The organism is Sphingomonas sp. Ag1, assembly GCF_000980895.1.
In the GTDB taxonomy this organism is placed as follows: Bacteria; Pseudomonadota; Alphaproteobacteria; order Sphingomonadales; family Sphingomonadaceae; genus Sphingomonas; species Sphingomonas panaciterrae.
Genome location: NZ_LAZX01000093.1, coordinates 168,265 through 225,935, shown reverse-complemented (window position 1 = coordinate 225,935; position 57,671 = coordinate 168,265). Strand labels below are relative to the sequence as shown.

Annotated in this window: 52 protein-coding genes (2 of these 52 only partly in view); 17 read left to right on the top strand and 35 right to left on the bottom strand. The window is 67.1% G+C overall.

Annotation, left to right across the window (positions count from 1 at the left end):
• The 5 genes from XM50_RS12805 to XM50_RS12785 form a co-directional block, all read left to right on the top strand.
• Positions 1–1,093 carry the 3' portion of a RelA/SpoT family protein gene (locus XM50_RS12805; RefSeq protein ID WP_046409965.1) on the top strand. Its footprint begins 1,013 nt before the window's first position, so 1,093 of the gene's 2,106 nt are visible here — the last part of the coding sequence; its start codon lies beyond the left edge, outside the window; it ends in the stop codon at positions 1,091–1,093.
• Positions 1,094–1,198: 105 nt separating this feature from the next.
• The gene (locus tag XM50_RS12800; protein ID WP_046409963.1) at positions 1,199–3,031 is read left to right on the top strand and encodes a DUF885 domain-containing protein; all 1,833 of its coding nucleotides are present in this window, start codon (positions 1,199–1,201) and stop codon (positions 3,029–3,031) included.
• A 99-nt stretch (positions 3,032–3,130) separates the two neighbouring features.
• The gene (locus tag XM50_RS12795) at positions 3,131–4,576 is read left to right on the top strand and encodes a M48 family metalloprotease (protein ID WP_052742566.1); all 1,446 of its coding nucleotides are present in this window, start codon (positions 3,131–3,133) and stop codon (positions 4,574–4,576) included.
• Between the two features lie 21 nt (positions 4,577–4,597).
• Positions 4,598–5,614: a glycosyltransferase family 2 protein gene (locus tag XM50_RS12790; RefSeq protein WP_046409961.1), complete on the top strand. Its 1,017-nt coding sequence runs from the start codon at positions 4,598–4,600 to the stop codon at positions 5,612–5,614.
• A gap of 100 nt (positions 5,615–5,714) precedes the next feature.
• Positions 5,715–6,974: an MFS transporter gene (locus XM50_RS12785; RefSeq protein WP_231621969.1), complete on the top strand. Its 1,260-nt coding sequence runs from the start codon at positions 5,715–5,717 to the stop codon at positions 6,972–6,974.
• A 28-nt stretch (positions 6,975–7,002) separates the two neighbouring features.
• Here XM50_RS12785 and XM50_RS12780 read toward each other — a convergent pair whose 3' ends face one another.
• The gene (locus tag XM50_RS12780; protein WP_082103049.1) at positions 7,003–8,193 is read right to left on the bottom strand and encodes an iron-containing alcohol dehydrogenase; all 1,191 of its coding nucleotides are present in this window, start codon (positions 8,191–8,193) and stop codon (positions 7,003–7,005) included.
• Between the two features lie 196 nt (positions 8,194–8,389).
• Here XM50_RS12780 and XM50_RS12775 point away from each other — a divergent pair, with 196 nt between their 5' ends.
• Complete coding sequence (locus tag XM50_RS12775; RefSeq protein WP_046409960.1) at positions 8,390–8,776, top strand: hypothetical protein; 387 nt, start codon at positions 8,390–8,392, stop codon at positions 8,774–8,776.
• A gap of 50 nt (positions 8,777–8,826) precedes the next feature.
• Here XM50_RS12775 and XM50_RS12770 read toward each other — a convergent pair whose 3' ends face one another.
• Together XM50_RS12770 and XM50_RS12765 are read right to left on the bottom strand one after the other, a co-directional pair.
• A complete protein-coding gene (locus XM50_RS12770; protein WP_046409958.1) occupies positions 8,827–9,555 on the bottom strand; it encodes a class I SAM-dependent methyltransferase in 729 nt (242 codons plus the stop codon).
• Between the two features lies 1 nt (position 9,556).
• The gene (locus tag XM50_RS12765; protein ID WP_231621968.1) at positions 9,557–9,979 is read right to left on the bottom strand and encodes a GtrA family protein; all 423 of its coding nucleotides are present in this window, start codon (positions 9,977–9,979) and stop codon (positions 9,557–9,559) included.
• A 114-nt stretch (positions 9,980–10,093) separates the two neighbouring features.
• Between XM50_RS12765 and XM50_RS12760 the strand changes: the two genes are divergently transcribed.
• Positions 10,094–11,872 (top strand): AcrB/AcrD/AcrF family protein, encoded by a 1,779-nt coding sequence (locus XM50_RS12760; protein WP_231621967.1) that lies wholly within the window; start codon positions 10,094–10,096, stop codon positions 11,870–11,872.
• 15 nt (positions 11,873–11,887) lie between these two features.
• Here the strand turns inward: XM50_RS12760 and XM50_RS12755 are convergent, their stop codons facing one another.
• From XM50_RS12755 to XM50_RS12740, 4 genes are all read right to left on the bottom strand, one after another.
• Positions 11,888–13,219: a sensor histidine kinase gene (locus XM50_RS12755; RefSeq protein WP_046410049.1), complete on the bottom strand. Its 1,332-nt coding sequence runs from the start codon at positions 13,217–13,219 to the stop codon at positions 11,888–11,890.
• Positions 13,220–13,227: 8 nt separating this feature from the next.
• Positions 13,228–14,301 (bottom strand): hypothetical protein, encoded by a 1,074-nt coding sequence (locus XM50_RS12750; RefSeq protein WP_046409955.1) that lies wholly within the window; start codon positions 14,299–14,301, stop codon positions 13,228–13,230.
• A 24-nt stretch (positions 14,302–14,325) separates the two neighbouring features.
• Positions 14,326–15,513: a hypothetical protein gene (locus tag XM50_RS12745; RefSeq protein ID WP_046409954.1), complete on the bottom strand. Its 1,188-nt coding sequence runs from the start codon at positions 15,511–15,513 to the stop codon at positions 14,326–14,328.
• Positions 15,514–15,579: 66 nt separating this feature from the next.
• Positions 15,580–15,873, bottom strand: a complete 294-nt coding sequence (locus XM50_RS12740; RefSeq protein ID WP_046409952.1) for an Hpt domain-containing protein — start codon at positions 15,871–15,873, stop codon at positions 15,580–15,582.
• Between the two features lie 83 nt (positions 15,874–15,956).
• Here XM50_RS12740 and XM50_RS12735 point away from each other — a divergent pair, with 83 nt between their 5' ends.
• Positions 15,957–18,263: a hypothetical protein gene (locus tag XM50_RS12735; RefSeq protein ID WP_046409951.1), complete on the top strand. Its 2,307-nt coding sequence runs from the start codon at positions 15,957–15,959 to the stop codon at positions 18,261–18,263.
• 72 nt (positions 18,264–18,335) lie between these two features.
• Here XM50_RS12735 and XM50_RS12730 read toward each other — a convergent pair whose 3' ends face one another.
• From XM50_RS12730 to ndhC, 19 genes are all read right to left on the bottom strand, one after another.
• Positions 18,336–18,623, bottom strand: coding sequence for a DUF1467 family protein (locus XM50_RS12730; protein WP_046409950.1), 288 nt, complete (start codon positions 18,621–18,623; stop codon positions 18,336–18,338).
• A gap of 6 nt (positions 18,624–18,629) precedes the next feature.
• Positions 18,630–20,210: a ribonuclease J gene (locus XM50_RS12725; RefSeq protein ID WP_046409949.1), complete on the bottom strand. Its 1,581-nt coding sequence runs from the start codon at positions 20,208–20,210 to the stop codon at positions 18,630–18,632.
• Between the two features lie 271 nt (positions 20,211–20,481).
• Complete coding sequence (locus tag XM50_RS12720; protein ID WP_046410048.1) at positions 20,482–21,282, bottom strand: type III pantothenate kinase; 801 nt, start codon at positions 21,280–21,282, stop codon at positions 20,482–20,484.
• An 11-nt stretch (positions 21,283–21,293) separates the two neighbouring features.
• A complete protein-coding gene (locus XM50_RS12715) occupies positions 21,294–22,013 on the bottom strand; it encodes a biotin--[acetyl-CoA-carboxylase] ligase (RefSeq protein WP_269430572.1) in 720 nt (239 codons plus the stop codon).
• Between the two features lie 26 nt (positions 22,014–22,039).
• Positions 22,040–23,500: an NADH-quinone oxidoreductase subunit NuoN gene (gene nuoN / locus XM50_RS12710; protein ID WP_046409947.1), complete on the bottom strand. Its 1,461-nt coding sequence runs from the start codon at positions 23,498–23,500 to the stop codon at positions 22,040–22,042.
• Complete coding sequence (locus XM50_RS12705) at positions 23,500–25,074, bottom strand: NADH-quinone oxidoreductase subunit M (RefSeq protein WP_046409946.1); 1,575 nt, start codon at positions 25,072–25,074, stop codon at positions 23,500–23,502. Before XM50_RS12705 ends, nuoN begins: the two co-directional genes overlap by 1 nt.
• On the bottom strand, positions 25,071–25,196 hold the full coding sequence (locus XM50_RS20995) for a hypothetical protein (RefSeq protein WP_269430571.1): 126 nt from the start codon (positions 25,194–25,196) through the stop codon (positions 25,071–25,073). The genes XM50_RS12705 and XM50_RS20995 overlap by 4 nt, the downstream gene beginning before the upstream one ends.
• Positions 25,193–27,292 (bottom strand): NADH-quinone oxidoreductase subunit L, encoded by a 2,100-nt coding sequence (gene nuoL / locus XM50_RS12700; RefSeq protein ID WP_046409945.1) that lies wholly within the window; start codon positions 27,290–27,292, stop codon positions 25,193–25,195. Before nuoL ends, XM50_RS20995 begins: the two co-directional genes overlap by 4 nt.
• Before the next feature lie 7 nt (positions 27,293–27,299).
• Positions 27,300–27,602, bottom strand: a complete 303-nt coding sequence (nuoK, locus tag XM50_RS12695; RefSeq protein ID WP_046410045.1) for an NADH-quinone oxidoreductase subunit NuoK — start codon at positions 27,600–27,602, stop codon at positions 27,300–27,302.
• Positions 27,603–27,610: 8 nt separating this feature from the next.
• Positions 27,611–28,222 (bottom strand): NADH-quinone oxidoreductase subunit J, encoded by a 612-nt coding sequence (locus XM50_RS12690; RefSeq protein ID WP_046409944.1) that lies wholly within the window; start codon positions 28,220–28,222, stop codon positions 27,611–27,613.
• Between the two features lie 39 nt (positions 28,223–28,261).
• Positions 28,262–28,747, bottom strand: coding sequence for an NADH-quinone oxidoreductase subunit NuoI (gene nuoI / locus XM50_RS12685; protein ID WP_046409943.1), 486 nt, complete (start codon positions 28,745–28,747; stop codon positions 28,262–28,264).
• Between the two features lie 2 nt (positions 28,748–28,749).
• The gene (nuoH, locus tag XM50_RS12680) at positions 28,750–29,799 is read right to left on the bottom strand and encodes an NADH-quinone oxidoreductase subunit NuoH (RefSeq protein ID WP_046409942.1); all 1,050 of its coding nucleotides are present in this window, start codon (positions 29,797–29,799) and stop codon (positions 28,750–28,752) included.
• Entirely contained in the window at positions 29,796–31,796 is a 2,001-nt protein-coding gene (gene nuoG, locus XM50_RS12675; protein WP_046409941.1) for an NADH-quinone oxidoreductase subunit NuoG, read from the bottom strand. Before nuoG ends, nuoH begins: the two co-directional genes overlap by 4 nt.
• Complete coding sequence (nuoF, locus tag XM50_RS12670; RefSeq protein WP_046409940.1) at positions 31,796–33,115, bottom strand: NADH-quinone oxidoreductase subunit NuoF; 1,320 nt, start codon at positions 33,113–33,115, stop codon at positions 31,796–31,798. Before nuoF ends, nuoG begins: the two co-directional genes overlap by 1 nt.
• Positions 33,112–33,807 (bottom strand): complex I 24 kDa subunit family protein, encoded by a 696-nt coding sequence (locus XM50_RS12665; RefSeq protein ID WP_046409939.1) that lies wholly within the window; start codon positions 33,805–33,807, stop codon positions 33,112–33,114. The genes nuoF and XM50_RS12665 overlap by 4 nt, the downstream gene beginning before the upstream one ends.
• A complete protein-coding gene (locus XM50_RS12660; RefSeq protein ID WP_046409937.1) occupies positions 33,807–35,066 on the bottom strand; it encodes an NADH-quinone oxidoreductase subunit D in 1,260 nt (419 codons plus the stop codon). The genes XM50_RS12665 and XM50_RS12660 overlap by 1 nt, the downstream gene beginning before the upstream one ends.
• Positions 35,063–35,914 carry an NADH-quinone oxidoreductase subunit C gene (locus XM50_RS12655; protein WP_046409936.1) on the bottom strand — a complete coding sequence of 284 codons (852 nt, stop codon included), beginning with the start codon at positions 35,912–35,914 and terminating at the stop codon, positions 35,063–35,065. Before XM50_RS12655 ends, XM50_RS12660 begins: the two co-directional genes overlap by 4 nt.
• The gene (locus tag XM50_RS12650; RefSeq protein ID WP_046410043.1) at positions 35,911–36,477 is read right to left on the bottom strand and encodes a NuoB/complex I 20 kDa subunit family protein; all 567 of its coding nucleotides are present in this window, start codon (positions 36,475–36,477) and stop codon (positions 35,911–35,913) included. Before XM50_RS12650 ends, XM50_RS12655 begins: the two co-directional genes overlap by 4 nt.
• A gap of 2 nt (positions 36,478–36,479) precedes the next feature.
• Entirely contained in the window at positions 36,480–36,854 is a 375-nt protein-coding gene (gene ndhC, locus XM50_RS12645; RefSeq protein ID WP_046409935.1) for an NADH-quinone oxidoreductase subunit A, read from the bottom strand.
• Between the two features lie 156 nt (positions 36,855–37,010).
• On the opposite strand from ndhC, the gene XM50_RS12640 reads away from it, so the two are divergent.
• The 4 genes from XM50_RS12640 to XM50_RS12625 all read left to right on the top strand — a co-directional run bounded on the left by XM50_RS12640 (position 37,011) and on the right by XM50_RS12625 (position 40,785).
• The gene (locus XM50_RS12640) at positions 37,011–38,210 is read left to right on the top strand and encodes a hydrolase (protein ID WP_046409933.1); all 1,200 of its coding nucleotides are present in this window, start codon (positions 37,011–37,013) and stop codon (positions 38,208–38,210) included.
• Entirely contained in the window at positions 38,207–39,223 is a 1,017-nt protein-coding gene (locus XM50_RS12635) for an arginine N-succinyltransferase (RefSeq protein WP_046409931.1), read from the top strand. The genes XM50_RS12640 and XM50_RS12635 overlap by 4 nt, the downstream gene beginning before the upstream one ends.
• Before the next feature lie 27 nt (positions 39,224–39,250).
• Positions 39,251–40,504, top strand: coding sequence for an N-succinylarginine dihydrolase (locus tag XM50_RS12630; protein ID WP_046409930.1), 1,254 nt, complete (start codon positions 39,251–39,253; stop codon positions 40,502–40,504).
• Positions 40,505–40,569: 65 nt separating this feature from the next.
• Complete coding sequence (locus tag XM50_RS12625; protein ID WP_046409928.1) at positions 40,570–40,785, top strand: hypothetical protein; 216 nt, start codon at positions 40,570–40,572, stop codon at positions 40,783–40,785.
• A gap of 19 nt (positions 40,786–40,804) precedes the next feature.
• Here the strand turns inward: XM50_RS12625 and XM50_RS12620 are convergent, their stop codons facing one another.
• Genes XM50_RS12620 through hemB form a run of 3 tightly spaced genes read right to left on the bottom strand, consistent with a single transcriptional unit; the run spans position 40,805 to position 44,523 of the window.
• The gene (locus XM50_RS12620; RefSeq protein WP_046409926.1) at positions 40,805–42,991 is read right to left on the bottom strand and encodes a fused MFS/spermidine synthase; all 2,187 of its coding nucleotides are present in this window, start codon (positions 42,989–42,991) and stop codon (positions 40,805–40,807) included.
• A gap of 21 nt (positions 42,992–43,012) precedes the next feature.
• Positions 43,013–43,534 carry a GNAT family N-acetyltransferase gene (locus XM50_RS12615; protein ID WP_046409924.1) on the bottom strand — a complete coding sequence of 174 codons (522 nt, stop codon included), beginning with the start codon at positions 43,532–43,534 and terminating at the stop codon, positions 43,013–43,015.
• The gene (gene hemB / locus XM50_RS12610) at positions 43,531–44,523 is read right to left on the bottom strand and encodes a porphobilinogen synthase (RefSeq protein ID WP_046409922.1); all 993 of its coding nucleotides are present in this window, start codon (positions 44,521–44,523) and stop codon (positions 43,531–43,533) included. The genes XM50_RS12615 and hemB overlap by 4 nt, the downstream gene beginning before the upstream one ends.
• Positions 44,524–44,601: 78 nt before the next feature.
• Between hemB and XM50_RS12605 the strand changes: the two genes are divergently transcribed.
• Positions 44,602–45,501: a diacylglycerol/lipid kinase family protein gene (locus XM50_RS12605; protein ID WP_046409921.1), complete on the top strand. Its 900-nt coding sequence runs from the start codon at positions 44,602–44,604 to the stop codon at positions 45,499–45,501.
• Between the two features lie 6 nt (positions 45,502–45,507).
• Here XM50_RS12605 and XM50_RS12600 read toward each other — a convergent pair whose 3' ends face one another.
• The 3 genes from XM50_RS12600 to XM50_RS12590 form a co-directional block, all read right to left on the bottom strand.
• A complete protein-coding gene (locus XM50_RS12600) occupies positions 45,508–46,971 on the bottom strand; it encodes an MATE family efflux transporter (protein WP_046410042.1) in 1,464 nt (487 codons plus the stop codon).
• Positions 46,972–47,113: 142 nt separating this feature from the next.
• Positions 47,114–47,548 (bottom strand): CoA-binding protein, encoded by a 435-nt coding sequence (locus tag XM50_RS12595; protein WP_046409919.1) that lies wholly within the window; start codon positions 47,546–47,548, stop codon positions 47,114–47,116.
• A gap of 69 nt (positions 47,549–47,617) precedes the next feature.
• A complete protein-coding gene (locus XM50_RS12590) occupies positions 47,618–48,568 on the bottom strand; it encodes an Mrp/NBP35 family ATP-binding protein (protein ID WP_046409918.1) in 951 nt (316 codons plus the stop codon).
• 71 nt (positions 48,569–48,639) lie between these two features.
• Between XM50_RS12590 and hflK the strand changes: the two genes are divergently transcribed.
• The 4 genes from hflK to XM50_RS12570 all read left to right on the top strand — a co-directional run bounded on the left by hflK (position 48,640) and on the right by XM50_RS12570 (position 54,018).
• Complete coding sequence (gene hflK, locus XM50_RS12585; protein ID WP_046409916.1) at positions 48,640–49,755, top strand: protease modulator HflK; 1,116 nt, start codon at positions 48,640–48,642, stop codon at positions 49,753–49,755.
• A complete protein-coding gene (gene hflC, locus XM50_RS12580) occupies positions 49,752–50,621 on the top strand; it encodes a protease modulator HflC (protein WP_046409915.1) in 870 nt (289 codons plus the stop codon). The genes hflK and hflC overlap by 4 nt, the downstream gene beginning before the upstream one ends.
• Before the next feature lie 125 nt (positions 50,622–50,746).
• Positions 50,747–52,279 (top strand): Do family serine endopeptidase, encoded by a 1,533-nt coding sequence (locus XM50_RS12575; RefSeq protein ID WP_046410041.1) that lies wholly within the window; start codon positions 50,747–50,749, stop codon positions 52,277–52,279.
• A gap of 128 nt (positions 52,280–52,407) precedes the next feature.
• Entirely contained in the window at positions 52,408–54,018 is a 1,611-nt protein-coding gene (locus XM50_RS12570; protein WP_046409913.1) for a helicase HerA-like domain-containing protein, read from the top strand.
• A gap of 76 nt (positions 54,019–54,094) precedes the next feature.
• Here XM50_RS12570 and glnA read toward each other — a convergent pair whose 3' ends face one another.
• From glnA to XM50_RS12555, 3 genes are all read right to left on the bottom strand, one after another.
• Positions 54,095–55,507: a type I glutamate--ammonia ligase gene (gene glnA / locus XM50_RS12565; RefSeq protein ID WP_046409911.1), complete on the bottom strand. Its 1,413-nt coding sequence runs from the start codon at positions 55,505–55,507 to the stop codon at positions 54,095–54,097.
• 92 nt (positions 55,508–55,599) lie between these two features.
• Positions 55,600–55,938, bottom strand: coding sequence for a P-II family nitrogen regulator (locus XM50_RS12560; RefSeq protein WP_046409910.1), 339 nt, complete (start codon positions 55,936–55,938; stop codon positions 55,600–55,602).
• Between the two features lie 202 nt (positions 55,939–56,140).
• Positions 56,141–57,671 carry the 3' portion of a PQQ-dependent dehydrogenase, methanol/ethanol family gene (locus XM50_RS12555; RefSeq protein ID WP_046409909.1) on the bottom strand. It continues 683 nt past the right edge of the window, so only the last 1,531 of its 2,214 coding nucleotides appear in the window; its start codon lies beyond the right edge, outside the window; its stop codon occupies positions 56,141–56,143.

Genomic DNA, 57,671 nt, shown 5'->3' with positions numbered 1-57,671 from the left:
CCACTGGGCGTACAAGCAGGGTGAGAAGATCAGCCCGCAGACGCAGCAGGGCTGGATCGCCGACCTGGTGGAGATCCTCGATACCGCGGGCAGCCCCGAGGAGCTGCTCGAACATACCCGAATGGCGATGTATCAGGATCGCATCTTCGCCTTCACGCCGAAGGGCGAGTTGATCCAGCTGCCCAAGGGCGCGACGCCGATCGACTTCGCGTACGCGGTCCACACCGACCTCGGCGATCAGGCGGTCGGCGCGAAGATCAATGGTCGCGTGGTGCCGCTGCGCACCGCGATCGAAAATGGCGACCAGGTCCAGGTATTGCGGTCTAAGGCACAGACGCCGCAGCCCAACTGGCTGAACTTCGCGATCACCGGCAAGGCGCTGGCCGCGATCCGCCGGCATCTGCGACAGGTGGAGCGCGAACAGACGATCGCGCTCGGCCGCAAGCTCTACGAGGATATCGTCACTCGCCTGCCCGCCCCGCTCGGCGCGGACGCCATGGCCCATGCGCTGACCCGGCTGAAGCTGCCCGACGAGGCAGCGCTGATGCAGGCGATCGCCCGCCGCACGCTGACCGATGCGCAGGTGATGGAAGCACTGATGCCCGGCTCGGCCGGGGCCGATGTCGCGCATTCGCCGCCGCAATCCTCCGCGATCTCGATCGAGGGGCTCGCGCCCGGCGTCGCCTATGAGCTGGGCGAATGCTGCCACCCCGTCCCCGGCGACCGGATCGTCGGCCTGCGCCGCCCCGACGCCTCGATCGAGGTACATCGGATAGACTGCCCGACGCTGGCCGAACTCGCCGAACGATCGGACGAGGAAACCGACTGGATCGACGTCAAATGGGGCAACAAGACCGAGGGCGCCACGGCGCGCGTGTCGGTCGAGGTGAAGAACGAGCCCGGCGCCCTGGGCGTGCTCGCCACGATCATCGGTCAGCACAAGGCGAACATCATCAACCTGCGCCTCGACACCCGCGACACGCAATTCCACACCAATGTCATCGACGTGGAAGTGCATGATGCGCACCAATTGATGCGGCTGATCGCGGCGCTGCGCGCGGCGGACGCGGTGAACGCGGCCGAGCGCGTCTGATCCTGTCTGCGGTGGCTCGGCGCCTGACGGTGCGCGTGGCCACTTGCGGCAACATCACTGCCTTGCCTAGGATCGGTCAGCCCTCCTACCGAAAGGCCTAAGCACTTGGATCGTCGTTCCTTCCTTGCCTCGGCAAGCGCTGCCTCCGTCTTTGCCCTGATCCCCGACGCGCTCCGCGCGCAGACCGGCGGGGCCGGCGCTGGCGCGAACACCGCCACCAACCCGGCTGACGCCCAGCTCAACAGCCTGTTCGACAAGGTTTTCGCGCAGACGCTGCAGCGGTCGCCCGAACTGGCGACCTCGCTCGGCATGGACAAGGGCGCCAACGCCGCGCTCAAGCATCGCCTGACCGACCAGTCGGCCGCCGGCAAGGCCAGCGCCCGCGCCGAGCTGAAGCAGGCAATCGCCGCGATCCGCGCCGTCGATCCCGCGCCTCTCTCGACCCGCTCGAAGCTCGATCGCGAAGTGATCCTCTATTCGCTGGAAAGCCGCGCGATCCCCTATGATCGCTTCAAGCTGGACGGCGTGCAGCGCCCCTTCACCATCTTCCAGCAGGGCGGCAGCTATTTCTCGACGCCCGACTTCCTGAATTCCTCGCACACGATCAACAATGCGGCCGATTGCGAGGCCTATCTCGATCGCCTCGGCGCCTTCGCCAAGCGGCTCGACCAGGATACCGCGAACCAGAAGGAAGAGGCCTCGCGCGGCTATCTCGCGCCCGACTTCTCGCTTGACCTGACGCTTGGCCAGATGGCGAAGCTTCGCGGTCAACCCGCGGCCGACAGCGGCCTTGCGCAATCGGTGGCGAAGCGCGCCGCGGCGAAGAACATCGGCGGCGACTGGCAGGCTCGCGCGGCAAAGATCGTGGAGGGTGAGATCTACCCCGCACTCGATCGTCAGATCGCACTGATCAAGGCGCTGCGTCCGAAGGCGCGTAGCTCCGCCGGCATCTGGGACGTGCCGCAGGGCGACGCCATCTATGCCGCCGCGCTGGAGCAGGCGACCACTACCAAATACTCGCCGGCGGAGGTCCATCAGATGGGCCTCGACCAGGTGGCGGAAATCACCGCGCAGCTCGACACCATCCTGCGCAAGCAGGGCCTGACGCGCGGCAATGTCGGCGCGCGGCTGAACGAGCTCAATGTGCGGCCGGAACAAGTCTATCCCGACACCGCAGAAGGCCGCGCGGCGCTGATCAAGGGCCTGAACGAGGGCAATGCGGCCATGACCGCGAAGCTGGGTCAGGCGATCCTCAACCCGCCCAGCGAGCCGCTCGACATTCGCGCGGTGCCGGTGGACATTCAGGACGGCGCCTCCAACGGCTATTACAGCCGCGCCGCGCTCGATGGCTCGCGCCCGGCGATCTACTGGATCAACCTGAAGAACGTCGGCGACTGGCCGAGATATTCGCTGCCCAGCCTCACCTATCACGAAGGCGTGCCGGGCCATCACCTGCAGATCTCGATCGCGCAAAAGGCGCCGCAGCCGCTGTTGCGCAACCTCAGCTTCTTCAGCGGCTACAGCGAAGGCTGGGCGCTCTACGCCGAAAGCCTCGCCGACGAACTGGGCGGCTATGCCGACGATCTGGAGCGTGCGGGCTTCCTGCAGAGCTACCTGTTTCGCGCCGCCCGCCTCGTCATCGACACCGGCATCCATACCAAGCGTTGGACGCGCGATCAGGCGACCGATTACATGGTCGAAACGGTCGGCTTCGCCCGCCCGCGCTCGCAGCGCGAGATCGAGCGTTACTGCACCCAGCCGGGTCAGGCGTGCAGCTACAAGGTGGGTCACGCCGCTTGGGTCCGGGCGCGAGAGACGGCGCAGAAGCTGCGCGGTGACAAGTTCGACCTGCGCCAGTTCCACGAGGTGCTGCAATATGGCGCGGTGCCGCTGACCATCCTGCAGCGGCTCGTCGAGGAGCAGGCCCGCACCGCCTGACGCCTTCGCTGCGGCGTCCACACGGCGCTTGTTGCGCGAGGGCGACGGAACTGTTCAGGGATCATCGCGTAGGACAGGACCGAAAGGATCCTGCCCCGCATGACTCGCCTGCTTTCCGTCGCCCTCGCCCTCCCCGCCGCCACCATGGCGGTCACCATCCCCGCCACCGTCAGCGCACAGGCGCGGTCGATCTCCGCCAGTGAGAAGGCGCAGGGCGCGGAAGCCAACCCGCAATTGCTGGCCGAGTTCGGCGGCAAATATGACGGGCCGCAGGCGGCCTATGTCGAGCAGGTCGGCAAAAGGGTGGCAGTGCAATCGGGCCTGTCCAACGCGCAGGGCGATTTCACCGTCGCCCTGCTCAATTCGCCGGTCGAGAACGCCTTCGCCATCCCCGGCGGCTATGTGTACGTCACGCGCCAGCTGCTCGCGCTGATGAACAGCGAGGCTGAGCTCGCCAGCGTGATGGGGCATGAGGTGGGTCACGTCGCCGCGCGTCACTCCGCCGGGCGTCAACGTACCGCCGGCATCGGATCGCTCCTCGCCGGGGTGGTCGGTGCGGTCGCCGGCAACAGCGCGATCGGTCAGCTGGCGGGTGCCGGCGCGCGCAGCGCGGCGCAACTCTACACGCTGAAATATGGCCGCGATCAGGAATATGCCGCCGACGCGCTAGGAGTGCGGTACATCGCCGGCGCCGGCTACAATCCCTTCGCCGCCGCCGACATGCTCGAACAGCTCGGCGCGTCCACCAGCCTCAACGCGCAGCTCGCCGGGCAGCAGAGCGGGGTGCCCAGCTGGGCATCGACACACCCCAACAGCCGCGAGCGTGTGCAGCGCGCACGGCAATTGGCGCAGCAGACCGGTCGCGCCGCGGCACCGGTTGGGCAGCAGGACGTCGCGTTCCTCCGCCGGCTCGACGGCATGGTCTATGACGATGATCCCCGGCAGGGCGTGGTCAACGGCCAGACCTTCGTCCATCCCGTGATGCGCCTGCGCTTTACCGCGCCGACCGGCTATCGCATCGCCAACGGCAGCGATGCGGTGACGGTCGCCGGCAGCGGTGGCCAGGCCCAGTTCAAGGCCGCGGCGGCGACCAGCGACCTTCCCACCTTCGTCGCACAGCAGTTCCGCGCGCTGGGTGCCAGTGCCGCGCCGGCGGCGCAGGCCGGCCGCGCCAACGGCCTGGACTACGCCTATTCCACCGTGCGCGCGAACGCGAACGGCCAGTCGGTCGACGCCACGGTGCTCGCCTACCGCTTTCCGTCGGCGACTTATTACTGGACCATCGTCACCCCGGCGGGCCGCGGGATCGGACCGTTCGCTCCGTTGATCGAAAGCGTCTCGCCAATCACCGCTCAGGATGCCGCCAAGGTCCGCGGCAAGAAGCTGCGCATCGTCACGGTCAAGGCCGGCGACACGATCGACAGCCTGTCGCGCCAGATGGCCTATACCGATGCGCAGCGCGACCGGTTCATGACGCTGAACGGCCTGTCTGATCGCGACACGCTTCGTCCCGGTATGCTCGTCAAGGTCGTGACGGAGGCCTGAGCATCCTGTAACGCCGCGCGGATGCACCGCCCTGCCCTTTCGATCGTCATTCCTTGCTATAACGAAGCCGACACGCTGCCGCTGTTGCACCAACGCGTGTCGGCGGCGGCGCGCGCCGCCGTGGGCGACGATCACGAGATCGTGCTGATCAACGATGGTTCGCGCGACGACAGCTGGGCGATCATGCAATATCTCGCCACCACCGATCCCCGGCTGGTGGCGATCAACCTCTCGCGCAATCACGGCCACCAGCTGGCGCTGACCGCCGGCCTTGACCTGTGCTCGGGCGAACAGATCCTGATCATCGACGCCGATCTTCAGGATCCGCCCGAATTGCTCGGCGAATTGCGGGCGACCATGGCGCGCGAGAATGCCGACGTCGTCTATGCCGTCCGTCGCAAGCGCGCAGGCGAAACCTTGTTCAAGAAGGCGACCGCCGCCGCTTTCTACCGCCTGCTCGACCGGCTGACCGACACGCCGATCCCGCTCGACACCGGGGACTTCCGCCTGATGAGCCGCCGCGCGCTCGATGCGCTTTTGTCGCTCCCCGAACAGGCGCGCTTCATCCGCGGCATGGTGGCGTGGATCGGCTTCCGCCAGGTGCCCTTCCCCTATGATCGTGCGGAGCGGCACGCAGGCGAAACCAATTATCCGCTGTCGAAGATGCTTCGGCTCGCCTTTGACGCGGTCACCGGATTCTCCACTGCGCCGCTGCGCTTCGCCAGCCATGCGTCGGTCGCGCTCGCGGGCCTTGCGCTGTTGCTGCTGTTCTACATCGCGTGGGGGTATTTCGAGGGCAATCCGGTCCAGGGCTGGACCTCGACGATGCTGGTGGTGACGGTGCTCAGCGCGGTGCAGATGTTCGTGCTCGGCATGATCGGCGAATATCTCGGCCGGCTGTACATCGAATCGAAGCGCCGCCCGCTGTACCTGGTCGCCGATATCGCCGGCACCGTGCATCGCCGCGCCACGCTCGGCTTCCAGGCCGAAGGCACCCGCATCCCCGCGCATGAGATCGCCCGCGAGGAGAACGCCTGACGCGCCCCGTCGCGGCCGAACCCGCGCGATCGGCGCTTCCGCGATTGAAGATATGACAACGGTATCCTATCGGTCAGGCTGGTAAGAGGGGAACAGGCCTGTGACGACGACGACAATCGCCGATCGGCGCCGCTGGATCGTGCTCGGGCTGGTGTTCGTCGCCATCGTGCTCAACTATGTCGATCGCCAGATACTGGCGCTGCTGAAGCCGACGCTGCAGGCAGAATTCGACTGGTCTGACCGCGACTACAGCCACATGGCCTCCGCCTTCCAGTTCGCGGCGGCGGTCGCTTTCCTCGGCACTGGCTGGTTCATCGACAAGATCGGCCTGCGCTGGGGCTTCGCCATCGGTGTCGGCGTGTGGAGCCTCGCCGGCATGGCGCACGCCTTCGCCACCACCGTCTCGGGCTTCGTTGCCTCGCGCGCGGTACTCGGCGCCGCCGAATCGATCGGCACGCCGGCCGCGGTGAAGACCGCCGCGACCTATTTCGGCGGCAAGGATCGCTCGGTCGCCCTCGGGCTGGTCGGCATTGCGCCCAACATCGGCGCGATCCTGACGCCGCTGCTGATCCCGGTGATGGCGCTCATGTTCGGCTGGAAGGCGACCTTCCTCATCGCCGGCGGGCTCGGGCTGGTGTGGGTTGTCGCCTGGCTGATGATGCGCATCCCGCCGCAGCCCAATGCCGCGCGCGATGCCGCCGCGCCCAAGATCGCTTGGAGCAGCCTGCTGAAGGATCGCCGGCAATGGGCAGTGATCCTGGGCAAGGCGCTGACCGATCAGGTCTGGTGGTTCCTGTTGTTCTTCATGCCCGACATGTTCCACCGCACCTTCGGCCTGTCGCAGGGCACGCTGGGGCTGCCGGTCGCCTTCGTCTATTTCATGGCGGCGCTGGGCGGCCTCAGCGGCGGCTTCCTGCCGGCGCGGCTGCTGCGCCGCGGCTGGAGCGTCAATGCCGCGCGGAAGACGTCGATGCTGATCTATGCACTGCTGATCGTCCCTATCCCCGTGCTGGTCGGTGTCGACAGCGCCTGGGTGGCCGCCGCGATCCTCGGGCTCGGCCTGTTCGCTCATCAGGGTTTCTCGACCAACCTGTTCGGCCTGACGACGGATATCTTCCCCGCGCGCATCGTCGGCTCGGCGATCGGTATTGGTGCCTTTGCCGGGAATCTCTCGGGCATGGCGATGATCGAATTTGCCGGTTGGTCACTCGACAACGGTCACGGATATCTGCCGATGTTCCTGATCTGCTCGCTGACCTATCTCGCGGCGCTCGCCGCGATCCAGCTGATCCTGCCGCGCGTGGTGGCGATCGACGAGGACGCGGACGACGGCACGGCGGCACCGGTCATCGCGCACTAAGGCGGAAACGGCCGGCCGATCCGCCCGATCAGCCGGCCCACACCTCGGCATAAAGCTGCGCCATCTCCTCCGCATCGGGCACGCGCGGGTTGTTGGCCGGCGATCCCGACGCCGCCGCCTGCGCGCACATCACCGGCACCAGCGCATGCCAGCGCGCGCCGTCGATCCCCCATGCCGCCGGCCCGGGAACCGCGAGATCGCGGTTCAGCGTGGCAAGCTCCTCCAGCAGCCGAGCGACGGCCAGCTGGTCGCCATCAGCATCGTCCGCGACCCCCATCGTGCGTGCGCAGGTCGCATAGCGGGCAAGCGCGGCGGGCGCTGACCAGCGGGTTACGGCCGGCAGCAGCATCGCGTTGGACAGGCCGTGCGGCACATGAAAATGCGCGCCGATCGGCCGGCTCATGCCATGCACCAGCGCGACCGAGCTGTTGGAAAAGGCGATGCCCGCCTGCGTCGCGCCCAGCATCATCGCCTCGCGCGCGGCGGCATCGCCAGGATCGGCATAGACGCGCCGCAGGTTGGGCGCGATCGCACGCATCGCAAGCAATGCCATGCCGTCGCTGAACGGATTGGCGCGGCGAGAGACATAGGCCTCGATCGCATGAGTCAGCGAATCGATCCCCGTATCGGCAGTCAGCCGCGCCGGCATGCTGAAGGTCAGCTCGTAGTCGACCAGCGCCGCGACCGGCAGATAGGCGAGGCCGGCGCACAGCATCTTCTCGTCGGTGGTCTCGTCGGTGATGATGGTGAAGCGGGTCGCTTCCGACCCCGTCCCCGCCGTCGTCGGAATGGCAATGATCGGCAGCCCCGCCGCATCCTGCACGTGCGGCGCCTTATAGTCGGCCATCGTGCCGCCATGTGCGGCGAGCAGCGCGATCGCCTTTGCCGTGTCGATCGGACTGCCACCGCCAAACCCGACGACGCAATCATGATCGCCCGCACTGACGCAATCATGATCGCCCGCACTGAGGCAGGCGAGCCCCGCCTTGACTGATGCGACCGTGGGATCGGGCACAGTGTCGGCAAACAGGCGATAATTGATCCCGGCCGCGTCCAGCCCCGCACACAGGCCCGCGACCTGCCCCGCTTCCAGCAGCCATGGGTCAGTGACGATCAATGGCCGGGCAAGGCCCAGCGTCGCCAGCACCTCCGCCAGTCGGCGCGACGCGCCGCCGCCGATGTGCAGCAGGCGGGGCAAAGCAATGGCCGCGATTGTCACGCTATGTCTCTCCTGTCCCGCCCCGGTGATCGCACAAGGGATCACATCATCTCGCCGCCCTGGTGACCGTCGTTCGCGGCCTTGGTGCCATGATCCAACGTCATAAACACATATGGATCAAGACCATTTACCTTGGCCGGGCGGGAACGACGCCCGCCACGCTGCCGTTGAAGGGCGATCTACAAGGAGAGGCAAGATGCGTTACTTCGCACTATTCGGCGCAGCCGCACTGTTGCTGCCCGCCGTGGCGACCGCACAGACCGCCAGCCCGCAGGGCGGATCGGCGGGCGGCACCGCCGGCCAGACCGGCGCACCCGGCGGTACGATGACCAGCCAGCCGGGACAGGCCGACAGCAGCACTGGCGGCACCACGGGCGGCAAAATGGATCAGCACGGCCAGCATGGCGGTGTGATGGGCCCGCAAGGCAGCGCACCGGGCCGCGTACCCAACAGCCCGACGGCGAACACACCCGACAGGGTGACCGGCACGCCGCCGGTGCGCACCGGCACCAGCACGTCGACCACTGATCCGCGCGGCACCACACCGACGTCCGATCCGCAGGATGCAACGCCGCCGCGTTGACGACCGACCAACACGCTCACCCCGGCGCTCGCGTCGGGGTGCGTTGTGGCTCAGGCCGGTTCGGCCAGCGTGATGATCGAAACGCCCGGCGGCATCGGCAGCCGGCCGACCATATGCCGTTCCAAGCGGAAGATCTTCTCGAACAGCGTGTTCAGCGGCGCGGCGGGTGGCGTATCGTCGCTGTCCTCGCGACCGGTGATCCGGCCCATGATCCGCGCCCCCGCGGCGAGCGGGAACAGCAGCGAGTTGAAATAGCCCAGCTTGCGCGGGCGCAGGCCCGCGGCATCGATCGCCTTAACCAGCGTCGTCTTGGAATAGCGCCGGTGGTGGTGGTTCACCACGTCATGCGCGCTCCACATCCATTGATGCGCCGGCACGGTGATCAGGATCTTGCCACCGGGTGCCAGCCGCGCACGCATCGCCTGCAGCGCGGCGACATCGTCCTCGATATGCTCGACCACATCCAGCACCGCGATCAGGTCGTAATGCGCGTCCGGCACGCCGGGTAGCGCCGGCAGCGGCGCATCGCCCACCGCCTTGCCCAGCCGCTGGCTCGCCACGTCACGCGCCGCCGGATCAATCTCGATCGCATCGACGCGGCCGAATTGCGCCAGCATCGGCAGGTTATGCCCCGTCCCGCACCCGATCTCCAGGATACGCGCCTCTTTCGGCAGCCGCCCCTCGCGCGTCAGATAATCGGCCAGGATGTCGCGGCGCGCGCGATACCACCAATGGGTGGAATCATGTTCGGCCATACGGTCGTAAACGCGGCGATCCATATCAGGAAAATACCCACAGACGGTTGAGCGAGAAGGTGACCAGCGGCGTCACCACCACGATCGGGATCAGCGGCCACCACCAGGGTCCCGCCAGCATCGCATCATCGGTCAGCAGCCACACCCAGAAAGTGTTGACCGCATAGCTGACCAGCGACACCGCGAAAAACTTGGATGCCGACGTCTTCGCCGAGACACCATGCCCGCGAAAGCTCCACTTGCTGTGCAGCACATAGCCGGACAGCATCGCCACCAGATAACCGGCGATATTGGCGACCTGCTCAGACGTGATCTTGAATGCGGCGAGCGGCGAATAGACCAGCGCATACAGCCCGGTCGCCAGCCCCCCGGCCACGCCAAACCGGACCAACTGCCAGAATGTTTCGCGCATTTCTGCCGAGCCGAACTTGTTGCGAACAGCGTCCACGCCTTGCCCTTTGTGCCGCCTCGGGTAGAGGCGGGCGCCACCGATAGCCCGCCCGGGCCGAACCGGAAGAATGTCGTGGGCGTCTAATGGCCTGCGGTCGGCGAGGAAAGCCCCGTGAACAAGTTGCCCTCATCCTTGTCCGCCGAACTGGACCGGCACTGGATCAAGCTGACCACGATCGCCTGGGTGGTGATCGTGATCTTCTACGTGTGGAAACGGTGGGCGGCGATCCACTGGCTGTCGCTGGCGGACACCGACGACAACATGCGGCTGATGCAGGTGCGGGCGCTGCTTGACGGGCAGGGCTGGTACGACCTGCGCAACTATCGGCTCAACCCGCCGGTCGGCTTCGACATTCACTGGTCGCGCATCGTCGACCTCCCCATCGCCGGGCTGATCCTGCTGCTGCGCCCGTTCGTCGGCGTGGTGGAGGCGGAAAAGCTGGCCTGTGGCATCGCCCCCTTGCTGCCGCTCGGCGTCACGCTGATCGGCCTGGGCGCAACGGTCCGTCGCCTGGTCTCCCCGGTCGCCTGGCCGCTCGCGATCGTGTTCCTGATGGGCTCGACCGTCGCGCTGATGATGTTCATGCCCGACCGCATCGACCATCATGGCTGGCAGCTGGCGATGCTCAGCCTGACCGTCGCCGGGCTGTGCGATCCCGATGGCGCGCGCGGCGGCATCACCGTCGGGCTGGCCAGCGCGCTGTCGCTTACCATCGGGCTGGAGATGCTGCCCTATTGCGCGATGGCGGGCGCGATCATCACGCTGCGCTGGGTGTGGGACGCGGGCGAGCGCCGCCGCCTGCTGGGCTATGCCATCTCGCTGGGCGGCGGATGCGCCGCGGGCTATGTGATCTTTGCGTCTGAAGCCAACCGCGTGATGCGCTGCGATGCCCTCACCCCGATCTGGCTCAGCGTCTTTGTCGCCGCCGGCGCATTGCTGACGCTGCTCGCACTCCTGTCGCCCGAAAAGCGCGCGTTGCGCTTTGCGCTCGCCGCGGTCGCCGGCGCAGTGATCGCGGGCGGCTTTGCCACCCTCTTCCCGCAATGCCTGCAGCGCCCGGAGCAGGTATCGGACGAGCTCTACGCCAATTGGCTCAGCAACGTGCGCGAGGCAAAGCCGATCTATCGCCACGCCTTCCGCACCGGCTTCCCGCTCGCCGCCTTGCCGGTGATGGGTCTGATCGGCGCCGGGATCGCGATCTGGCGCGCGCGGCGCAGCCCGACCCTGATCGGATGGGCCTGCGTCGGCCTGTTCGCCCTGTTCTCCGCCCTGATGCTGCTGTGGCAGGTGCGCAGCGGTCCCGCGGCTCAGGTGATGGCGATCCCCGGCGTCACCGCGCTGGCCTGGATGGTGCTGCCCTGGCTCCTCGGTCAGCGATCGATCTTCGTGAAGGTACTGGCGACCGGCGCCGTCTTCGTCCTCATCTCGGGCATGTTCGCCGGCATGCTGCTGCGCGCGTTGCCGATCGACGTGCCCAAGCCCTATGTGAAGCGCGTCAATCGTGCGACGGGCCTGTGCCTGACCATGCCCGCGATGACTCCGTTGAACCGGATCCCCGCGACGACGATCTTCACCTTCACCGATCTCGGCCCGCGGCTGATCGCGCTGACGCATCACAATGCGATCGCCGGTCCCTATCACCGCAATGGCGACGCGATCCTCGACGTCCAGCACGCCTTCAAGGGCACTCCGGAAGAGGCGCGCGCAATCATGAAGCGGCACGGCGCGACGATGATGCTGGTCTGCCCGAACATGGCGGAATCGACGGTGTATCGCGATCGCGCGCCCGGCGGCTTCTACGACCGGCTGGCGCATGGCGAGACCTTCGAGTGGCTGACTCCGGTGCCGCTGCCCAAGGGGTCACCGCTGCGGCTGTTCCGAATCAACTGAGCCGTCGCCACGCCTTCAGGCGGCGGGCAGGCTCAGCACGAACCGCGCGCCCTCGCCCGGCGCGCTGTCGACCGTCAGATCGCCGCCCATCACTCGCGCCAATCGGCGGGCGATGTAGAGGCCAAGGCCGCTGCCGCCCGGCTCGCTGGTGTCGACGCGCTCGAACTTGGCGAAGACCCGCTCGTGATCCTCGGGCGCAATGCCCTTGCCTTGGTCGGCAACGATCGCGAACACGCGGTCGCCATCGCGCTGCAGCCGGAGCCACACGGTCGAACCGCGCGGTGAATAGCGCACCGCATTGCCGATCAGATTGACCATGATCTGCAGGATGCGGCGGAACTCCCCGCGTACCGGCTGCGGCTCGTCCGTGCCGCCGCGATCGATCGTCACGCCCGCATCGGCGGCGCGCACGGCAAGCAGCCCGGCGCCCCGGCGGACTACATCGGCCAGGTCCACGATCTCCGCCTCTGCGGCGAAATCCTCGCGCTCGATCGCCTCGATATCGGCAAGGTCGTCGATCAACCCCATCAAATGCCGTCCGGCGCTGGCAATATCGGCCGCGTAATCGGCATATTGCGGATCGATCAGTCCGTCCGCGCCCGCATTGATGCTGTCGGCATTGGCGACGATGCGGCCCAGCGGCGTGCGCAGGATACGATCCAGCCGGTGGTTGAACGCGCCGTCCAGCCCGGTGCGCGGCCGGTGATCGGGCCGGCTCTCCGCCGGATGCACGAACGCGGCACCGGCAAACCCGGCGAAGGCCCCGCCCCGGTCGCGCCGCACATGCCCCGCCAGCATGAAGCGGTCGACGCTACCCGCGAGCACAGCCGGCTGCTCCGCAAAATCGTCGACTGACGCGACCGCCTCCAGCAGCGGCAAGGCGCCATGCGGGTCGCTTTGCAGCGTGAACAACCGCGTCAGCGGCTGGCCCAGCACGCTCGCCGCATCAATCCCGTGCCGCTCTGCCGCCTCGATCGACAGGCGCTGCAGCCGCAATGCCGCGTCCACGTCCCAGGTCCAGTCCGCGCCGGCCGGATACGGCACCGCCAGCGCGGGCTGCACCGGCCGCCACGCAGCACGCTCGCGCAATGGGGAAATCGTCAGCGTCGTTGCGCGCGGGCCGGGCTCGACCCGTACCCAGCAATCGATATCCACATCCATGTCGGCGATGGTGACCGCGCGTGAAAGCGGGATCTGCAAGCGTCGCGACAACCGTACCATCGCGGCGATCTGCGGATTGGCGAGCGGCTGCCCCATCGCACCGCCGGCCCGCTCGTTCAGCGTCAGGAACTCGGGGCTCGCCGCGACCAGCCGGTCTGCCGGGTCGACCTCAGCGTGAAGGGTCATGCCTTCGATCACGGCCGCGGGCCACCCTCGACGGCGGCAATCGCGGCACGGTACGCCGGCGGCAGCGCCAGATCGGCCAGCGCGTCACGCGCGGCCGCGGCGGGAACCGCAGCGATCGTGTCGAGCAGCGCGCCAAACGCTTCCAGGTCGCGCCGCGGATCAACCTCGGCAAGCAGATAGCCAATGCGCGCGATCGCGGCCCGTCCGATGTCGAGCGATCGCAGTGCCAGCCACAAGCGGTGCCCCCCGGGCTCCAGCGTCAGCGCCCCCACGATGCGCGGTGCCACCGCCATCCGCCGCGCCAGCATGGCAACGAACAACGCGACCGACCCATCATCCAGCGCATCCACCAGCATGGTCGCTGGGTCTGACGGCTCGCGGTCGATCATCCGCGCCAGTTCTGCCGCGCATCGCTCCAGGCTGGCGGCCTCGTCGCGGGCAAGCAGATGCTGCTCGACCGCCGCGACGATCAGCCGGTCGGCGTCTCTGCCCTCCGCCTGAAACGTCGGCCGCAGCGCCGCGGCGACCAGCCATGCAGCGCGCAGCCCCATCGCGGGGGTCAGCAACTCTCCCGCGCCGGCGTCGCCCGCGGCCGATCGACTTTCCGCCAGGCGATAGCTGCGCGCCGCCGCAGCGACCGCCTGGTCCCGGCCCTCCACCAACCGCGACAGCAGCGGCATCTGCGCCCCGGGCGGCCGATTGGCCCTCAGCGCCTCGCCGAGCAGGTCCTGCCGTGTACGGTCCAGCAACTCCCCGATCAACTCGGGATCGCGCAGCGCGTCACTCGCCGCCAGCCGAGCGATGAGCGGCGCGGCTTCGAAGGAATTGCCGGGCGCTGCCCCGCGCTGCGCCCAGCAACGCGCATGAAGGTCCGCGCCAATCGCGACGATCGTCGACCGCAGCAACAGCCCCAGCCGCGCGCGGGTGCGATCATCAAGCCGATACTCATCCGGCAGGAACAGGTCGTCGATCGTCGCCGCGAGATACCGCCGCGCACCCCGCCCAGCCGCGTCCGCACGCGCCAGCAGCGCGGCAACGTCCGACGGCAGGCCCGGCAGGCCTGGGGGAGAATCGACCGACATGCGCCTGCCCTAGCGCGGTCGACGTTAAGGCGCTGCTAAGCGCGCGCGTAAAGTTTCGATGGCGAGCGCAAGCGTCACCGTGGCGTAGATCGCCGCTCCGGTCAGCCCCACCATGGGCCAGCCGATCAGCGCGCCGAGCGCCAGCACCAGCAGATAGGCCGAGGGATCACCCCAGAACATCGGGCGATCCGCCGCCACAGCGCGGAGCCCCAGCGCCCCGGCCACGACCAGCGCCAGCGCCACGATCAGCGCAGTGAGCTCGCCCGTTTCGGCGTCGATCGCCCGGCCCAGCACCATCGCTGCGATCGCCGGTACGCCATATGTCAGCGCATCGGTCATCCGCCCCAGCAGCTCCTCGTCGCGCAGCCAAGCAAAGCTGGAGGCGATGGTCGCTGCGATCACGCCCAGCAGCGCAAGAAGAAGCCCCACGGCCGCCTGTCCGGCCCATAACGTGGCGAGCCCGCCCAGCGATACGATCGCCGCACCGGCGGCCATAGCGGCGGTCGGCACGTGGCGCCGCATCAGCGCGGGCAGGCACAGCTTGGCAACCGGCCGCACGATCCACCGCTGGAACCAGCCCGACCGGCTCGCCACCGCTGCGCTCACCACCGCGCGGCTGCGTATTTCCAGCGTGTCGCGCCGCCGTTCGATCCCGTGCCCCGCGCCGCGTTCGTCGTCGGGCATCTGCAATCGCAGCGCGCCCGATTGCGCCGCCACATGGAGCAGCGCCGATTGCACGTCATAGTCGCGCGGCATGGCGGCGACATCGCCCAGATGGCGGCCATCGAGGCGCGCGATCCCGGCCCACGCATCGCCCCCACCGATCAGCTCATAGGCGGCGTCCGCTTCATCCTCCGCGGCGACCAGCAGGACATCGCCCCCTTCCCGCGCAATCGGATGCAGGATCGCGTCGGTCGTCACCAGCCCGTCAGCCAGCACCAGCAGGTGCGACAGAGGGTGCAGCCGCGCGGCGGCCTCCGCGGCGCTGCGCACGGTATCGACGGTCACGCCGCGCCGGCCGATGCGGGCTACGGCGCCCAGCAATTCGGGGGTGACGCGCGCGACGACGACGACGATCTGCGCCGCGCCCCCGGCGATCAGCAGGCGCGCCTGATATTCCACCACCGTCATCCCCGCGAAGGGCAAGGTGGCGGCCAGCGTCCCGGGCCGGTCGTCGGCTTCCTGTACGGCAAAGATCAGCCCTGCGAGCATCGGGCGCTGTTACGGTCAGTCCCGGACCGGAGCAATCGCGAACCGCGGCCGGACGGGCTTGCTAGCTTACAATCGTGCGATCATCTGCCGCAACTGCTTCACCATCAACGCATCGCCCGCAGGCTTGCGCGCCGCTTCCGTCGCGAGCGCCGCGAGGCGGACGGCACCGAAGCTCGCCGCCAGCCCCTTCAGCCGCCACGCCGCCGCCTGCCACGCCGCGTCATCCTGCGCGCTTTCGATCGCCGCCAGCCCGCGTCGGGCACTGTCGCGAAAGGCAGCGCGCAGCTCCGCGATCAACGCCGGGTCGTCGCCCACCGCCGCGCTCAGCGCCGCATCAATCGCACCGGGATCAACCGCCATGCACATGCCGCTAGCATGCAACGCTTAATCGCAGGTTGCCGCTATTTGCTTTGAGCGACATGATTTCGTGTTACACCTGCGACATGACCGGGGGCCCGACGATCATCGACATGCGCACGCGCAAACCCAGCGACGCAGCAATGCACAACATGGAGGAATCTCCAGCCGTGATCGCCGAGCAGGTAACCGTGGAAAACCAGGAAGCTATATACCTGCCTGAGGGCGTGGAGCCGGTATCGCCGTGGCGGACCATCGGACCGGTCGCGCTGGTCGGGGTATCGCTTATCTGGGTCGCGGCGCTCGTCTGGCTGGCGCGCGGTGACCTGGCCGCCATGTCCGCATTGGATCTGGCGCAGTTCGGCGCCGCGCTGGTGGCCGTTCCCGCGCTGGCAGGGATCATCTGGCTGGTCGCGCTGCGCACCAGCCGTGCGGAGGCCGAGCGGTTCGGCGCCACGGCCGCCGCCATGCGTGAGGAGGCCGCCGCGCTCGAACGCACCGTCGCCTCGCTCGCCGCCGCGCTCGATGCGAACCGGGACAAGCTGGCCGAGCAGGCCAGGCAGCTGAGCGCGCTGGGCGACAGCGCGACGGCGCGGCTGTCCTCGATCGGCCGCGGCCTGTCGGAGGAGATCGACCAGGCCGATGTCCACGCCCGTTCGCTGGCGGAGGCCGCGACCACGGCGCAGAACAGCCTGTCGGTGCTGCTCGCCACCATGCCCAAGGCGCAGAGCGAGGCTGAGGGGCTGACCACCCGCATCGAGAATGCCGGGTTGGCCGCCGGGCAGCAGGCGGCGGCGCTCGACGCGCAGATCGTCGCGCTGGCGGAGCGTGGCCGCGAGGCGGAAGCGGTCGCTGGCGGCGCGGCGCAGAAGCTCGCCGCGCACATCGGCCGGATGGAAGCGACCAGCGAGACTGCCGGGGCGAGGCTCGAGGCGGTCACCGGCGAAATGTCCGCCGCGGTCGACGCACTGCTTGATCGCACCGCACAGGCGATCGATGAATCGCGCAAGGGGATCGCGGCGCAGGCCGACGCGATGCTGGCGATGGTCGGCACCAACCAGGCCGCGCTTGACACCGCGGCGCGCGAAAGCGCGGAGTCGCTCGCTGAGCGGATCGCGGTGATCGAGGTAGTGATCGATCGCATCACCGAACGGCTGGATCAGCAGCGCCATGCCAGCGACGGGCTGATCGGCGATCTCCAGGGCGCGCTCGGCGGGATCGAGGATCGCCTCGCCCGCCTGCACCAGCAGGGTGTCGAACGCTCGCAGATGCTCGCCGCGTCGATTTCGGCGCTCGGTGGCTCGGCCGACGCGATGACCCAGGCGCTGGCCGCTGGCGACGCCATGGCGGGTCGCGCGATTGAAACCACCGAAGCGCTGCTGCTCGCGCTCGATTCTGCCACGCGCGAGATCGACGAGACGCTGCCGGCCGCGGTCGATCGGCTCGACGACCGCGTTGTCGCCGCCAAGGCGGTCGTGGTCGCCGCCAAGCCGGAACTCCTCGCGCTCGTCACCGCTGCGGAAAGCACCCATGAAGCGATCGAGGCGATTGCCCAGGTCATCGCCGAACAGCGCGGCAACGTCGACTCGCTGACCGGCACATTGCTTGAAACGCTGGCGACCGGCCGCGCGAAGGCGGACGCCATGGGCCAGATGGTCGACGAGGCCGCGGACCGCGCCAACCGCTTCGCCGAAGAGGCCGCCCCCCGCCTCATCGAAATGCTGCTTCGGGTGCGGGACACTGCCACCCAGGCGGCGGAGCACGCCCGCGAGGTGCTGGCGCGCGTCGTGCCGGAGGCCGCCGACGCGCTCGAAAAGTCCGGTGCTGCCGCGCTCCGCCGCGCCGTCGATGCCGGCCTCGACCAGCAGATTGCGCAGATCGCCAGCACCGCCGATGCGGCGGTGGGTGCCGCCACCCAGGCCGCGGCGCGTCTCGATCAGCAGCTACAGGCGATCCACGCGCTGACCGTGGCGGTTGACGAGCGCATCGACACCGCGCGCACCGAGCGTGAGCAGCACGAGCAGGAAAGCTTCGCCCGACGCGCCGCGCTGCTGATCGACTCGCTAAACTCGTCCGCGATCGACATCACGCGCAACTTCGCCACCGATGTCGCCGACAGTGCCTGGGCGGCCTATCTGAAGGGCGATCGCGGCGTCTTCACCCGTCGTGCCGTCCGCCTGCTGGGCGATGTCGAGCATCGCGAGATCGCGGCGCTGTATGACGAGGATGAGGCGTTCCGCGATCAGGTGAACCGCTACATTCATGATTTTGAGGCGATGCTGCGCACAATCCTGGCGCAGCGCGACGGCTCGCCGCTTGGCGTGACGTTGCTGTCGTCGGATATGGGCAAGCTCTACGTCGCGCTCGCCCAGGCGATCGAGCGGCTGCGCTGACCCGCGGCACCCCGCCGCATCGGCACACAAGAAAGAGCGCAGGGGCGGTCGCCGCTCCTGCGCTTTTTCGTATCAATCGACGGTCGAGGTCCCGATCCCGTATTTGGTCATGTCGACCATGTCAGGCGTGATCCAGCCGTAGAGGTAATTGGCGAAGAACAGCGCGAACAGCACCGTTGCGACGATCGTGACGCGCAGGGCAGTGCGCCCGGCGGCAAATTGATGCGGCGCGCTGTCTGCCTGGCCGGGCACATGTTCCTCGCCCGCTTCCGCGCTGGTGCGCACCCCGAACGGCAGCACCAGAAACACGGAGAACGCCCAGAACAGGATGTAGATCGCCAGCGCCGACGTCCAGTTCATCGCTCGTCAGACCTCCAGCAGCAGAACATCGACCACGGGCTTCTTGCCCGTCCAGCGGGTGGCACAGCGCCGAACCGCGAGGCGAATGTCCTCCCGCAGGCGATCCATGTCACGCGCGCCGCCCGAAACCGCCTCGGCTGCGGCGTCCTCGGCATCGGCGATGAAGGCGTCGCGCTCTTCCTCGACCGGAATGCCCTGCAAGCGGACCTGCGGCGATCCGGCGACGCGCCGGTTCTTGCCCACCGCCACCGCGACGGAGATCTGGCCATGCAGGCTGATCCGGCGACGTTCGTTGATCGTGCCGCCATCCGCCGGCAGGATCACGTCACCGTCCAGCACCAGTCGCCCGACCGGCGCATGGCCGATCTTGGCAGGGGCGCCCGGGGCCAGCCGCACCAGGTCGCCATCGTTCTGCACCAACGTCTCGGGAATCCCCTTCGACAGGCCGAACCGCGCATGCTCCATCAGGTGGCGCATCTCGCCATGCACCGGCACCAGGATGCGCGGCCGCAGCCAGCCGTACAGCGCCTCCAGCTCGGGCTGTCCGGGGTGGCCGGACACGTGAACATGCGCCTGCTTCTCCGTCACCATCTTCACGCCGCGTCCCGCCAGCGTGTTCTGGATCCGGCCGATCGCGACCTCATTGCCGGGGATCTGCTTGGACGAGAAGATGACCGTGTCACCCGACTCCAGCTTGATCGGGTGGTTGCCCGTCGCAATCCGCGCCAGCGCAGCGCGATCCTCGCCCTGGCCGCCCGTCGCCACCACCAGCACCTTGTTGCGCGGCATCCGCATCGCCTCCTCGGGCGACACGGTATCGGGGAAGTCCTTCAGATAGCCGCAGGCGCGCGCGACCTTGATGATCCGGTCAAGCGAGCGCCCCGCAACGCACAGCGCCCGCCCAGTCTCGACGGCAACCTGCCCCAGCGTGTGGAGGCGCGCCGCGTTGGAAGCAAAGGTCGTCACCACCACGCGGCCCCGTGCGGCGGAAATCGCCTCCAGCAGGCCGGTCTGGACCGTGCCCTCCGATCCCGACGCCTCGGCATTGAAGACATTGGTCGAATCGCACACGAGGACGTCGATGCCGCGGTCGCCGATCGCCGTCAGCTGCTCGGGCGAGGCGGGCGTCCCGATCACCGGCGCCGCATCCAGCTTCCAGTCGCCGGTGTGGAACACCCGGCCCGCGGGCGTCTCGATCACCAGCGCATTGGCCTCTGGGATGGAGTGCGACATCGGCACGAACTCGAACCCGAACGGTCCGACGCGGAACGCCTCGCCTGGCTGGATCACGCGGATCTTCACCCGGTCGGCGATCCGCTCCTCCTCCAGCTTGTGCCGGATCAGGCCCGCGGTGAACGGCGTCGCATAGATCGGCACGCCCAGGTCATCAGCCAGATACGGCAGCGCGCCGATATGGTCCTCATGGCCGTGCGTGATGACGATGCCGTCCAGCGTGTCGAGCTGATCCTCGATGAAGCTCAGGTCCGGCAGGACCAGGTCGATCCCCGGATATTGATGGTCGGCAAAGGTAACGCCGCAATCCACCATCACCCACCGGCCATCATGGCCGTACAGGTTCACGTTCATCCCGATTTCACCTGAGCCGCCGAGGGCGCAGAAGAGCAGTTCGTTCTTCTTGGAAATGATCTCAATCCTTCACTGCCCGCGAAGCAACGCCCGGCGGGTAGGCGCACGCTCCGGCGCGCCGTTTCACGCGACCTCCAATATGGGGGAGGCCTTCCCCAATCCCGTCCCCCGCTTTGTCCAGCGGGCGCCTAATACTGCTGCCGATAGGGCCGTCGTCTCGACGCCGGTATCGTAGCCGGCGGGCAACCTTGCCCTTCAGCGGCAGAGAAACTCACGCAGCAATATGGGCGCGCTCCCACATGATCGCCAGCCCCTGGATCGTCAGGTCGGGCTCGATCGCGTCGAACACGTCGGTATGCTGCTCGAACAGTGTCGCGAGGCCACCGGTGGCGATCACCTTGGCGGGCCGGCCGATCTCCGCCTTCATGCGGCTGACCAGCCCCTCGATCATGGCGATATAGCCCCAGTAGATGCCGATGTTCATCTGATCTACCGTGTTGCGGCCGATCACGCCGACATTGCCCTTGGGCGCCTCGATGGCGATCCGCGGCAGCTTCGCCGCGGCATTGACCAATGCGTCGAGCGACAGGTTAATTCCCGGCGCGATGATCCCGCCCTTATAGGCGCCGTTGAAGTCGGACACGTCCAGCGTCGTCGCGGTGCCGAAATCGATCACGATCAGGTCACCCGCGTGCAGCGCATGCGCCGCAATCGTATTCACCGCGCGGTCCGCACCCAGGCTTTGCGGCTCGTCAACGTCCAGCGCGACGCCCCATTCCACCGGCGGCCGTCCGGCGATCAGCGCATCGGTGCCGAAATATTTGCTCGAAAGCACTTCCAGGTTGTGCAGCGCGCGCGGCACCACCGTGGAGATGATCACCCCGTCGACATCGCTGCGCTGATAGCCTTCCAGCGCCAGCAGCTGGCTCAGCCAGACGGCATATTCGTCGGCGGTACGGCGCGGGTCGGTGGCAATCCGCCACCGGGCGCGGATCTCACGGCCGCCCTCTGGCCGCAAGGCGATCAGCGCGAACACCACATTGGTATTTCCCGCATCAACCGCGAGCAGCATCATCCCCTCCCCTACACCAGGAACACGTCGGCCGCGTGAATGACACGCGTGGTTCCATCCGCCAAGCGCAGCCGTAGCGCGCCGTCGCTGGCCAGACCATCATATTTGCCGGCAACCGACGTCCCGTCGGACAGGTTGGCAATCAGCGGCGTACCCGGCGCATGCGCCTGCCGCTCCCACCGCGCGATGACCGGCGGCAGCCCGTCACGGCGCCACGTCTCCAGCCATGTCGCGAAATCTGCCACCAGATGCTCGAACAGCTCGGCAGCGGAGTGGACCCACAGCCGGCCGGCAAGGCTGGCGGTCTGCCGCCCCTCGATCGACGGATGGCTCGACAGATTGACGCCAAAACCAGCGACGATCGCATCGCCGTGCCGCTCCAGCAGGATGCCGGCAAGCTTGGCGTTATCGAGCAGCAGGTCGTTGGGCCATTTGATCGTGACGGTCGGGCAGCCGAGCGTCCCGATCGTGTCCGCCAGCGCGACCGCGCACACCAGCGCCAGCGACGCGGCGGGCGGGTCATCGGCCCGCACCCGCACCAGCGTGCTGGCATAGACATTCCCGATCGGGGAGCTCCAGGCCTTCCCCTGCCGCCCGCGCCCGGCGGTCTGCCGCTCGGCACGCAGCCAGCTCCCTTCCGGGGCGCCGGCCGCGGCGAGGGCCAGCATGTCGGCGTTGGTGGAGCCGGTTTCCGCGACCGTGCGGATGCGGTCGCCCGCCGTGCCCTTCACCGCGACACCGTCACGCCGCTGAACCGTCAGAACAGCGCCTGCGCAGCGTTGATCGACCAGGCACTGAGCAGCGGGATGGCCAAATAGCCGAGCGGCGACACGGCCACTGCCGCGACAGCGATCATCCCGCCCTCCAGCTTGTCACCCTCGCCAAACGGCACCGTCGGCTCGTCGAAGTACATCGTCTTGACGACGCGCAGGTAATAATAGGCACCGATCGTGCTCGCCGCGATGCCGATGACGGCCAGCGGGAACAGCCCGGCGCGCACCGCCGCATCGAACACCGCGAACTTCGCCCAGAAGCCGAACAGCGGCGGAATGCCAGCCAGGCTGAACATGAAGATCGCGAGCCCGGCCGCCAGCCACGGCCGCGTGCGCGACAGGCCCGACAGCGACGCCAGCGTCTCCACCGGCTGTCCTTCGGGCGTGCGCATCTGCAGCACGACCAGGAACGAGCCCAGCGTCATGATGACGTAGATCGTCATATAGGTCAGCACGGAGGCGACGCCCTCGGGCGTGCCCGCGGCAAGACCGATCAGCGCGAAGCCAACGTTGTTGATCGACGAATAGGCAAGCAGTCGCTTGATGTTGCTCTGGCCGATCGCGGCAACCGCACCGAAGATGATCGAGGCGAGCGCCGCGAAGATCACGATCTGGCGCCACTGGTCCTCGGCCGGGCCCATCGCCTCGATCGCGACACGAACGGCGAGTCCGACGGCGGCAACCTTCGGCGCCGAGGCGAAGAAGGCAGTGACCGGCGTCGGTGCGCCTTCGTACACGTCCGGGGTCCACATGTGGAACGGCACGGCGCTGATCTTGAAGGCGATGCCGGCGAACACGAAAACCAGGCCGAACATCAGGCCGATCGACCGTCCGTCACCGCTCAGCGGCGATGCGGCATAGGCCCCGGCGATTTCGTCGAACATGGTCGAGCCGGTGAAGCCGTACACCAGGCTGATGCCATAGAGGAGGATGCCGCTCGCCAGCGCGCCGAGCACGAAATACTTCAGGCCCGCCTCGGCCGACCGTTGGTCCTGCCGCATGAAGCTGGCGAGGACATAGGCGGCAAGGCTCTGCAGCTCGAGGCCGATGTACAGCGTCAGCAGATCGCCCGCCGATACCATCACGCCCATGCCGATTGCCGACAGAAGGATCAGCACCGGATATTCCGGGCGCAGATTCTCACCCGCCGTCCGCTCGAAGAAGCGCGGCGCGAGCAGGATCGCGACCGCCGCGGCGAAATAGATCAGCACCTTGGCGAAACCGGCAAAGGCATCCGCGCGGTACATGCCGTCGAACGCAGCGCCGCCGTTGGTGGCCGGGCCGATCAGCGCCAGGCACGCGCCGCCAAGGATCGCCACCGCGGTCCAGGACACGGCGCGCGTCGACGCGGAGCCGCCCCACGCAGCCACCAGCATCAGTGCCAGCGCACCCAGCGCCAGCACGATCTCGGGAAGGGTCATCGCGACCTGCGATGCGTAGTCCATCAATGCGCCTCCCCATGGGCGTCAGATACAGCAGCAGAAGAACCGGCGGCCAAATGGCCCGCACCATGCGCGGCAGGCGCCACGCCAGTGCCCGGGGTGGGCAGCGAATCGCCCGCCGGACGATCACGATCGATCCGGGCAAGCAGGCGCTCGGTGTCGGCACGCATCGGGGCAATGAAGCTTTCCGGATACACGCCCATCCACAGGACGACCGCGGCGATCGGTGCCAGCAGCCACATCTCGCGCGCCGACAGGTCGGGCATCGCGCGCACTTCCTCCGACTTGATCTCACCCCACACGACGCGACGGTACAGATACAGCATATACGCCGCGCCCAGGATGATGCCGGTCGTGCACAGCAGCGCGATCGTGGTTGACACTTGATAAGTGCCCATCAGTGCCAGCAGTTCGCCCGGGAAGTTGCTGGTGCCCGGCAGGCCGATCGAGGCCATGGTGAACAACAGGAACAGGATCGCGTAGCGCGGCATGTTGTTGGCGAGGCCACCGTAACGCGAAATCTCGCGGGTGTGCAGCCGGTCGTAGATGACGCCGACGCACAGGAACAGCGCGCCCGACACCAGGCCGTGGCCCAGCATCACCAGCATCGCACCCTCGATGCCCTGCGCGTTGAACGCGAACAGGCCGATCGTCACGATCGCCATGTGCGCGACCGACGAATAAGCGATCAGCTTCTTCATGTCGGACTGCACCAGCGCGACAAGGCTGGTGTAAATCACCGCGACTGCGCTCAGGCCGAACACCAGCCACACCAGCGATGCGGACGCCTCCGGGAACATCGGCAGGCTGAAGCGCAGGAAGCCATAACCGCCCAGCTTCAGCAGCACGCCCGCCAGGATCACCGACCCCGCGGTCGGCGCCTGCACGTGCGCGTCGGGCAGCCAGGTGTGCACCGGCCACATCGGCATCTTCACCGCGAACGAGGCGAAGAAGGCGAGCCACAGCCACGTCTGGACGTCCGGCGGGAAGTCATAGTTCATCAGCACCGGGATCGACGTCGTGTCGGCGGTGATGCTCATGTAAAGCATGGCGATGAACATCAGCAGCGAGCCGAGCAGCGTGTACAGGAAGAACTTGTACGACGCGTAGATGCGGTTCGCCCCGCCCCAGATGCCGATAATCAGGAACATCGGGATCAGGCCGGCTTCAAAGAAGATGTAGAACAGGAAGATATCCTGCGCCGCGAAGGTGCCGATCATCAGCACCTCGGTCAGCAGGAACATCGCCATATATTCCGGCACGCGCTTCTCGATCGCCTGCCACGATGCCCCAATGCAGATCGGCATCAGGAACACGCTCAGCATGATCAGCAGCAGCGCATAGCCATCGATGCCCAGCGCCCAGGCGAACCGCCCGAACACCGGCGCATATTCGACGAACTGCCACTGCGCCCCGCCGATGTCGAAGCTGAGCCACAGGATGACGCCCAGCGCGAGATCGGCCAGCGTCGCCGCCAGGGCGAGCCAGCGCGCGCTCTGGGCGGACAGGAAGAAGCAGGCGATCGCGGCAATGGCCGGGATCGCGAGCATCACGGAAAGGATCGGGAAACCGGTCACTTCGCCCCCAACAGACCGTTCGGGCGGAACGTCACGACGTCCAGCCCTGCCCCTTCGAACGGGGTGAAGAAGTACAGCGCCTTGCCAGGCTCGGCGCGAACGAAAGAAGCGGCGTGGGTCATCCTGCGATCACCCAAGTTACCGCGGCGGTGAGGCCGATCAGCATCACGAACGCATAGGTATAGACGTAGCCCGTCTGGATCCGCCCGGCGACGCGGCTCGACTGAGCCACGATCCAGGCCGATCCGTTCGGCCCGAAGCGGTCGATCGTGCCTTCATCACCCTTGTGCCACAGGAAGCGGCCGATGGCGAAGGACGGGCGCACGAACAACAGGTCGTACAGTTCGTCGAAATACCATTTGTGGGCGATGAAATTGTACAGGACGTCGAACGTCGAGGTGAACCGCTTCGGTATGTCGGTTCGCCAGATGTAGGCGATCCATGCCAGCGCCAGGCCGATGATCATCACGATCGTCGCGGCCAGTTTCACCAGCAGCGGCACCTCGTGCATCTCGTGCGCCAGATGCTCGTTGAACGCCAGCGAACCACGCCAGAACGCCTCGCCCGCCTCCGGCTCGATGAACCAGTAATGGAACACATAACCGGCGAACACCGCGCCGATCGACAGGACGATCAGCGGGATCAGCATGACCAGCGGGCTCTCATGCGGATGATAGCCAGCGGTGCCGGTCGGCACCTCATCGGTGTCCGCGCCATGTGCGTGCGGCGAGTGACCGGCATCCTCATGCGCGACGCCGCCACCATGCGCCTCGGCGGCATGATCGTCCGCGTCATGGACGGGATGATCATGGTGATGGTCGTGCACCGCGTGCTGGATATGCTCCGACCCGGCCCAGCGCGGCTTGCCCCAAAAGGTCAGGAACATCAGGCGCCACGAGTAGAAGCTCGTCAGCAGCGCAGCGAAGGTACCAACCCAGAAGGCGCCCTGACCGCGGCCCGATGCCCAGGCCACTTCAAGGATCGCGTCCTTCGAGTGGAAGCCGGCAAAGCCACCGATGCCGTAGATGCCCACGCCCGTGATTGCCAGCGTACCCAGCATCATCGCCCAGAAGGTGATCGGGATATGCTTACGCAGGCCACCGTAGAAGCGCATGTCCTGCTCATGGTGCATCGCATGGATGACCGAGCCGGCACCCAGGAACAGCAGCGCCTTGAAGAAGGCGTGCGTGAACAGGTGGAACATCGCCGCGCCATAGGCGCCGACGCCCGCGGCGAAGAACATGTAGCCGAGCTGCGAGCAGGTCGAATAAGCGATCACGCGCTTGATATCGGTCTGCGTCGTGCCGACGGTCGCGGCGAACAGGCAGGTCGCGGCGCCAACGCCGGTGACGACCATCAGCGCGGTCGGCGACGCTTCGAACATCGGCGACAGGCGGCAGACCATGAAGACGCCCGCGGTGACCATCGTCGCCGCGTGGATCAGCGCCGACACCGGGGTCGGGCCTTCCATCGCGTCCGGCAACCAGGTGTGGAGGCCCAGCTGCGCCGACTTGCCCATCGCGCCGACGAACAGCAGCAGACAGATCACCGTCATCGTGTCGAAGCGATAGCCAAGGAAGCCGATCGTCGAGCCGGCCATGCCCGGCGCCATCTCGAGGATGGCGGGGATCGAGACGGTGTCGAACACCAGATAGGTGGCAAAGATGCCCAGCATGAAGCCAAGGTCGCCGACACGGTTGACGACGAATGCCTTGATCGCCGCCGCCTGCGCGCTCGGCTTCTTGAACCAGAAACCGATCAGCAGATAGCTGGCGAGGCCGACGCCTTCCCAGCCGAAGAACATCTGGATGAGGTTGTCGGCCGTCACCAGCATCAGCATCGCGAAGGTGAACAGCGACAGATAGGCAAAGAACCGCGGCTGATCCGGGTCCTCGCTCATATAGCCCCAGCTATAGAGGTGAACGAGCGCCGAGACGCTGGTGATCACCACCAGCATCACGCTGGTCAGCGCGTCGACCCGCAGCGTCCAGGACGCGTCAAACGTGCCGGAGGTGAGGAAGTGCAGCACCGGCGTCACGCTGGCGCTCATCCCGCCCGACATGAAGCCGAGGAAGATCGGCCACGACAGCGCGCAGGAGATGAACAGCGCGCCCGTCGTCACGCCCTTGGCAACAACGCCGGGGATCGACTTGTTGCCGAAGCCAGCGATGATCGCCGCGAGCAGCGGCAGGAATACGATGAAGAGGATCGAGGTCACGGGTCGTTCAGCCCTTCATCCGGCTGGGATCATCAACCGAGATCGAGCCCCGGCCACGGAAGAAGATGACGAGGATCGCCAGACCAATCGCCGCCTCGCCGGCAGCCACGGTCAGCACGAACATCGCAAAGACCTGCCCCACCAGATCGCCCAGCGCCGAGGAAAAGGCGACGAGGTTGATGTTCACCGCCAGCAGGATCAGCTCGATCGCCATCAGGATGACGATGATGTTCTTCCGGTTGAGGAAGATGCCCAGCACCCCGGTCGTGAACAGCAATGCCGCCACGACGAGGTAATGGACCAGACCGATTCCGCCACTCACAGCTTCACCCCCTGCCCGATTTCCGGCCGCACGTTACGCGTCGCATCCTGCGGACGCCGCGCGATCTGCTGCGCGATGTTCTGCCTGATGACCCCGCCACGCTGGCGATGCGTCAGCACGATCGCGCCGATCATCGCGACCAGCAGCACCAGGCCCGCCGCTTCGAACACGAAGAGGTAGCGGGTGTACAGCAGGTTGCCGATCGCCTGAACGTTCGGGATGGTCGGATCGATCGGCGCACCGCGGCGTGCCAGGTCAACCCCGCCCTCGCTCCATGCGCCGACCCCGATGATGATCTCGCACACCAGCGCCACCGCCAGGACCAGGCCGATCCCGAAATAGCGCACGAAACCAGCGCGCAGCTCGGCGAAGTCGATGTCGAGCATCATGACCACGAACAGGAACAGCACGGCGACCGCGCCGACGTAGACGATGACGAGCAGCATCGCGATGAACTCGGCGCCGACCAACACCATCAGGCCCGCGGCGTTGAAGAACGCCAGGATCAGCCACAGCACGCTGTGCACCGGATTGCGCGAGGCAATCGTCATGACGCCCGAAACGAGCACCACGATCGCGAAAAGGTAGAAGGCGAGGGCCTGGATCATGCCGACACCTGGAAAAGCCGTTTAATCATCGCGCGCCGCCTATCGATATGCCGCGTCCGCGGCAATGTTTGCCGCAATCGCGCTTTCCCAGCGATCCCCGTTATCGAGCAGCTTGGCCTTGTCGTAGATCAGCTCCTCGCGGGTCTCGGTCGAGAATTCGTAGTTCGGCCCTTCGACGATCGCGTCCACCGGGCAGGCCTCCTGGCACAGCCCGCAATAGATGCACTTGGTCATGTCGATGTCGTAGCGCGTCGTCCGGCGGCTGCCGTCGTCGCGCGGCTCGGCCTCGATCGTGATCGCCTGCGCCGGGCACACCGCCTCGCACAGCTTGCATGCGATGCAGCGTTCCTCGCCATTGGGATAGCGGCGCAGCGCATGCTCCCCACGGAACCGCGGCGAGAGCGGGTTGCGCTCGAACGGATAGTTGATCGTCGCCTTGGGCTTGAAGAAATACCTCAAGGTCAAAGCGTGCGCCTTCACGAACTCCCAGAGGGTGAAGGCCTTGATCGTCGAAGCGATACCCATCGTCAGATCCCAACCCGGTAGAGCATCAGCACGCCCGACACGAGAAATACCCAGAACAGTGACAGCGGAAGGAACACCTTCCAGCCCAGCCGCATCAGCTGGTCATAACGATACCTCGGCACCGTCGCCTTCACCCAGCTGAAGCAGAAGAAGAAGAACAGCGTCTTGGCAAACAGCCAGATGATGCCCGGCACGTAATAGAGCGGCGCCCAGTCGAACGGCGGCAGATAGCCACCCCAGAACAGCGTCGCGTTCAGCACGCACATCAGGATCACATTGGCATATTCGCCGAGCCAGTAGAGCGCGAAGCTCATCGACGAATATTCGGTCTGGTAGCCCGCGACGAGCTCCGACTCCGCCTCGGTCAGGTCGAACGGCGCGCGCGCCGTTTCGGCCAGGGCCGAGATGAAGAACACGATCGCCATCGGGAACAGCAGCGGGTTGAGGAAGAAGCCGTTGATCGGCGTCCCCAGCACGCCGCGCTGCGCCTCGACGATCCCGGTCAGGTTGAACGTCCCCGCCCACAGGATGACCGAGATCAGCACGAAGCCGATCGCGACTTCATAGCTCACCATCTGCGCCGCGGCGCGGATCGCGGAGAAGAACGGATATTTGGAGTTGGACGACCAGCCCGCCAGGATGATGCCGTACACGCCCAGCGACGATGCCGCGAGAACGTACAGCAGCCCGACATTGATGTCCGCCAGCACGACGCCAAGGTCGAACGGCACCACCGCCCAGACGATCAGCGCCACCGTGAAGGTGATGATCGGCGCGAGCAGGAACAGCCCGCGGTTGGCGGCCGTGGGGACGATCGTTTCCTGCAGGAACACCTTCAGGCCGTCGGCGAAGGACTGCAGCAGGCCAAGCGGGCCGACCACGTTCGGGCCACGGCGCAGCGCCATCGCCGCCCAGATCTTGCGATCGGCATAGATGATCATCGCCACCGCCAGCATCAGCGGCAGCGCAATGACCAGAATGCCGACCAGCGTCGCCAGGAACCAGGCCCAGTTATAGGGCAGGCCCAGGGTCGTGTTGAAGAAGGCGGTCATTCCGCGGCCTCCGCGAAGGTTTCGCCATGCACCAGTTCAGCCGAGCAGCGCTGCATCGTCGGCGAAGCGCGGCATATCGCGTTGGTGAGATAGAAATCCTTGATGGGATATCCCTCCAGCGTGCCCTGCGCCGCGGTGTCGAGCGACGGCGGCGCCCATGGGAAGGTCACCAGCCCCTCGTTGGCAAGCTCCGGACAATCCAGCGCCATCGCGGCGCGCAGCTCGTCCAGCGTGTCGAACGGCAGGACCGCGCCCAGCTTTTCCGACAGCGCGCGGAAGATCGTCCAGTCCTCGCGCGCATCGCCCGGCGCGAACACCGCGCGGTTGCCGCGCTGAACACGCCCTTCGAGGTTCACATAGGTACCCGACTTCTCGGCATAGCTCGCACCGGGCAGCACCACGTCCGCCGCGGCCGCGCCCTTGTCGCCATGATGGCCGACATAGACCTTGAAGCCGGTGAAGCGCGTGAAATCGCACTCGTCGGCCCCCAGGAAGAAGGTGAGCTTCGCGTCGTAAAGCGCGGAAATGCCTGCCTTTTGCGCATAGCCGAGCATCAGCCCGCCCATGCGTGCGGCCGAGAAATGCACGACATTATAGCCGTTCCAACCATCGCGAACGAGGTTCAGCGACTTGGCGAGCTCCAGCGTCGCGCCATGCGCATGCTTCAGCGCGCCGCCACCGACAACCACTGCCGGCCGCTCGGCCTTGCCGAACGCCTCGGTCACCGCCTCTGGCAGGTTGGAAAGGATCGAGAGATCCTGGCCCAGCCACTCGACCTTGTACGACAGGTCCGTCTCCGGGCCGATCGCAAACACCTTGGCGCCGCGCTTGATCGCCTTGCGCACGCGCGTGTTGACCAGGCTCGCTTCCCAGCGAAGGTTGGTGCCGACCAACAGGATCGCGTCGGCGCGCTCCATGCCGGCAATGGTGGTGTTGAAATTCACCGCCGCCAGGCTCGACACGTCATAGTCCATGCCGGTCTGACGACCCTCGAGCAGCGACGAGCCCATCGACGCCAGCAGCGCCTTGGCCGCGAACATCGTCTCGCAATCGACGATATCGCCGGCCACCGCCGCGACGCTGTTGCCCGCAGCCTTGGCCGCATCGGCGATCGCAGCGAACGCCTCGTCCCAGCTGGCCGCAACCAGCTTGCCGTCACGCCGCACATAAGGGCGGTCGAGCCGGCGACGCACCAGGCCGTCGACGGCGTGGCGGGTCTTGTCGGTCGCCCACTCCTCGTTGACGTCGTCATTCACCCGCGGCAGCGCGCGCAGCACCTGACGGCCACGGCTGTCGAGGCGGATGTTGGTGCCGACCGCGTCCATGACGTCGATCGTCAGCGTCTTCTTCAGCTCCCACGGGCGCGCTTCGAACGCATAGGGCTTGGACGTCAGCGCACCGACCGGGCACAGGTCGACGACATTGCCGCTGAGCTCGCTCGTCACCGCCTTCTCGAGGTAGGAGGTGATCTGCATGTTCTCGCCGCGATACAGCGCGCCGATTTCCTCCACGCCCGACACTTCCTCGGCGAAGCGGACGCAGCGCGTGCACTGGATGCACCGGGTCATCACCGTCTTCACGATGGGGCCCATGTACTTCTCGGTGACGGCGCGCTTGTTCTCCTGGAAGCGGCTGTGGCCACGACCATAAGCAACCGCCTGGTCCTGCAGATCGCACTCGCCGCCCTGATCGCAGATCGGGCAATCCAGCGGGTGGTTGATCAGCAGGAATTCCATCACGCCCTCGCGGGCATGCTTCACCATCGGCGTGTTGGTGAACACTTCCTGGTTTTCCGCCGCCGGCAGCGCGCACGACGCCTGCGGCTTGGGCGGCCCGGGCTTCACCTCGACCAGGCACATGCGGCAATTGCCCGCGATGCTCAGCCGCTCATGATAACAGAAACGGGGGATTTCCTTGCCAGCCGCTTCGCACGCCTGGAGCACGGTGGCTCCCTGCGGCACTTCGACCTCGATCCCGTCTACCTTCAGCTTTGGCATTATTCTGCAGCTTCCTGCATGGGGGCGAGCCCGCCGCCCTGACGTTCGGTGATGCGGCGTTCCAGCTCGGGGCGGAAGTGGCGGATGAGGCCCTGGATCGGCCAGGCAGCCGCGTCGCCCAGCGCGCAGATGGTGTGGCCCTCGACCTGCTTGGTCACCTGCTGCAACATGTCGATCTCGCCGATCTCGGCGTCACCGGTGCGCAGCCGCTCCATCACGCGCCACATCCAGCCGGTGCCCTCGCGGCACGGCGTGCACTGGCCGCAGCTCTCATGCTTGTAGAAGTAGGAGATACGGCTGATCGCGCGGACGATGTCGGTCGACTTGTCCATGACGATGATCGCCGCGGTGCCGAGGCCGGAGCCCACCGCTTTCAGGCCATCAAAGTCCATCGGCGCATCCATGATGTCCTTCGCTGGCACCAACGGCACCGACGAACCACCCGGAATAACCGCGAGCAGATTGTCCCACCCGCCGCGAATGCCGCCGCAATGCTTCTCGATCAGCTCGCGGAACGGAATGCTCATCGATTCCTCGACGACGCACGGCTTTTCCACGTGACCGCTGATCTGGAACAGCTTGGTGCCGCGGTTGTTCTCCGCGCCGAAGCTGGCGAACCATTCCGCGCCACGCCGCAGAATCGTCGGCGCGACCGCGATGCTCTCGACGTTGTTGACCGTCGTCGGACAGCCATACAGGCCGGCACCCGCCGGGAACGGCGGCTTCAGGCGCGGCTGGCCCTTCTTGCCCTCCAGGCTCTCGATCATTGCGGTCTCTTCGCCGCAGATGTACGCGCCGGCGCCACGGTGGACGAAGACGTCGAAGTCATAGCCGGAGCCGCAAGCGTTCTTGCCGACCAGGCCGGCGTCATATGCCTCCTGCACGGCGGCAAACAGCGTCTCGGCCTCGCGAATATACTCGCCGCGGATGTAGATGTAGGCCGCCCGCGCGCGCATCGCGAAGCCCGCGACTAGCGCGCCCTCGATCAGCTTGTGCGGATCGTGGCGGATGATCTCGCGATCCTTGCACGAACCCGGTTCGGATTCGTCGGCGTTGATGACCAGGAAGCTCGGCCGCTCGGGGCTCGGCGTCTTGGGCATGAACGACCATTTGGTGCCGGTCGGGAAGCCCGCACCGCCGCGACCGCGCAGGCCCGAGGCCTTGATCACGTCGATGATCTTGTCCTGGCCAAGCTCCAGCAGCGCCTTGGTATTGTCCCAGTCGCCGCGCTGGCGGGCCGCCTGCAACGTCCACGGCTGATATCCGTAGAGGTTGGTGAAGATGCGGTCCTTGTCCGTCAGGGATGTGATGACGCTCATGCGCTCGCTCCCACGGCAGGGGTGTTCCATTCGTTGCGATAATCGTGGTTCTCCTCGACCATCGCTTTCAGCGTCGTCGGCCCGCCCAACGGCTCCACCGTGTGCCGGCCCGGCTCCTGCGTGCCCGCCTTGGGCTGCTCGCCCCGCGCCAGCGCGTCGAGGATCGCGACCGTACGGTCGTAATCCAGGTCCTCGTAATTGTCGTCGTTGATCTGGACCATCGGTGCGGACGCGCAATTGCCCATGCACTCGACCTCGGTCAGCGTGAACAGGCCGTCGGGCGTCGTCTTGCCCTTGATCAGCCCCTTGTTCTTGCACGCCGCCAGCACGTCGTCCGACCCGCGCAGCATGCACGGCGTCGTCCCGCAGACCTGCACGTGGAACCGGCCGACCGGCGCCAGGTTGAACATGGTGTAGAAGGTCGCGACCTCCAGCACGCGGATGTACGGCACGCCGATCTCGCGCGCGACGAACTCGATCACCGGGATCGGCAGCCACCCTTGCGTGTTCGTCTCCGCCCCAACCTGGCGCTGTGCCAGGTCGAGCAGCGGGATCGACGCCGATTGCTCACGACCCGCCGGATAGCGGGCGAGGATCGCGTTGCGCTTCTCACGGCTTTCGTCAGTCCACTGGAAATTGCCCCAGCGGGCGCGGACCTCTGCCTCGTCGGGGATCTGGGGTGCGTCAGCCATCAGCGGTCACATTCACCAAAAACGATATCCATCGCGCCGAGAATGGCGGTGGTGTCCGCGAGCATGTGGCCGCGGCTCATGAAATCCATTGCCTGCAGGTGGCTGAAGGCGGTCGGACGGATCTTGCAACGGTACGGCTTGTTGGTGCCGTCGGACACCAGATAGACGCCGAACTCACCCTTCGGGCTTTCCGTCGCGACATACACTTCGCCCGCGGGCACGTGATAGCCTTCGGAATACAGCTTGAAGTGGTGGATCAGCGCTTCCATCGACTGCTTCATCTCGCCCCGCTTGGGCGGCACGACCTTGCGATCGAGGCTGGCGATCGGCCCTTCGGGCATTTCCGCCAGACACTGCTTCATGATCCGCGCCGACTGGCGGACCTCCTCCACGCGCACCATGAAGCGGTCGTAGCAATCGCCCTTGGTGCCGACGGGGATTTCGAAATCCATCCGGTCGTACACGTCATACGGCTGCTGCTTGCGCAGGTCCCACGGAATGCCCGCGGCGCGGATCATCGGGCCGGAGAAGCCCCAGCGGATCGCATCGTCACGGCTCACCACTGCGATGTCGACGTTGCGCTGCTTGAAGATGCGATTGTCGGCAACCAGGCTGATCGCATCCTCGAACAGGCGCGGCAGCCGCGTGTCGAGCCACTCGGCGATGTCGGTCAACAGCTTCAGCGGCACGTCCTGGTGGACGCCGCCCGGGCGGAAGTAATTGTGGTGCATGCGCGCACCGGTCGCGCGCTCGAGGAAGCCGTAGCAATCCTCGCGAATCTCGAACAGCCACAGGTTCGGCGTCATCGCGCCGACGTCCATGACGTGCGAGCCGAGGTTGAGCATGTGGTTCGAGATGCGCGTCAGCTCGGCGAAGAACACGCGCAGGTACTGCGCGCGCAGCGGCACTTCGAGGTCGAGCAGCTTCTCGATCGCCAGCACGAACGTGTGCTCCATGCACGCAGGCGAACAATAATCGAGGCGATCGAAATAGGGGATCGCCTGCGCGTAGGTCTTGTATTCGATCAGCTTCTCGGTGCCGCGGTGGAGCAGCCCGACGTGCGGATCGATCCGCTCGACGATCTCGCCGTCCAGCTCCATGACGAGCCGGAGCACGCCGTGCGCCGCCGGGTGCTGCGGGCCGAAGTTGATCGTGTAGTTCTGGATCGCCACCTCGTCCTGGACATGTCCGTCCTGGAAGGCGTCGGCCAGCCGCTCAACCGCGGGGTCGATGGAATCGTTGCGCAGCGTATCGGTCATTGGTTCTGCCCTCCCTTGCCGGGAACGACATCAGGGTCGGATGGCTTTGGCGTCGCGTTCGGATGCGGGTTGCCCGCGCCGGTCTGGGCGGTGCTGGTCGCCGGCTCCTTGGCATAGGGCTGGCTCGGCGCATCGGCCGGCTTGGTCGCGCTCTGGCTGTCGCCCGCCTTGCGGATCGCATCGGCGTTGAGCGGCGTCGGTGCCCCCTTCGCCTCGGGCAGCGCCGCGCCCTTCTCGTCGCCCGGCAGCACGTATTCTGCGCCTTCCCAGGGACTCGTGAAGTCAAACGTGCGGAAATCCTGCGCCAGCTTCACCGGCTCATAGACGACGCGCTTCACCTCTTCCGAATAGCGCATCTCGACGAACCCGGTCAGCGGGAAGTCCTTGCGCTGGGGATGCCCTCGGAAGCCATAGTCGGTCAGGATGCGGCGCAGGTCGCGGTTGCCGGCGAACAGCACGCCGTACATGTCGTACACTTCGCGCTCATACCAGCCGGCGACCGGCCACAGCTCGGTCACGGTCGGCACCGGCGTATCCTCGCTGGCGGTGACATGGACGTGCAGGCGATGGTTGCGGGTCAGCGACAGGAGGCAATAGACCACCTCGAACCGCTCCTCGCCGCGATCGGGATAATCGACCCCGGCGATGTCCATCAGCTGCTGGTATTCGAGGCCCGGCGTATCGCGCAGCGCGATCAGCGCGGCGATCAGGTGATCGCGGTGGACGTGCAGCTGGATCTCGCCGACATGCGCGAACGCATCGACCAGCCCGTTCGGAATGGCGGCGCGCGCCGCCTCCAGCGTCGCGTCGTTGAGCTCAGCGGCCCAGCGGGGTGCAGGCGCCCTCACCGTTCGATGCTCCCCGAACGGCGGATCTTCCGCTGCAGCTGCATGATCCCGTACAGCAGCGCCTCGGCGGTCGGCGGGCAGCCCGGGACATAGATGTCGACCGGCACCACACGGTCGCAACCGCGCACGACGCTGTAGCTATAATGGTAATAGCCGCCGCCGTTCGCGCACGACCCCATCGAGATCACGTACTTGGGCTCCGACATCTGGTCGTACACGCGGCGCAGCGCGGGAGCCATCTTGTTGCAGAGCGTACCCGCGACGATCATCACGTCCGACTGGCGCGGGGACGCGCGCGGCGCGGCACCGAAGCGCTCCAGGTCGTAGCGCGGCATGTTGACGTGGATCATCTCCACCGCGCAGCAGGCGAGGCCGAACGTCATCCACCACAGCGAGCCCGTGCGGGCCCACTGGAACAATTCCTCGGTCGACGTGACGAGGAAACCCTTGTCGGTCAGCTCGCCGTTCAGATCGTTGAAGAAACCGGGATCGGGCTGAACGAGGCCCGTTCCACTGGAGATCGCGCGGGCATCGCGCGGCAATTCAACGGGGCCGGAGTGCATGGTCATTCCCAATCCAGTGCGCCTGTCTTCCAGGCGTAGACGAGCCCGAGCGCGAGCTCGCCGATGAAGATCATCATGCTGACCCAGGCGGTCCAGCCCAGGTCGAACACGCTTACCGCCCAGGGAAATAGGAACGCGGCTTCGAGATCAAAGATGATAAAAAGGATCGCAACCAGATAGAAACGCACGTCAAATTGCGCGCGGCTATCCTCGAACGCGGGGAAACCGCATTCATATTCGCTCAGCTTCTCGGGCGTGGGCTTGTACGAACCGGTGACTCGCGAAATCGCCATCGGCAGGAAAACGAACGCCGTCGACAGCACCAGCGCAACCGCGAGGAACATCAGAATCGGCAGATATTGCGACAGGTCGACCATGGCGCTTTCTCGGGCTGCTCTCGCATGTGCGATTGAAAAAATTCGCGGTCGCTTTAGGCCTCGCGGCCCCTCGGGGCAAGGCATGGGGCCCTTGAGAATCACTCGCAGAACCGCGGGGTGGTCGATGCTCGCCGCATCGGCTAGCAGCCGCCATTGATGGCAAGGCTGAACCCGACCGAGGAACGAGCGGTGGCGCACGCGGCGCAATCCCCCATGCTCGCCCGCACCCGCGCTTGGTCGGCGGTGAACAGCGGCACCGCAAACCTCGCCGGCCTCGCGACCGTCGCGGACATGCTGGCCGAGGCTTTGTCGGCGCTTCCGGGCGAGGTGACGTTGGTTGCGCCCGCCGCGGCGGAGCGGGTGACCCCCGACGGCGCCGTCCGCGCGATCGACCATGGCCGGCACCTTCATCTCGCGGTGCGTCCCGATGCGCCGCGCCGGCTGCTGCTGACCGGGCATATGGACACCGTCTATCCGGCCGACCACCCCTTCCAGACGCTCGTCGATCGTCCTGACGGCACGATCAACGGCCCCGGCGTTGCCGACATGAAGGGCGGGCTGGCGGTGATGATCGCCGCACTGGAGGGGATCGAGGCGGTCGGCTGCCCGATCGGCTATGACGTGGTCATCAATTCGGACGAGGAAACCGGCTCCTTCTCCTCCGCTGCGCTGATCGAAGCGGCCGCACGGGGCAAGCTCGCCGCGCTCACCTATGAACCCGCCCTCCCCGACGGCACACTTGCCGGCGCGCGCGGCGGCACGGGCAATTTCTCGATCGTCGTGCGCGGCCGCGCGGCCCATGCGGGGCGCAATCCGGAGGAGGGCCGCAACGCGGTCGTCGCCGCCGCCGCCATCGCGCTTCGCCTCGACGCGGCAAAAAGCCCGCGCCTCTCGGTCAATCCCGCGCGCATCGATGGCGGCGGCCCCAACAATGTCGTGCCCGACCTTGCCGTCCTGCGCGTCAATTTCCGACCCAAGGATGCCGACGAGATCGCCCGTGCGCGACAGGCGATCGACGAGGCGGTCGCCGCCGTCACCACCGCGCACGACGTGGCCGTAGAGGTGCACGGCAGCTTCAATCGCCCGCCCAAGCCGATCGACGCGCAGGCGGCGCGCCTGTTCGATCTGGTGCGCCGCACCGGCGCCGATCTCGACCTGTCGATCGCCTGGCGCGACACCGGCGGGGTGTGCGACGGCAACAATATCGCCGCGGTCGGCACGCCGGTCATCGACACGATGGGGGTGCGCGGCGGCGGGATCCATTCACCTGAGGAATTCCTGATCGTCGATAGCCTGGCCGAACGCGCCGCGCTGTCGGCGGTCACCATCTTGCGACTGGCTGAGGAGGGTTTGTGACATTTGTTGTCCGGGCGGCACGTGATGAAGATCTTGCGCATCTCTATGAGATGGCAAAGCTGACCGGCGGCGGATTCACCAATCTCCCCCCCGACCGCCGCGCGCTGAAGGCGAAGCTCGATCGCAGCCACGCCGCCTTTGCCCGTGATGAGCCGAGCGTGGAGGATGAACTGTTCGTCCTCATCCTCGAAAACACCGCCACCGGCGACGTGCGCGGTACCTGCCAGATCTTCACCCAGGTTGGCCAGAAACACCCCTTCTACAGCTACCGCATCAGCACGCTGACCCAGCACAGCCGCGAACTCGACCGCACCTTCCGCGCGGAGATGCTGTCGCTGACCACCGATCTGGAGGGGTCGAGCGAGGTCGGCGGCCTGTTCCTCCACCCGGGGGAGCGCGCCGGCGGGCTCGGCCTGCTGCTCGCGCGCAGCCGCTACCTCTTCATTCGTGCGCATCGCGCGCGCTTCGGCGATCGCGTGCTGGCGGAGCTTCGCGGCGTGATCGACGAAGCGGGCGGCTCGCCCTTCTGGGACGGCCTCGCCGGGCGCTTCTTCGGCATGAACTTCCAGGAGGCGGACGCCTTCAATGCCATCAACGGCCACCAGTTCATCGCCGATCTGATGCCCAAGCATCCGATCTATACCGCGATGCTGTCCGAAAGCGCGCGCGCCGCGATCGGCATGCCCCACCCCTCAGGCCGCGCCGCGATGCGGATGCTGGAAAACGAAGGGTTCGCCTTCGAAAAATATATCGACATCTTTGATGGCGGCCCGACCATGACCGCGCGGATCGATGCCGTGCGCTCGGTCCGTGAGGCAAAGGAAGCGGCCGTCATTGCCGCCAACGCCGATGCCGGCATCGAATCGCTGGTGGCGCATGGCCGCCTGTCCGATTTCCGCTGCGCCTTCGGCACGGTGGCGCCGCAGGACGCGGGCGTTGCCCTCGATCCGGCCTGCGCCGCCGCGATCCACGCGCAGGACGGCGACAAGGTCCTGCACGTCGAACGGATCTGAACCCATCTGGCGAGAGGAACGCGGCGCATGATTCAGGAGATCAACTTCGACGGCATCGTCGGTCCCAGCCACAATTATGCCGGGCTCAGCCCCGGCAACCTCGCCGCCGCGCGCAATGCCGGCGCGACCTCGCATCCCCGTGCCGCCGCGCTGCAGGGGATCGAGAAGATGCGCCGCAACCTGGCGCTCGGGCTGACGCAGGGCGTCCTTCTCCCCCATCCCCGCCCCGACCACCGCTGGCTCGCCGCGCTGAACAGCGATTATGCCACCGCGCGCCCGCATCTTCAGGCGCGGGCCTTTTCCGCCTCGCCGATGTGGGCGGCCAACGCCGCCACCGTCTCCCCCGCCGCCGATTGCGCCGATCGCCGCTGCCACCTCACCGTCGCCAACCTCGTCACCATGCCGCATCGCAGCCACGAATGGCCGGTGACGCTGGCCCAGCTTCGCCTCGCCTTCGCCGACAGCGCCTTCGTCGTTCATCCGCCGATCCCCGCCCCGTTCGGTGACGAGGGCGCGGCCAATCACATGCGGCTATGCGCCGCGCATGATGCGCCGGGCGTCGAGGTCTTCGTCTATGGCGAAAGCGGCGGCCCCTTCCCCGCCCGCCAGAATCGTGAGGCGAGCGAGGCGATTGCCCGCGGCCACGGTCTCGATCCCGCGCGCACCCTGTACGTGCAGCAGTCGGAGGCGGCCATCGCTGCCGGCGCCTTCCACAATGACGTGGTCGCCGTCGCCAACGAACGCACGCTCTTCACCCACGAACACGCCTTCGCTGACCCCGCGGCCTTCTACGCGGACCTTCGCCGCCTCCTGCCCGAGGTAGAGATCGTCGAGGTGCCCGCGGCACAGGTCAGCCTCGCAGAGGCGATCCAGTCCTACCTCTTCAACGCCCAGCTCGTCACCGTGCCCGGCAGCGGACAGACGCTGATCGTCCCCGGCGAGGCGCGTGACAGCGCCCCCGTCTGGTCATGGCTGCAGGATCATCTCGCCAGCAACGGCCCGATCCGCGCGGCGGAGGTGGTCGACGTGCGCGAGTCCATGGCGAATGGCGGCGGCCCCGCCTGCTTGCGGCTACGCGTGGTGTGCGATCCCGCGACGGTCGATCTGCGCTTCCTGGTCGATGCGGCAAAGCTCGATTCCATCGCCGATGTGATCGCCGCGCACTGGCCGGAGGAAATCGCCTTCGACCGGATCGGCGATCCGGCGTTGCTTGCTCAGGTGGAAACGGCCCACCGCGCGCTGCACGAGGCACTCGATCTTGTAAGGTTAATTGACAGTTAACTCTTGGCCGACGTGCATAAATGGCGGATTTGCGCCGCTGGTCCGAAACTTGCTGATGTTTCAGCATGTTCGCTCGTCTCGCTCGCCTCTTCACGATCAAGACCAAGTTCGAAGCTTTCGTCGTCATCTACGGCCTCGGCCTTGGCGCAACCGAACGCGGCGTTCACTATCTTCAGGATTATCCCGGCCCCGCCGGCTGGCTGCTCTTCTCGGTCTGCCCGATCGCCGTCTTCATGGCCGGCGCGCGCATCCTCGATTCGGTTGAACGCAGCGCCGAGTGAGCCGCGACCCGTCCCGCCCTCAGGGATGAAGCAGCGGCAGGATCGACGCATAATCGTCGGTCCAGCCCGCGCCCGCCCCGGCCTGATCGATCGCCACCCACCCAGTGCCATAGCCCTTCAGCGCGTCGATCACGCCGGGATCACGCGACAGCGCGATCCAATGCGACAGCGATGCGCCATCCTCGTTCAGCGGCGGCCGGTCCATCAGCTCGATCGCCTGCCATTCGCCCGCCCGCGCCGCCGCCGCGACGATCGGCGTCAGGTCCATGTAGCGGTTGGAGATATGCACCAGCAGCAACCCCTTGGGCTGCAGCGCGCGGCCGTAATCGGCAAAGGCTTCGCGCGTCAGCAGGTGGATCGGCACCGCATCCGACGAAAAGGCGTCGAGCGCGAGGAGGTCGAACGATTGCGGCCTCGCCGCCGCGATCGACACGCGTGCATCCCCGATCACCGTCTGCGCGTCGGGCGTACAGGTGCGCAGGAACGAGAAACGCGTCCGGGCCAGCTCCGCCACCACCGGATCGATTTCGAAGAACGTCCAATATTGCGTCGGCAGCGCATAGCAGGCGAGCGTCCCCGTCCCCAGCCCGACCACGCCGATCCGCCCCTCCGGTCCGTACAGCGCCGGCGCAATGGTCAGCGCGCGGCCGACGCCCGACGACGGCGTATAATAGGTCGTCGGCTGCTGCTCGCGCTCGGGTGATCCCAGCAGCTGGACGCCGTGCAGCGTCGTGCCATGCGCCAGCGTGCGCTCATCGGCCCGCTCGGACAAAGTATAAACACCGAAATAGCTGCGCGTGCGGATGTCGCCCGCCGCGGTGATGCGCAGCGCGTTGATCCCGCCGAACAGCAGCAGCGATACCGCCAGCACCGTGACATAGGCCGCGCGAACGCCGATCGAGGCCAGCCCCACCACCGCGATCACCGCAAAGATCAGCCCCGGGCTATCCTCACCAAACCACGCCGCCGGCCCCCATTGGCGCAGCATCAGCAGCAGCGCGCAGATCGCGCCCACCACGGCCAGCGCGGGAATGCCCCGGCCCCGCCGCCACAGCGCCCGGAGCGGCGGCAGCAGGATCGATTGCGGCACCAGCGCGCCCGCCGCCAGGATCAGCAGCGGATATTCCCACGTCCAGTCGAACAGTCCCGGCGCGATCAGCCCGGCGAACAGCCCGCCCAGCGCCCCGCCGACCGACATGGCAAGGTAGAAACCGGTCAGCCGCTGCGGCGCGGGGCGCAACCGGTACATCGCGGTATGCAGCGCCACCGCGACCATGAACAGCAGCGCCAGCGCCAGCAGCAGCCCCAGCGCGGGCTCCAGCGTGAACCCGCCGATCATCACCCCGCCGAACAGGATGATGGTGATCGGCGCCACGCTCGTGATGAAATCGGCCGGCGCGCGCCGGTCGGCAAAGGCGATGCTGAAGCTGAGGAGGTACAGCCCCAGCGGCAGCACCCACAGCAGCGGCATGGCGACGATGTCGGTGGTGATATAGGTCGACGTCGCCAGCATCAGCCCCGACGGGACCAGCGCCAGTGCGATCCACATCGCGATCCGCCGCCAGCCCGGCGGCGTATCTTCGGCGACGGGCTCTGCACGCTGCACCGCCGCGTTGGGTAGCCGCCACGCAATCGCGGCGACCAGCGCGATCAGCAGCAAATACCCGCCCGTCCACAGCCACCTTTGCCCGGCCACCGACACCAGCGGCTCGACCAGCAACGGATAGGCAAGCAGCCCGGCAAAGCTGCCAAGGTTCGACGCGGCATACAGCCGATAGGGGTCCTGCCCCGGCCGCGCCGCGGCGAACCAGCGCTGGATCAGCGGCGCCTGCGCCGACACCGCGACAAACAATGGCCCGATGGACGCGGCGAGCAGCCAAGGCACCCACAATTCGGGCGCCGTCCCGCTCGGCAGCGTCCAGCCGAGCACCCCGATCGGCAGCCACAGGCTGGCGATCGCCAGCAGCCCCAGGTGCACCGCCGCCTGCCGCCGCACCGGCAACCGGTCCAGCGCATGGGCATAGCCATAGCCGGCGAGCAGCAGCGCCTGGTACACCAGCATCGCCGAGTTCCACACCGCCGGCGCGCCGCCCAGCCGCGGCAGCGCGATCCGCGCCACCATCGGCTGGACCAGGAACAACAGGAACGATCCCGCCAGGATCGTCAGGACGTAAAGCGCACGGCCTGCGCGCTGCGGCTCAGCCATGCGCCGGGCGCCCGGTCGCGATCACGGGCGCACGATCTGGTAGGTCACCGTGTCGCGCCGCGGGTCTTCAGCGTCGAACAGCGGGTGATCGAAATCGAGCGCTGGGTCGTGCGCCATGCCCAGCCGCTCCATCAGCGCCCGGCTCCGCCCGTTCTGCCGCGCGGTGATCGCGACGATCGCATCCTCGTGCCGCGCTTGCCAGCCCCAGGCGATGATCGCGCCCGCCGCCTCGCGCGCATAGCCCGCGCCCCACCAGGGGGTCGCCAGCATCCAGCCGATCTCCAGCATCCCCGCGATCGGCGTATCGGGCGCGCCGGGCTTCAGCCCGCAAAATCCGATCGTCTCACCACTCCCGCGCTCCACAACCGCGCGAAAGCCGAGCGGCGCGTAGCTCGCGTGCCGCTGCAACGCCATATCGCTCGCCGCCGCGTCCTTCACCGGGCCGAGATCCGCCATAACCGCCGGGTCCGCCCACATCGCATGCAGCGGCGCGCGGTCGCGCGCCTCCGGCACGCGCAGGATCAGGCGGTCGGTCTCGATCACGCGGTCAGCAGCCTCGCGGCATGGACGGCGTGATAGGTCAGCACGCCCGAACAGCCGGCGCGCTTGAACGCGGTCAGCGTCTCGATCACCATCGCGTCGCGATCCGCCGCGCCGGCCGCGACCGCCGCCTCGATCATCGCATATTCGCCCGACACCTGATATGCGAACACCGGCACCTCGAACCGCTCCTTCACGCGGCGCGCAATGTCGAGATACGGCAGCCCCGGCTTCACCATCACGCTGTCCGCGCCCTCCGCGAGGTCCAACGCCACCTCGCGCAGCGCTTCCTCCGCGTTGCCATAATCCATCTGATACGTCTTCTTGTCGCCCTTCAGCAGCCCGCGGCTGCCCACCGCATCGCGGAACGGGCCGTAGAAGGCGCTGGCATATTTAGCGGCATAGGCCATGATCTGGACGTTGGCATGCCCGGTCGCCTCCAGCGCGGTGCGGATCGTGCCGATGCGGCCGTCCATCATGTCCGACGGTGCGATGATATCCGCCCCCGCCGCCGCCTGGTTCAGCGACTGGCCGACGAGCAGTTCGACCGTCGCATCGTTCAGCACATAGCCCGCCTCATCGACCAGCCCGTCATGCCCGTGCGCGGTATAGGGGTCGAGCGCGACGTCGGTCAGGATGCCGATATCGGGCACCGCATCCTTCACCGCACGGATCGCGCGGCACATGAGGTTGTCGGGATTGAGCGCCTCGCGCCCGTCCTCGCTGCGCAGATGGCCCGGCGTGTTGGGGAACAGGGCAAGGCAGGGAATGCCCAGCGCCTGTGCCTCGCGCGCGCGCTCGACGATCCGGTCGACCGACCAGCGCGACACGCCCGGCAGGCTCGCGATCGGCTCCTCCACGCCTCCCCCGTCAGCGATGAACAGCGGCCAGATCAGGTCGGCCGGGGTCAGCATCGTCTCGCGATGCAGCCGGCGGCTCCAGTCCGCGGCGCGGGTACGGCGAAGGCGAATGGCGGGAAAGGATGCACTCATGGCCATGGCATGTGCGCCGCGTCGCGCGGCCACGCAAGCGTTACGGGGGCGAAACCGCGCCTCGTGCGTTGCGGCGTCATGAGCGAAATCCGGTCCGCGGCCCTGATCGTCAACGCCAAGTCGCGCAAGGGGCAGAAGCTGTTCCGCCGCGCCTGCAAACGACTGGAGGTGCTGCCCTTCCCGGTCGATGCCCATGCCGTGGAGGATCCCGACAAACTCGAACAGACGATCGATGCCGCGCTCGCCAAGAAGCCCGATCTCGTCATCCTGGGCGGCGGCGACGGCACCGTCAGCGGGCTAGTCGACCGGCTGGTGGGGGAGGACGTGATCCTCGGTGTGCTGCCGCTCGGCACCGCGAACAGTTTCGCGCGCACGCTTGGCCTGCCGCTCGACATCGACGGGGCAATCGACGTGCTGGCGAACGGCGTGCCGCGGCGCATCGACCTCGGCATGATCGACAATGATTATTTCGCCAATTGCGCCGCCATGGGCCTGTCGCCGCAAATCGCGGAGACGGTGCCGCACAATCTGAAGAAGTTCATGGGCCGCATCGGCTATCTCGGCTGGGCGGGGCTGCAATATCTGAAATTCCGCCCCTTCATCCTCACCGTCGACGATGGCGTTGACGAAAAACGGATGCGCGTGGTCGAGGTGCGCATATCCAACGGCCCCTATCATGGCGGCACCTGGCTGGTGGACGAGGCGCATGTCGATTCGGGCCAGATCGTCGTTCAGGCGGTCACTGGCCGTTATCGCCGGACGCTGGTGAAGAACTGGTTCGCCAGCTTCTTCGGCCTCGATGCGCGGCATCAGGACACGATCACCTTCACCGGCAAGGATCTGAAGATCGAAACCCGGCCCAGCCTGCCGATCTCGATCGATGGAGAGGTGCTGGCGCATACGCCGGTCCGCGCGCGGATCGCCGCCGGGGCGATCCGTGTCATGGCCCCGCGCGATCCCGATACACCGCACGGGTAGGGCCCGTCAGGGCACCGGCTTCAGGCTTCCCGCCGGCTCGATATCGGCATGGCTGCGCTCATCGGAATGGCTTTCCGGCACCAGCAGCCCGCCCTCGCGCCACCCGCCATAACGGTAATAGAGCGCCGCCAGCAGCAGGTTGGCACCCGAGCCCACGGGAAAACTCCACCACAAGGCGTCCGGGCCGATGATCGGCAGCAAGGCAAAGGCAACGCCCAGCCGCACCGGGAACATCGCGATCGTCATGATCGCCAGCGGGCCCCAGACGGCGCCATTGGCGCGGATCACCCCGAACAGCACCATCGTCCCGCCGAACATGATGAAGCCCCAGGTGGCCAGCAGGTTGATATGCTGCGCGATCGGCAGCACCGGGCTGGCCCCGGGAATGAACAGGCCGATGATGACGGTGTCGAGCACCAGCACCAGCACGACGGTCGCCGCGGTGATCGCGACATTGTAGATGATGCCCGCCCGCGTGATCTGCGCGACCCGGTCCCACCGCCCGGCACCGATATTCTGCGCCGCCATCGCCGATACCGCCGCGCCGATCGCCATCGCCGGCATCTGCACATAGCCCCACAGTTGCTGGACGATGCCGTACGCCGCCACCGTGTCGATCCCGTTGCGGTTGACCAGCCCGACCATCGCGAGCGCCGACACCGATAGCACCAGCATCTGCGCCCCGATCGGCACGCCCTTGCCAACGATCGTGCGCACCAGCGTGGGTTCGGGCAGGATGTAGCGTATCTCCTCACCCTTCAGCCGCAGCGGCAGGTCGCGCCACGCGATCCACGCCACCAGCGCGCCCAGCGCGACGATATTGGCGATCAGCGTCGCGGTGGCGGATCCCGCGATGCCCATGCGCGGGAACGGCCCCAGCCCCGCGATCAGCAGCGGGTTCATCACCGCATCGATCAGCACCGCCAGCCCCATGAACCACAATGGCGTCACCGAATCCCCGGTGCCGCGCAGCCCCATGAACATCAGCACCAGCAGCATCGACGGCGGCAGCGCGAGGAAGATGACGCGAAGGTAATCCAGCGCCGGCTCGAAGGCATCGGGCGGGGTGGCAAGCGCGGTCAGGATCTGCGGCGCATAGACCCAGCCGAGCGCGCCGACGGTAATCGACCCCATCAGCACCAAGCCGATCGCCGATCCGAACGCGCGCCGCGCCGCGTCGACGTCACGCCGGCCCCAGCTTTGCCCGACGATGATCGTCGCCGCCATGCCAAAGCCAAAGACCGCGCCGAACATCAGGAACATGATGATATTGGCGTTGGACGTCGCCGCCAGCGCCCCTTCGCCCAGGAAGCGCCCGACCCAGATCGCGTTGATCGATCCGTTCAGCGACTGGAGCACGTTGGAGGCCAGCGTCGGCAGTGCGAACATCAGCAGCGCCGATCCGATCGGCCCCGTCGTCAGATCGCGCTGACCGGGGCGGCCGTGCACATGGGCGACCGGTTCATCCATCTCGCCCCGCTCCCTCAACGCTGGCGCCGGCTTGTCGCCGGTCATATCCTGTTTCTTGCGGCATCCCGCGCGCCGCGACAAGCCAGCGGCGACGCGCCAATGGTGAAATCATGCGCGGGCGGGGTTGCCCGCTGCCGGCGGGTCAGTCCGCGCTGACCGGCGCCACGCCCAGCCGCGGGATGTCGATCGCCGGGCAACGGTCCATCACCACCTTCAGCCCGGCCTGTTCGGCGCGCGCCGCGGCCTCGTTGTTGACCACGCCCAATTGCATCCACACCGCCTTGGCGCCCGCCGCAATCGCCTCGTCCACGGCCTCGCCCGCAGCCTCGGGACGGCGGAAGATGTCGACCATGTCGATCGGCTCGCCGATCTGTGACAGCTCGCGAAAGACATACTCTCCGTGGACATGCTCGCCGGTGATCTGCGGATTCACCGGGATCACGCGATAGCCATGATCCTGCAGCTTCTTCATCACGCCATAGCTCGGCCGGTCGGGACGGTCGGAGGCGCCGATCAGCGCGATGGTGCGGGTTTCCTCGAGCAGCGCCTTGATATCAGCATCGGCGGTCAGCGGCATGAAAGGGGCCTTTCGTCGGGTGGTCCGCCCGTGCCGCCGCCTGGTGCATGCGGCACGACCGGTGCTTTCCTAACGCCCGCCGCCCCCGCTGGTTTCCAGCCACCGCGCCACCGCTTCGCCCAGCGGGCGGAACACGGTGTCGTCGGGCCGCGCCGCCGGCGGCTCGCCGGCGTCCGACGCGGTGCGGATATCGATCGTCAGCGGCACCCGGCCCAGGAACGGCACGCCCAGCTCCGCCGCCGCCGCCTCAGCGCCGCCACAGCCGAACGGGTCCGACACTTCGCCGCAATGCGGGCAGGCATAGCCGGCCATGTTCTCAATGAGGCCGATGATCGGGATCCCCGCCTTGCCGAACAGGTCGATCGCGCGGCGCGCATCGATCAGCGCCAGGTCCTGCGGCGTCGACACGATCACCGCGCCCGCCGGGCGATATTTCTGGATCATCGTCAGCTGCACATCGCCCGTGCCCGGCGGCAGGTCGAGCACCAGCGTGTCGGTCGCGCCCCAGTCCGCCTCGACCAGCTGCCCCAGCGCGCCCGCCGCCATCGGCCCGCGCCACGCGATCGCCTTGCCCGGCTCGATCATCTGCCCCATCGACAGCATCGGCACGCCATAGGGCGTCGGCACCGGCAGCAGCACCTTGTCCTTCGCCTGCGGCCGTTCGCCCTCCGCCGCCATCAGTCGCGGCTGCGACGGGCCGTAGATATCGGCATCGACCAGCCCGACGCGCCGCCCGGCATGGCGAAGCGCAATGGCAAGGTTCGCCGACACGGTCGACTTGCCCACCCCGCCCTTGCCGCTCGCCACCGCGATCAGCCGGCGGGTCGCACGCTCCGCCGTCACCACGACCCGGCCGTTCGGCCCGATCGCCATCCGCACCGCCGCTTCCATCGCATCACGCGCCTTGGCGTCGAGCCCGGTCGCGTCCAGCACCACGCCGATCCGGTCGCCTTCCACCCGCACGCTCGCACGCTCGCCGGCGACCGCGGCCACCGCCTGTTTTGCCTCTTTCTCGTCCATGCCGCGGCCCGATACGCCCTTCGGACGCGCGGGGCACTGTTTTTCGCGCGTCGTGTACCTATAAAGACCCTATGACCATGATGCCGCAGTGGCTGCGCCGACCGCCTATCCTGATGAACGATTCCTCCAATGGCCCGTGGGGCAACGGCGGCAGCGACGATACCAACGCCGGCCCGCGCAATCCCTGGGCGGTGCCGCCCGGCGGACGCAAGGGCGCGCCAAAGGCGACCGCGCTCGACGAATTCCTGAAACGCGCTCGTGGCGGCGGTTCGGGTGGCGGCGGCGGCGGTGGGCCGCAGATGCCGCTCGGTGCCAATTCGCGTAACCTGTGGCTGATCGGTGCCGCGCTGATCGTCGCGGCCTGGATCCTGTTCACCTCGGTCCACCAGATCGGCCCGCAGCAGCGCGGCGTGGTGACGTTCCTCGGCCGCTATTCGGGCATGCTCGATCCGGGCATCCGCCTCACCCTGCCCGCCCCGCTCGTGTCGGTGCAGAAGGTCGACGTGGAGGCGGTGCGCGTCGACGAATTCCCCCGCGACGGCAGCGAAAACGTGCTGACGGGCGACCAGAACATCCTCGACCTCGCCTACACCGTGCGCTGGCGCGTCGATAACCCGCGCGACTTCGTGTTCGAGATCAAGGACCCGGTCGAAACCGTCCGCGCCACCGCCGAAAGCGCGATGCGCGCGGTGCTCGCGACGACGACGCTCAACGAGGCGATCGGCGCCGGCCGTACCAACATCGAGGCGCGCGTCGCCCAGATGATGCAGCAGATCCTGAACGAATATCACGCCGGCGTGCGCGTCCAGGGCGTCTCGATCCGCCAGGCCGCCGCCCCCGCCAGCCTGATCGACGATTTCAACGCCGTCACCGCCGCCCAGCAGGAAGCGGTCGGCAATCTTAACAATGCGCGCAGCTATTCGGAGCAGGTGATCGCCCGCGCCCAGGGTGAGGCCGCGGCCTTCGACAAGGTCTACGAACAGTATCGCCTTGCGCCGGAGGTGACCCGCCGCCGCATGTATTATGAAACCATGGAGGCCGTGCTGGCCAAGACTGACAAGACGATTGTTGAAACCCCCGGCGTCTCTCCGCTGCTGCCGCTCGACCGTGCACGCAAGCTGACCGAGCCGCAGACCGGTGCGGCGGCGGCGGCAACGCCCGCCCCGGCGGCGGAGGCCGGCCGATGAGCGCGCTGTTCCGCAATCCCGTCGCGGTCGGGTTCGCCGCGCTCGGCGCGGTGATCGTCGGCGCGGCCAGCTTCGCGATCGTGCCGGAGACGAAGCAGGCGGTGATCCTGCGCCTCAACAATCCGATCCGCCTGGTGAACCAGTGGCAGAACGATCAGGTAATCGGGCGCACCGGCGCCGGCCTGATTGCGCGCGTGCCGTTCATCGACAAGATCGTGTGGATCGACAAGCGCGTGCTCGACGCCGATCTCGACAATACGCTGGTGCTGTCGACCGATCAGCTGCGACTGAACGTGGACGCCTTCGCGCGCTTCCGCATCGTCGATCCGCTGCGCGCGGTCACCTCGACCGGCAGCACGTCGAACACCGAGGAACGCGTGGCGGACCAGCTTCGCCCGCTGCTCGGCACGGCGCTTCGCAACGAACTGGGCAAGGTGCCCTTCGCCGTCCTGCTCAGCCCCGAACGCGGCAAGGTGATGGACGCGATCCAGGCCTCGTTGCAACGCGACGCGCGCCAATATGGCGCGGCGATCGTCGACGTCCGGATCAAGCATGCCGACCTCCCCGATGGCAGCCCGCTCGACAGCGCGCTGCAGCGGATGCGCACCGCGCGCCAGCAGGAGGCGAATACGATCCGGGCGCAGGGTCAGAAGCAGGCGCAGATCGTGCGCGCGGAGGCGGATGCCCGCGCCGCGAGCATCTATGCCGACGCCTTCAGCAAGGATCCCAAGTTCTACGATTTCTACCGGGCGATGCAGTCCTACCGCCACACCTTCGGTGCTGACGGAAATGCGCGGCCGGAAGGATCGACGAATATTATAATGAGCCGGGACAATGCCTATCTGAAGGAATTCAACGGGCGCTGACCTGATGTCGCGCAAGCGCAACGGGAAAGCGGCCGGTTCGTTCACATTCAAACGCCGTTCATCGACCCGGCGGCATTGGAAACTTGGTCCGGTCCTGCCGGACAAACGAGAGGAACATGACGATCGTGCGTTACGCCTATGCGCTTACTGGCGCTCTTCTCCTCGGCGGCACTGCCGCTTCGCTTGCCTTGCAGCACCCTGCCTCTGCGCAGAGCGCGCAGAACGAGCCGGGGACGATGCAGGCATCGGCGCCGCGCGCCGGCGCGCCGATGAGCTTTGCCGACCTGGTCGCAAAGCTTCAGCCGGCGGTTGTCAACATTTCCACCGATCAGAAGGTGACGGTGGCGCAGCCCGCCAATCCGTTCGCCGGCACGCCCTTCGCCGAATTGTTCGGCCAGTTCGGCGGTCGCGGCGGGCAGAATGGCGCGCCGATCACGCGTGAGGCGCAGTCGCTCGGCTCGGGCTTCATCATCTCGCCGGACGGCTATGTCGTCACCAACAACCACGTCGTCGCGCCGGGCAACCGCCAGGCGACGGTGGAGGCGATCCGCGTCACGCTGCCCGATCGCAAGGAATATGTGGCGAAGCTCGTCGGCCGCGACACCGCGTCCGACCTCGCCCTGCTGAAGATCGATGCTCCGGGCCCGCTGCCCTATGTGCGCTTCGGCGATTCGGCGCGTGCCCGTGTCGGTGATTGGGTGGTCGCGATCGGCAACCCGTTCGGCCTTGGCGGCACCGTCACCGCCGGCATCGTCTCGGCGGTTCACCGCGTGACGGGCCAGGGCGGCGCCAACGATCGGTTCATTCAGACCGACGCCTCGATCAACCAGGGCAATTCGGGCGGCCCGATGTTCAACCTGAACGGCGAAGTGATCGGCATCAACAGCCAGATCTTCTCGCAGTCGGGCGGCAATATCGGCATCGGCTTCGCCATTCCGGCGGAGGATGCCAAGCCGATCATCGACACGCTGATGAAGGGCAAGCCGGTTCAGCGCGGCTATATCGGCGTGCAGATCCAGCCGCTGAACGACGACATCGCCGCGGCGCTCGGCCTGCCGAAGAATTCGGGTGAGATCATCGCCCGCGCCGAGCCGGGTGGCCCGGCGGCGAAGGGCGGCCTGCGCGCCGGTGACGTCGTCACCCGCGTCAACGGCGAGCAGGTCACGCCGGAAACGACCTTGTCCTACCTCGTCGCCAATGTCGCGCCGGGCCAGCAGGCAAAGCTCGACGTGATCCGTGACGGCAAGCCGACCACGGTCACCGTGACCACCACGGTGCGTCCGGCCGAGGAGCAGCTCGCCCAGCAGCTCGGCGGCGGCGACGACAGCTTCGGCGAGGATAGTGAGGGACCCGCCGTTCCGGCCTCGAACAGCATCGGCGTGACGGTGCAGCCGCTCACTCCGACGATCGCCCGTCAGGTCGGTGTCGATTCCACCGTGCAGGGTGCAGTGATTTCGGCCGTCGATCCCTCCAGCGACGCCGGCCGCAAGCTGCGCCGCGGCGACGTGATCGTCTCAATCAACTCGACGCCGGTGCGCACCGCGGCCGATATCGCCCGCGGCGTTCAGGCGGCCAAGTCGGCCAACCGTCCGCAGGTGCTGCTGTCGGTCGTGCGCGGGCGCAACCCCCCGGCGTTCATCGCGGTGAAGATCAAGTAATCACCACCGCGTGCTGAACTGAAAAAGGGGCCTCGCACCGATGGTGCGAGGCCTTTTTTTGGTTGAACGATGCTCGCCGCGCTCACGCCACATGCGCTAGGCGGGAACGATACGGACGGGAGGTCAGCATGGGCGACGGCATCTTCATCGGCGCGGCTTCGGGCGGCACGTCGCCGCAATATCTCAGCCTGCGCCTCGCCAACCGTCATGGGCTGATCGCCGGCGCCACTGGCACCGGCAAGACGGTGACCGTGCAGGGCATCATCGAAGGCTTCTCGGCCGCCGGCGTCCCCTGCTTTGTCGCCGACGTGAAGGGCGATCTCGCCGGCCTCGCCATGCCCGGTGCGCCGCAGGCGAAAGCCCACGCCGCCTTTGCCGCGCGCGCCGCCTCGATCGGCGACAGCGGCTGGGCCTATGCCGATCGCCCAGTGCAATTCTGGGATCTCTACGGCGAACAGGGCCACCCTGTCCGCACCACCATCTCCGAAATGGGTTCGCTCATGCTCTCGCGGCTGCTGGGGCTGAACGAGATTCAGGAAGGCGTGATGACGATCGCCTTCCACCTCGCCGACGAGGATGGCCTGCTGCTCCTCGACCTCGAAGATCTCCAGGCCATGCTGGTGCATTGCGCGGAGCGTGCGGCGGAACTCACCACCCGCTATGGCAATGTCTCCAAGCAGTCGATCGGCGCGATCCAGCGCTCGCTGATGCAATTGCGCAGCCAAGGCGGCGACCGCTTCTTCGGCGAACCCGCGCTCGACCTCGCGCACTTCATGCAGGCCGACGATCGCGGCCGCGGCGTGGTCAACATCCTCGCCGCCGACCGGCTGATGGCCGCGCCGAAGCTCTATGCGACCTTCCTCCTGTGGCTCTTGTCGGAGCTGTTCGAAACGCTGCCCGAGATCGGCGACCCTGACCGCCCGGCGCTGTGCTTCTTCTTCGACGAGGCGCATCTCCTGTTCGATGATGCGCCTGCCTCGCTGGTCGACAAGATCGAGCAGGTCGTCCGCCTGATCCGCTCCAAGGGCGTCGGCGTCTATTTCATCACCCAGAACCCGATCGACATTCCCGACAGCATCGCGGGACAGCTCAACAACCGCATCCAGCACAAGCTCAACGCCTTCACCCCGCGCGACCAGAAGGCAGTGCGCAGCGCCGCCGAGACGTTCCGCGCCAACCCCGGCGTCGACGTCGCCGCCGCGATCACGCAATTGCAGATCGGCGAGGCGCTCGTCTCGCTGCTCCAGCCCGATGGCGCCCCCTCACCGGTCACCCGCACGCTGATACGCGCACCACAAAGCCGCGTCGGGCCGTTGACCGCCGATGAGCGGCGGATGATCATCACCACCGATGCGATCGGCAATCGCTACGACACGCCGATCGACCGTGAATCGGCCGAGGAACTGCTCGCGGCGAAGAGCGCGGAGGCACTGGCCGCGGCTGCGCAGACCAAGGCCGAAAATGACATGAAACGGGCCGAAGCGAGCCAGGCACAGGCCGCCGCCCGCGCGGCGAAGGCCGCCGAACGGGCCCGTATCGCGGAAGAACGGGCGGCCGCCTCGTCGCCTTGGGGCCGCGCCATGGACTCCGCCACCCGCGCCGCCGGCTCCTCGATCGGGCGTCAGGTGGCTAACGAACTCGGCCGCCAGGTCTTCGGTGGCGGCCGCCGGAAATCATCCTCCGGCAACCTTGCTGGCTCGATCCTGCGCGGCGTCCTCGGCGGTCTGTTCCGCGGCTGAATGCCCGGACAATGCGCATGAAAAAAGGGGCGCCCGCACCGGCGGACACCCCCTTTCTTCGTCAGATCTTAGGCGCTTAGGCGCTGTAATACATGTCGTATTCGACCGGGCTCGGCGTCATTTCCCAGCGTGCGACTTCGCTCCACTTCAGCTCGACATAGGCCTCGATCTGATCCTTGGTGAACACGTCGCCCTTCAGCAGGAAGTCGTGATCGGCCAGCAGGCTGTCGAGCGCCTCGCGCAGCGACGCGGCGACGGTCGGAACCTCGGCCAGCTCTGCCGGCGGCAGGTCATAGAGGTTCTTGTCCATCGCATCGCCCGGATGGATCTTGTTCTGGATCCCATCCAGACCAGCCATCAGCAGCGCGGCATAAGCGAGGTACGGGTTCGCCATCGCATCCGGGAAGCGCACCTCGACACGCTTCGACTTGGCGCCCGTGCCGTACGGAATACGGCAGGAGGCCGAGCGGTTGCGGCTCGAATAGGCCAGCAGCACCGGCGCCTCATAACCCGGCACCAGCCGCTTGTAGCTGTTAGTGGTCGGGTTGGTGAAGGCGTTGATCGCCTTGGCGTGCTTGATGATGCCGCCAATGAAATACAGGCAGGTGTCGCTCAGCCCGGCATAGCCGTTGCCGGCGAACAGCGGGTTGCCCTTCTCCCAAATCGAGAAGTGCGTGTGCATGCCCGAACCGTTATCTTCCTTGATCGGCTTGGGCATGAAGGTGGCCGACTTGCCATAGGCATGCGCCACCTGATGCACGACGTACTTGTAGATCTGCATCCGGTCGGCGGTCGTGGTCAGCGTGCCGAAGGTGAGGCCCAGCTCATGCTGCGCGGCCGCCACCTCATGGTGATGCTTGTCGCACGGCAGGCCCATTTCGAGCATGGTCGACACCATCTCGCCGCGGATATCGACGGCGCTGTCGACCGGCGCGACCGGGAAATAGCCGCCCTTGGCACGCGGGCGATGCGCAAGGTTGCCACCCTCGTACTCGCGGCCGGTGTTGGTCGGCAGCTCGATATCGTCGATCTTGAAGTAGGATTCGGCGTAATTCGTGTCGAACTGCACGTTGTCGAACATGAAGAATTCGGCTTCGGGGCCGACATAGACGGTGTCGCCAACGCCGGTCGAGGCGACATAAGCCTCGGCGCGCTTCGCCGTGGTGCGCGGATCACGGGTATAGCCCTCGCCGGTCGACGGCTCGAGGATGTCGCAGAACACGATCAGCATTGGCGTCGCGGAGAAGGGATCGTTATAGATCGCGTCCAGATCCGGCTTCAGGATCATGTCGCTCTCGTTGATCGCCTTCCAGCCTTCGATCGACGAGCCGTCGAACATCAGGCCGTCGGTCCACTCATCCTCGCCCATCACGCTGGCGACCATGGTCAGGTGCTGCCACTTGCCCTTGGGATCGGTGAAGCGGAGATCGATCCACTCGATCTCTTCGTCCTTGATACGCTTGATGACGTCTGCGGCGGTCGTTGCCATTGCTCTGATCTTCCTCTGCGGGTTCCTGGCGCGGCCAGGACTTTCTCGTTGCCGGGGCGGCCCGATTCTATGCCGGGCCGTTTGTTAAGGGTTCAGATCGCGTCGTCGTTTCGCTCACCCGTGCGGATGCGCATTGCCGTTTCGACCGGGATGACGAAGATCTTGCCGTCGCCGATCCGCCCGGTCTGCGCGGCCTGGGCAATCGCCTCGACCACGCGTTCGACCAGACCGTCCTCGACGACCACCTCGAGCTTCACCTTGGGCAGGAAGTCGACGACATATTCGGCACCGCGATATAATTCGGTATGGCCCTTCTGCCGCCCGAACCCCTTCGCCTCGGTCACCGTGATTCCGGACACGCCCACCTCATGGAGCGCCTCCTTCACCTCATCGAGCTTGAACGGTTTGATGATCGCTTCGATCTTCTTCACGCGGAAACGCCCACCCCTGGTTAGAACCCTCGCCCCGGTGTCTGGTGCTTGCATCGAACGTGCCAGCCGGGGCCGCGAAGGGCAAGGTGGCGACTCGCCTTCTTCCCTTGAGAAAGCGCCGCCCAAAAATCAGGCAGCCGGCGGGCGATGCCACTTTCTAGGGCAGCGCCCACCCATGCATGCGCCGATCACCAGGTCGCCGTCACCGAACCCCCGTCGGTACGGGAGAGGCGGCGGCGCCCGGCCGGGGCGTTACCACCTTGGTGGCACCGGCGAGGTTCTTCTGCGCCCAATGCGCCTCATCGATGACATAGAGGCGGATCAGCTGCGCCTGTTCGGGCGTCAGCACCTTGGCGAAGCTGACCATGCCGCGGTCCTTCAGCATCCCGTCGATCAGGATCGCCTTCCACGTGTCGGGGTCGCTCAGCGTCGCGGAGCGCTGCAGGTTCGGCAGCACGCCGCCGCCGCCAGCGCTCGCGCCGTGGCAGACCTGGCAATAGCGGCCGAACAGCGCCTGGCCCTGCGCCACCTGCTGCGGCGTCGCCTTGTTCTCGGGCAGGTTCACCGGGGTCGAATCCTGCGGCGTGGTACCGGGTAGCTTGGCCGTGCCGCCGAGCTTGAACACCAACAGGCGCGGCACGTTGGGCACGTCGCGGGCCTTGCCGATGGCATAGCCGATCGACAGCGGCAGCGCGCCGCCACGCCCGGCGAGCACCGCGACATATTGGTCGTTGCCGATCATGAAGGTCGCGGCGCCGGCCATGATCCCGGTGCCGACCGGATAGGTGAAGAGCTGCTTGCCGGTATCCGCGGCATAGGCCCGGAACTCGCCCAGCGCCGTCCCCTGGAAGACGAGATTGCCCGCCGTGGTCATCGTGCCGCCGTTCCACGGTGTCGGATAATCCACCGTCCAGCGCGCCTTGTTGGCGACCGGATCCCAGGCGACGAGCCGCCCGGTGGCGCCCGCAATCGCCTGCTTCACCGCCGCGGGATCGCGCGGATACATGGCATTGCCGAGATCCTGGCCGACGTTGAAGCCAAGCGGCTTCGCCTGATCCAGATCCGACGACGGGTTGAGATAGGCCGAGCCGACGATCTGTGCCGGAATATAGGCAAGGCCTGCCTGCGGGTTGAAGCTCATCGGCTGCCAATTGTGCGCGGCGATGGCGCTCGGCACCGCAACGAACGGCTTGCCCGTCTTGTAATAGCGCGCTTCCGGGTTCTCGATCGGGCGCCCCGTCTTCAGGTCATAGCCGCTCGCCCAGTTGACGCCGGGGATGAACTGGCCGGCGTTGATCAGCTTCCCGTTCGTGCGATCGACCACGTAGAAAAAGCCGTTCTTGGGCGCCTGCATCAACACGCGGCGCTGCTTGCCGCCAATGTTGAGCGTGGCGAGGTTGATCGGCTGGGTGGCGGTGAAGTCCCACGTCTCGCCCGGCGTCTCCTGATAATGCCAGACATATTCGCCGGTATCGGGCTTCAGCGCGACAATCGAGGAAAGGAACAGGTTGTCGCCCTTGCCCTCGCTCCGCAGACCATGGTTCCAGGGCGAACCGTTGCCGACGCCGAGGTACAGCTGGTCTAGCTCCGCGTCATAGACGATCGAATCCCACACCGTGCCGCCGCCGCCGGACTGCTTCCACTGGCCGTTCTCCGACCAGGTCGGCGCGACCTTCGCCATCGCCGCGTCGCTTGCCTCGCCGTCCGGCGCACCGGTCGGGTTGGGGACGGTG

Bases quoted from the DNA above. Each gene is read 5' to 3' on its own strand.
- XM50_RS12600 (WP_046410042.1), bottom strand. From the start codon at position 46,971: ATGGATGAACCGGTCGCCCATGTGCACGGCCGCCCCGGTCAGCGCGAT.
- glnA (WP_046409911.1), bottom strand. From the start codon at position 55,507: ATGGCAACGACCGCCGCAGACGTCATCAAGCGTATCAAGGACGAAGAG.
- XM50_RS12790 (WP_046409961.1), top strand. From the start codon at position 4,598: ATGCACCGCCCTGCCCTTTCGATCGTCATTCCTTGCTATAACGAAGCC.
- XM50_RS12770 (WP_046409958.1), bottom strand. From the start codon at position 9,555: ATGGATCGCCGCGTTTACGACCGTATGGCCGAACATGATTCCACCCAT.
- XM50_RS12735 (WP_046409951.1), top strand. From the start codon at position 15,957: ATGACCGGGGGCCCGACGATCATCGACATGCGCACGCGCAAACCCAGC.
- XM50_RS12745 (WP_046409954.1), bottom strand. From the start codon at position 15,513: ATGCTCGCAGGGCTGATCTTTGCCGTACAGGAAGCCGACGACCGGCCC.
- XM50_RS12725 (WP_046409949.1), bottom strand. From the start codon at position 20,210: ATGAACGTGAACCTGTACGGCCATGATGGCCGGTGGGTGATGGTGGAT.
- XM50_RS12650 (WP_046410043.1), bottom strand. From the start codon at position 36,477: ATGCACTCCGGCCCCGTTGAATTGCCGCGCGATGCCCGCGCGATCTCC.
- XM50_RS12660 (WP_046409937.1), bottom strand. From the start codon at position 35,066: ATGACCGATACGCTGCGCAACGATTCCATCGACCCCGCGGTTGAGCGG.
- hflC (WP_046409915.1), top strand. From the start codon at position 49,752: ATGAGCGCGCTGTTCCGCAATCCCGTCGCGGTCGGGTTCGCCGCGCTC.
- nuoG (WP_046409941.1), bottom strand. From the start codon at position 31,796: ATGCCAAAGCTGAAGGTAGACGGGATCGAGGTCGAAGTGCCGCAGGGA.
- hflK (WP_046409916.1), top strand. From the start codon at position 48,640: ATGACCATGATGCCGCAGTGGCTGCGCCGACCGCCTATCCTGATGAAC.
- XM50_RS12605 (WP_046409921.1), top strand. From the start codon at position 44,602: ATGAGCGAAATCCGGTCCGCGGCCCTGATCGTCAACGCCAAGTCGCGC.
- XM50_RS12755 (WP_046410049.1), bottom strand. From the start codon at position 13,219: ATGACCCTTCACGCTGAGGTCGACCCGGCAGACCGGCTGGTCGCGGCG.
- XM50_RS12595 (WP_046409919.1), bottom strand. From the start codon at position 47,548: ATGCCGCTGACCGCCGATGCTGATATCAAGGCGCTGCTCGAGGAAACC.
- XM50_RS12690 (WP_046409944.1), bottom strand. From the start codon at position 28,222: ATGATCCAGGCCCTCGCCTTCTACCTTTTCGCGATCGTGGTGCTCGTT.
- XM50_RS12630 (WP_046409930.1), top strand. From the start codon at position 39,251: ATGATTCAGGAGATCAACTTCGACGGCATCGTCGGTCCCAGCCACAAT.
- hemB (WP_046409922.1), bottom strand. From the start codon at position 44,523: ATGAGTGCATCCTTTCCCGCCATTCGCCTTCGCCGTACCCGCGCCGCG.
- XM50_RS12795 (WP_052742566.1), top strand. From the start codon at position 3,131: ATGACTCGCCTGCTTTCCGTCGCCCTCGCCCTCCCCGCCGCCACCATG.
- XM50_RS12620 (WP_046409926.1), bottom strand. From the start codon at position 42,991: ATGGCTGAGCCGCAGCGCGCAGGCCGTGCGCTTTACGTCCTGACGATC.
- XM50_RS12750 (WP_046409955.1), bottom strand. From the start codon at position 14,301: ATGTCGGTCGATTCTCCCCCAGGCCTGCCGGGCCTGCCGTCGGACGTT.
- XM50_RS12570 (WP_046409913.1), top strand. From the start codon at position 52,408: ATGGGCGACGGCATCTTCATCGGCGCGGCTTCGGGCGGCACGTCGCCG.
- nuoI (WP_046409943.1), bottom strand. From the start codon at position 28,747: ATGGGTATCGCTTCGACGATCAAGGCCTTCACCCTCTGGGAGTTCGTG.
- ndhC (WP_046409935.1), bottom strand. From the start codon at position 36,854: ATGGTCGACCTGTCGCAATATCTGCCGATTCTGATGTTCCTCGCGGTT.
- nuoF (WP_046409940.1), bottom strand. From the start codon at position 33,115: ATGAGCGTCATCACATCCCTGACGGACAAGGACCGCATCTTCACCAAC.
- XM50_RS12730 (WP_046409950.1), bottom strand. From the start codon at position 18,623: ATGAACTGGACGTCGGCGCTGGCGATCTACATCCTGTTCTGGGCGTTC.
- nuoH (WP_046409942.1), bottom strand. From the start codon at position 29,799: ATGACCGCCTTCTTCAACACGACCCTGGGCCTGCCCTATAACTGGGCC.
- XM50_RS12640 (WP_046409933.1), top strand. From the start codon at position 37,011: ATGGCAAGGCTGAACCCGACCGAGGAACGAGCGGTGGCGCACGCGGCG.
- XM50_RS12720 (WP_046410048.1), bottom strand. From the start codon at position 21,282: ATGCTGCTCGCGGTTGATGCGGGAAATACCAATGTGGTGTTCGCGCTG.
- XM50_RS12740 (WP_046409952.1), bottom strand. From the start codon at position 15,873: ATGGCGGTTGATCCCGGTGCGATTGATGCGGCGCTGAGCGCGGCGGTG.
- XM50_RS12665 (WP_046409939.1), bottom strand. From the start codon at position 33,807: ATGGCTGACGCACCCCAGATCCCCGACGAGGCAGAGGTCCGCGCCCGC.
- XM50_RS12775 (WP_046409960.1), top strand. From the start codon at position 8,390: ATGCGTTACTTCGCACTATTCGGCGCAGCCGCACTGTTGCTGCCCGCC.
- nuoN (WP_046409947.1), bottom strand. From the start codon at position 23,500: ATGGACTACGCATCGCAGGTCGCGATGACCCTTCCCGAGATCGTGCTG.
- XM50_RS12590 (WP_046409918.1), bottom strand. From the start codon at position 48,568: ATGGACGAGAAAGAGGCAAAACAGGCGGTGGCCGCGGTCGCCGGCGAG.
- XM50_RS12625 (WP_046409928.1), top strand. From the start codon at position 40,570: ATGTTCGCTCGTCTCGCTCGCCTCTTCACGATCAAGACCAAGTTCGAA.
- XM50_RS20995 (WP_269430571.1), bottom strand. From the start codon at position 25,196: ATGACCCACGCCGCTTCTTTCGTTCGCGCCGAGCCTGGCAAGGCGCTG.